Origin of the sequence: Neobacillus sp. NPDC097160 (assembly GCF_044762155.1) — a bacterium.
GTDB lineage: Bacteria > Bacillota > Bacilli > Bacillales > Cytobacillaceae > Neobacillus.
Map to the genome: position 1 here is coordinate 115,344 of NZ_JBIWDU010000010.1, position 57,671 is coordinate 173,014.

General features: G+C 38.5%; 48 protein-coding genes (2 of these 48 cut by a window edge). 33 read left to right on the top strand and 15 right to left on the bottom strand.

Annotation, left to right across the window (positions count from 1 at the left end; genetic code table 11):
• On the bottom strand, positions 1-1,644 hold the 5' portion of the coding sequence (locus ACIQXV_RS15650) for a PucR family transcriptional regulator (protein ID WP_402960140.1). It extends 57 nt beyond the left edge of the window; the window shows 1,644 of its 1,701 coding nt (coding positions 1-1,644); the start codon lies at positions 1,642-1,644; its stop codon lies beyond the left edge, outside the window.
• Positions 1,645-1,856: 212 nt separating this feature from the next.
• Between ACIQXV_RS15650 and ACIQXV_RS15655 the strand changes: the two genes are divergently transcribed.
• From ACIQXV_RS15655 to ACIQXV_RS15685, 7 genes are all read left to right on the top strand, one after another.
• Positions 1,857-2,741, top strand: a complete 885-nt coding sequence (locus ACIQXV_RS15655; protein WP_402960141.1) for an oxamate carbamoyltransferase subunit AllH family protein — start codon at positions 1,857-1,859, stop codon at positions 2,739-2,741.
• Positions 2,738-4,282, top strand: coding sequence for an acyl-CoA synthetase FdrA (gene fdrA / locus ACIQXV_RS15660; protein WP_402960142.1), 1,545 nt, complete (start codon positions 2,738-2,740; stop codon positions 4,280-4,282). Before ACIQXV_RS15655 ends, fdrA begins: the two co-directional genes overlap by 4 nt.
• A 2-nt stretch (positions 4,283-4,284) precedes the next feature.
• Positions 4,285-5,712, top strand: coding sequence for a YlbE family protein (locus ACIQXV_RS15665; protein ID WP_402960143.1), 1,428 nt, complete (start codon positions 4,285-4,287; stop codon positions 5,710-5,712).
• 114 nt (positions 5,713-5,826) lie between these two features.
• Positions 5,827-6,990 (top strand): ankyrin repeat domain-containing protein, encoded by a 1,164-nt coding sequence (locus ACIQXV_RS15670; RefSeq protein ID WP_402960144.1) that lies wholly within the window; start codon positions 5,827-5,829, stop codon positions 6,988-6,990.
• Between the two features lie 35 nt (positions 6,991-7,025).
• Complete coding sequence (arcC, locus tag ACIQXV_RS15675; RefSeq protein WP_402960145.1) at positions 7,026-7,982, top strand: carbamate kinase; 957 nt, start codon at positions 7,026-7,028, stop codon at positions 7,980-7,982.
• 125 nt (positions 7,983-8,107) lie between these two features.
• Positions 8,108-9,649 carry a SulP family inorganic anion transporter gene (locus ACIQXV_RS15680; protein ID WP_402960146.1) on the top strand — a complete coding sequence of 514 codons (1,542 nt, stop codon included), beginning with the start codon at positions 8,108-8,110 and terminating at the stop codon, positions 9,647-9,649.
• Between the two features lie 263 nt (positions 9,650-9,912).
• On the top strand, positions 9,913-10,362 hold the full coding sequence (locus tag ACIQXV_RS15685) for a nucleoside deaminase (RefSeq protein ID WP_402960147.1): 450 nt from the start codon (positions 9,913-9,915) through the stop codon (positions 10,360-10,362).
• A 52-nt stretch (positions 10,363-10,414) separates the two neighbouring features.
• Here ACIQXV_RS15685 and ACIQXV_RS15690 read toward each other — a convergent pair whose 3' ends face one another.
• Complete coding sequence (locus tag ACIQXV_RS15690; protein ID WP_402960148.1) at positions 10,415-11,287, bottom strand: alpha/beta hydrolase; 873 nt, start codon at positions 11,285-11,287, stop codon at positions 10,415-10,417.
• Between the two features lie 271 nt (positions 11,288-11,558).
• Positions 11,559-11,897: a hypothetical protein gene (locus ACIQXV_RS15695; protein WP_402960149.1), complete on the bottom strand. Its 339-nt coding sequence runs from the start codon at positions 11,895-11,897 to the stop codon at positions 11,559-11,561.
• A gap of 289 nt (positions 11,898-12,186) precedes the next feature.
• Here ACIQXV_RS15695 and ACIQXV_RS15700 point away from each other — a divergent pair, with 289 nt between their 5' ends.
• A complete protein-coding gene (locus ACIQXV_RS15700; protein ID WP_402960150.1) occupies positions 12,187-13,206 on the top strand; it encodes a VanW family protein in 1,020 nt (339 codons plus the stop codon).
• Positions 13,207-13,400: 194 nt separating this feature from the next.
• Here the strand turns inward: ACIQXV_RS15700 and ACIQXV_RS15705 are convergent, their stop codons facing one another.
• On the bottom strand, positions 13,401-13,607 hold the full coding sequence (locus tag ACIQXV_RS15705) for a DnaJ-like cysteine-rich domain-containing protein (protein ID WP_402960151.1): 207 nt from the start codon (positions 13,605-13,607) through the stop codon (positions 13,401-13,403).
• 400 nt (positions 13,608-14,007) lie between these two features.
• Between ACIQXV_RS15705 and ACIQXV_RS15710 the strand changes: the two genes are divergently transcribed.
• Positions 14,008-14,181, top strand: a complete 174-nt coding sequence (locus ACIQXV_RS15710) for a hypothetical protein (protein WP_402960152.1) — start codon at positions 14,008-14,010, stop codon at positions 14,179-14,181.
• A 73-nt stretch (positions 14,182-14,254) separates the two neighbouring features.
• Here ACIQXV_RS15710 and ACIQXV_RS15715 read toward each other — a convergent pair whose 3' ends face one another.
• On the bottom strand, positions 14,255-15,184 hold the full coding sequence (locus tag ACIQXV_RS15715; RefSeq protein ID WP_402960153.1) for a C40 family peptidase: 930 nt from the start codon (positions 15,182-15,184) through the stop codon (positions 14,255-14,257).
• 274 nt (positions 15,185-15,458) lie between these two features.
• Between ACIQXV_RS15715 and ACIQXV_RS15720 the strand changes: the two genes are divergently transcribed.
• The gene (locus tag ACIQXV_RS15720; RefSeq protein ID WP_402960154.1) at positions 15,459-17,624 is read left to right on the top strand and encodes a YheC/YheD family protein; all 2,166 of its coding nucleotides are present in this window, start codon (positions 15,459-15,461) and stop codon (positions 17,622-17,624) included.
• Between the two features lie 145 nt (positions 17,625-17,769).
• Here the strand turns inward: ACIQXV_RS15720 and ACIQXV_RS15725 are convergent, their stop codons facing one another.
• Together ACIQXV_RS15725 and ACIQXV_RS15730 are read right to left on the bottom strand one after the other, a co-directional pair.
• Positions 17,770-18,204 (bottom strand): BclA C-terminal domain-containing protein, encoded by a 435-nt coding sequence (locus tag ACIQXV_RS15725; RefSeq protein ID WP_007083954.1) that lies wholly within the window; start codon positions 18,202-18,204, stop codon positions 17,770-17,772.
• Positions 18,205-18,547: 343 nt separating this feature from the next.
• On the bottom strand, positions 18,548-19,768 hold the full coding sequence (locus ACIQXV_RS15730; RefSeq protein ID WP_402960155.1) for an ATP-grasp domain-containing protein: 1,221 nt from the start codon (positions 19,766-19,768) through the stop codon (positions 18,548-18,550).
• A 201-nt stretch (positions 19,769-19,969) separates the two neighbouring features.
• On the opposite strand from ACIQXV_RS15730, the gene ACIQXV_RS15735 reads away from it, so the two are divergent.
• From ACIQXV_RS15735 to ACIQXV_RS15750, 4 genes are all read left to right on the top strand, one after another.
• A complete protein-coding gene (locus ACIQXV_RS15735) occupies positions 19,970-21,349 on the top strand; it encodes a Mur ligase family protein (RefSeq protein ID WP_402960156.1) in 1,380 nt (459 codons plus the stop codon).
• Between the two features lie 251 nt (positions 21,350-21,600).
• Positions 21,601-21,939, top strand: coding sequence for a hypothetical protein (locus tag ACIQXV_RS15740; RefSeq protein ID WP_402960157.1), 339 nt, complete (start codon positions 21,601-21,603; stop codon positions 21,937-21,939).
• A 128-nt stretch (positions 21,940-22,067) separates the two neighbouring features.
• Positions 22,068-23,348 carry a YheC/YheD family protein gene (locus ACIQXV_RS15745; RefSeq protein WP_402960158.1) on the top strand — a complete coding sequence of 427 codons (1,281 nt, stop codon included), beginning with the start codon at positions 22,068-22,070 and terminating at the stop codon, positions 23,346-23,348.
• Between the two features lie 118 nt (positions 23,349-23,466).
• Entirely contained in the window at positions 23,467-24,855 is a 1,389-nt protein-coding gene (locus ACIQXV_RS15750) for a Mur ligase family protein (protein WP_402960159.1), read from the top strand.
• A gap of 77 nt (positions 24,856-24,932) precedes the next feature.
• Here ACIQXV_RS15750 and ACIQXV_RS15755 read toward each other — a convergent pair whose 3' ends face one another.
• Complete coding sequence (locus tag ACIQXV_RS15755; protein WP_402960160.1) at positions 24,933-26,288, bottom strand: NlpC/P60 family protein; 1,356 nt, start codon at positions 26,286-26,288, stop codon at positions 24,933-24,935.
• A 291-nt stretch (positions 26,289-26,579) separates the two neighbouring features.
• Between ACIQXV_RS15755 and ACIQXV_RS15760 the strand changes: the two genes are divergently transcribed.
• The 3 genes from ACIQXV_RS15760 to ACIQXV_RS15770 all read left to right on the top strand — a co-directional run bounded on the left by ACIQXV_RS15760 (position 26,580) and on the right by ACIQXV_RS15770 (position 29,080).
• Positions 26,580-26,927 (top strand): PadR family transcriptional regulator, encoded by a 348-nt coding sequence (locus ACIQXV_RS15760; protein WP_402960161.1) that lies wholly within the window; start codon positions 26,580-26,582, stop codon positions 26,925-26,927.
• Positions 26,908-27,546, top strand: a complete 639-nt coding sequence (locus ACIQXV_RS15765; protein ID WP_402960162.1) for an HAAS signaling domain-containing protein — start codon at positions 26,908-26,910, stop codon at positions 27,544-27,546. Before ACIQXV_RS15760 ends, ACIQXV_RS15765 begins: the two co-directional genes overlap by 20 nt.
• Positions 27,547-27,616: 70 nt before the next feature.
• A complete protein-coding gene (locus tag ACIQXV_RS15770) occupies positions 27,617-29,080 on the top strand; it encodes a DUF4153 domain-containing protein (RefSeq protein WP_402960163.1) in 1,464 nt (487 codons plus the stop codon).
• A 105-nt stretch (positions 29,081-29,185) separates the two neighbouring features.
• Here the strand turns inward: ACIQXV_RS15770 and ACIQXV_RS15775 are convergent, their stop codons facing one another.
• Both ACIQXV_RS15775 and ACIQXV_RS15780 read right to left on the bottom strand, forming a co-directional pair.
• Entirely contained in the window at positions 29,186-29,695 is a 510-nt protein-coding gene (locus ACIQXV_RS15775) for a YheC/YheD family protein (protein ID WP_402960164.1), read from the bottom strand.
• A 142-nt stretch (positions 29,696-29,837) separates the two neighbouring features.
• Positions 29,838-30,626: a TIGR00266 family protein gene (locus ACIQXV_RS15780; RefSeq protein ID WP_402960165.1), complete on the bottom strand. Its 789-nt coding sequence runs from the start codon at positions 30,624-30,626 to the stop codon at positions 29,838-29,840.
• 334 nt (positions 30,627-30,960) lie between these two features.
• On the opposite strand from ACIQXV_RS15780, the gene ACIQXV_RS15785 reads away from it, so the two are divergent.
• The 6 genes from ACIQXV_RS15785 (at position 30,961) to ACIQXV_RS15810 (ending at position 40,050) form a co-directional block, all read left to right on the top strand.
• Complete coding sequence (locus ACIQXV_RS15785) at positions 30,961-32,709, top strand: SulP family inorganic anion transporter (RefSeq protein WP_402960166.1); 1,749 nt, start codon at positions 30,961-30,963, stop codon at positions 32,707-32,709.
• A gap of 20 nt (positions 32,710-32,729) precedes the next feature.
• Entirely contained in the window at positions 32,730-33,083 is a 354-nt protein-coding gene (locus tag ACIQXV_RS15790) for an ArsR/SmtB family transcription factor (RefSeq protein ID WP_402960167.1), read from the top strand.
• A 161-nt stretch (positions 33,084-33,244) separates the two neighbouring features.
• Positions 33,245-35,056, top strand: a complete 1,812-nt coding sequence (locus ACIQXV_RS15795) for a TIGR04190 family B12-binding domain/radical SAM domain protein (protein ID WP_402960168.1) — start codon at positions 33,245-33,247, stop codon at positions 35,054-35,056.
• 342 nt (positions 35,057-35,398) lie between these two features.
• Complete coding sequence (locus ACIQXV_RS15800; protein WP_007083969.1) at positions 35,399-35,599, top strand: cold-shock protein; 201 nt, start codon at positions 35,399-35,401, stop codon at positions 35,597-35,599.
• 171 nt (positions 35,600-35,770) lie between these two features.
• Entirely contained in the window at positions 35,771-36,916 is a 1,146-nt protein-coding gene (locus tag ACIQXV_RS15805; protein WP_402960169.1) for an exonuclease SbcCD subunit D, read from the top strand.
• Entirely contained in the window at positions 36,913-40,050 is a 3,138-nt protein-coding gene (locus ACIQXV_RS15810) for an AAA family ATPase (protein WP_402960170.1), read from the top strand. Before ACIQXV_RS15805 ends, ACIQXV_RS15810 begins: the two co-directional genes overlap by 4 nt.
• Positions 40,051-40,366: 316 nt before the next feature.
• Here the strand turns inward: ACIQXV_RS15810 and ACIQXV_RS15815 are convergent, their stop codons facing one another.
• Positions 40,367-42,022, bottom strand: coding sequence for an FAD-binding dehydrogenase (locus tag ACIQXV_RS15815; RefSeq protein ID WP_402960171.1), 1,656 nt, complete (start codon positions 42,020-42,022; stop codon positions 40,367-40,369).
• A 262-nt stretch (positions 42,023-42,284) separates the two neighbouring features.
• Here ACIQXV_RS15815 and ACIQXV_RS15820 point away from each other — a divergent pair, with 262 nt between their 5' ends.
• The 5 genes from ACIQXV_RS15820 to ACIQXV_RS15840 all read left to right on the top strand — a co-directional run bounded on the left by ACIQXV_RS15820 (position 42,285) and on the right by ACIQXV_RS15840 (position 45,904).
• Positions 42,285-42,578 carry a PadR family transcriptional regulator gene (locus ACIQXV_RS15820; RefSeq protein WP_402960259.1) on the top strand — a complete coding sequence of 98 codons (294 nt, stop codon included), beginning with the start codon at positions 42,285-42,287 and terminating at the stop codon, positions 42,576-42,578.
• Positions 42,575-43,777, top strand: coding sequence for a DUF2812 domain-containing protein (locus tag ACIQXV_RS15825; RefSeq protein ID WP_402960172.1), 1,203 nt, complete (start codon positions 42,575-42,577; stop codon positions 43,775-43,777). The genes ACIQXV_RS15820 and ACIQXV_RS15825 overlap by 4 nt, the downstream gene beginning before the upstream one ends.
• A gap of 55 nt (positions 43,778-43,832) precedes the next feature.
• Positions 43,833-44,393, top strand: a complete 561-nt coding sequence (locus tag ACIQXV_RS15830) for a maltose acetyltransferase domain-containing protein (RefSeq protein WP_402960173.1) — start codon at positions 43,833-43,835, stop codon at positions 44,391-44,393.
• A 76-nt stretch (positions 44,394-44,469) separates the two neighbouring features.
• Complete coding sequence (locus ACIQXV_RS15835) at positions 44,470-44,988, top strand: hypothetical protein (protein ID WP_402960174.1); 519 nt, start codon at positions 44,470-44,472, stop codon at positions 44,986-44,988.
• 253 nt (positions 44,989-45,241) lie between these two features.
• On the top strand, positions 45,242-45,904 hold the full coding sequence (locus ACIQXV_RS15840; protein WP_402960175.1) for an HAD family hydrolase: 663 nt from the start codon (positions 45,242-45,244) through the stop codon (positions 45,902-45,904).
• A 243-nt stretch (positions 45,905-46,147) separates the two neighbouring features.
• On the opposite strand, the gene ACIQXV_RS15845 is transcribed toward ACIQXV_RS15840, so the two are convergent.
• Positions 46,148-46,630: a GNAT family N-acetyltransferase gene (locus tag ACIQXV_RS15845; RefSeq protein WP_402960176.1), complete on the bottom strand. Its 483-nt coding sequence runs from the start codon at positions 46,628-46,630 to the stop codon at positions 46,148-46,150.
• 140 nt (positions 46,631-46,770) lie between these two features.
• Here ACIQXV_RS15845 and ACIQXV_RS15850 point away from each other — a divergent pair, with 140 nt between their 5' ends.
• From ACIQXV_RS15850 to ACIQXV_RS15865, 4 genes are all read left to right on the top strand, one after another.
• Positions 46,771-47,754, top strand: a complete 984-nt coding sequence (locus ACIQXV_RS15850; protein ID WP_402960177.1) for a hypothetical protein — start codon at positions 46,771-46,773, stop codon at positions 47,752-47,754.
• A gap of 151 nt (positions 47,755-47,905) precedes the next feature.
• On the top strand, positions 47,906-48,316 hold the full coding sequence (locus ACIQXV_RS15855) for a VWA-like domain-containing protein (protein WP_402960178.1): 411 nt from the start codon (positions 47,906-47,908) through the stop codon (positions 48,314-48,316).
• Between the two features lie 128 nt (positions 48,317-48,444).
• Positions 48,445-48,900: a GNAT family N-acetyltransferase gene (locus tag ACIQXV_RS15860; protein ID WP_402960179.1), complete on the top strand. Its 456-nt coding sequence runs from the start codon at positions 48,445-48,447 to the stop codon at positions 48,898-48,900.
• Between the two features lie 5 nt (positions 48,901-48,905).
• Positions 48,906-49,373, top strand: a complete 468-nt coding sequence (locus tag ACIQXV_RS15865) for a hypothetical protein (protein WP_402960180.1) — start codon at positions 48,906-48,908, stop codon at positions 49,371-49,373.
• A gap of 73 nt (positions 49,374-49,446) precedes the next feature.
• Here ACIQXV_RS15865 and ACIQXV_RS15870 read toward each other — a convergent pair whose 3' ends face one another.
• Positions 49,447-50,751 (bottom strand): Nramp family divalent metal transporter, encoded by a 1,305-nt coding sequence (locus ACIQXV_RS15870; protein ID WP_402960181.1) that lies wholly within the window; start codon positions 50,749-50,751, stop codon positions 49,447-49,449.
• A 237-nt stretch (positions 50,752-50,988) separates the two neighbouring features.
• Here ACIQXV_RS15870 and selB point away from each other — a divergent pair, with 237 nt between their 5' ends.
• A complete protein-coding gene (gene selB, locus ACIQXV_RS15875; RefSeq protein WP_402960182.1) occupies positions 50,989-52,869 on the top strand; it encodes a selenocysteine-specific translation elongation factor in 1,881 nt (626 codons plus the stop codon).
• 42 nt (positions 52,870-52,911) lie between these two features.
• Here selB and ACIQXV_RS15880 read toward each other — a convergent pair whose 3' ends face one another.
• Both ACIQXV_RS15880 and ACIQXV_RS15885 read right to left on the bottom strand, forming a co-directional pair.
• Positions 52,912-54,411 carry a TerD family protein gene (locus tag ACIQXV_RS15880; RefSeq protein WP_402960183.1) on the bottom strand — a complete coding sequence of 500 codons (1,500 nt, stop codon included), beginning with the start codon at positions 54,409-54,411 and terminating at the stop codon, positions 52,912-52,914.
• Positions 54,412-54,623: 212 nt separating this feature from the next.
• A protein-coding gene (locus tag ACIQXV_RS15885) for an MMPL family transporter (protein WP_402960184.1) crosses the window boundary here: on the bottom strand, positions 54,624-57,671 show its 3' portion. It continues 90 nt past the right edge of the window; the window shows 3,048 of its 3,138 coding nt (coding positions 91-3,138); the start codon falls outside the window, past its right edge; its stop codon occupies positions 54,624-54,626.

A 57,671-nucleotide genomic window follows, 5' to 3' on the forward strand; every position in this document is an offset into this window, starting at 1 on the left:
CAATTCCTCAGAATTTTTAAGATCAGTATTTAAAATTTCTTTGATTTTCTCAATTCTGTAGATTAGTGTATTCCTGTGTAAGAACATCGCTTTCGCTGTTTCACTTATATTAAGATTATTTTGAAAGTAGTTCTCCAACGTGGTGATATAACTTGTCCCGTGAAGTTGATCATGCTCATAGATCTTTCCGAGACGTTTCATGAAGAAGTCCTCTAATTCCATGTCTTTAATATTACTGTCCAAAAAGTGATAGATGGAATGATCCTCAAAATGAGAGACTCCACCTCGGGTATCAAACTTTTGCATCAGTCTAATCGACTCATTTGCTTCAGCAAAACTTTTGTGAAGTGAATGAATAGTTTCGTACTGTCTGCCAATTCCAATTAAAAAGGTTGTATTATTTATTTGTTTCGTTAGTACACGATAAAGATCATTACCGTACTGTTTTGCTTCATTTATGGGAATGGCTGGTCTATTATCATTTTGTCCTACCAAAATGATAATGTGATTGTTTCGATAAAAGGATGTAACCTCTCCATTTGCTAATTTTGCATGTTCATAAACTAAATCCACACATTTTCTTGCTATATTCTCCAATTGAACCTTTCTCGCCACCAAATCCTCATAGTGTTCAAGCTGTTTCGATTCAAAATTGAGCACCATACAATAATACTTATATTGTGTATTTAAGCCATGTAACTCGCTTAAGGTTTGTATGGATTCACTTGAAGTTATCTTTCCTGTTAGCAAATCATCAAAGAAATCCTGCCTGATTTTTAACTTTACTTCCTCAATTTCCTTCGCTTTGATCATTTCGAGAGCCATAATCGTGGATGCTTGCTCAAGAATGATATAGTCAAACTCCGTAAGTTCCTTTACAGTTTGCCAAACAACAATATACCCATAAAGATAATTAGCAACAGCGACAGGCAAAATGCGGCATTTGATTTCCATGGCTTCCAAATAATAAATCCGTTTTATGGACTTCTTCATTTCACTAAGATGATCGGGGATGGAATCTATGAAATCCTGATTGAATACAGGCCTATTTTTTATTAAATCAAAGCAGTATGAAAGTGGTACCTTGTTATCTATATGCTCAGTGAAATGCAGCAATTTCCACTCTTTATCAACAAAAATGATTGGATTATTGATGGTTTCGGATAACAAAGAAGAAATTCTTTCGATGCCGCCGCCTTCAAGTGTAATCCTAAAAAATAAATTATGCATGTCTAACGTTTTTCGGTTCAATAAATCATATCTTCCTGATGCTTTTTCATTAATAATCGAGATAACTCGGGACAGGGTATATTCAAAAGGCAGCTCTATTAACGGCAATCCATACTTATTTGCTTGGTCAATCATATTTTGCGGGAGTTTATCAAAGTAGCGCTTCATTTTCACAACAAGTCCGGCGCAATTAATTTCGGAAAGCTCCTTAATAATCCTATTTTGAAGTTCTTCGTTTTCTATAAAAATAAATCCAGTTGATAATAGCAATTCATTAGGAGAAAGCCAATCAAATGCACCTGGGTTTTCAATAATATTTACTATTGAAATTTCATTATCGATTCCTTTTTCTCCAGCAATAATTTTTATTCCGTCAATCGCTTTAATATTAAATAGGTCTTTAACGGTAAGCAAAGTTTCTCACTCCTTTGTCAAAATTTTATCACAATCCTTTGTATATGTTGCACAAATGAACCCTTATCTTTTTGGATTCATTAAACGATGACCGTATTATGCATTATATCTAAAATAATCGTGTAAGGTATTAAGTTTGTCAACTAAAGGAGGTTCAATCTTATTAAATTAGATTAGACGATAAAACAGTCTAGGTCTAAGAGGTGTCTTACGTGAAAAAAACAGTATCTGGTGATGTTGATTTTATTAAACGAATGAATCATTCAAAGTTTAGTGGTATCGTGCATAGCACATTTAATCGGACATTTAATATTTATTGTTTTGAAAATGGCGAGCTATACACCATAGCCTGCAGAGAAATAGATAATGGTCCGAATACATTAATAATTGATGTAGGTAATGTAAGTTTCATGGGGATAGAAGTGAATGACCGGGTATTCGTTGAAAATGATACCTTTAACATTGGTAATAAACTTTCCGTATCTCTTGATCATGCAGCTAGGTGGGAAAGCGTGATTCCTACTTTTCCATCCAATGTAGAAAACTTGAAGCAAAATGTTGCAAGAATGAAGGATTGTATCGACATGTATGGTAAAGGCGGCGGTATGAAAAAACACGTTTTAAAACAGACCCCATTTGAAGCTGAAATGTCAACTATGCTTGAAAAACGAAAGAATTTACTTTTGGACGAATTAGTAAGCAATCGAATGACGAATGCTTTGCAGCATGCTGTTTCGCTTATAGGTCTTGGACCTGGATTAACTCCTTCAGGGGATGACTTTTTATCAGGGTTATTCACCATTTTTAATATGAAAAACAGCCCTTTCTATGCAAAACGCTCATTTTGTGAAGATGTACTAATGAATGCAAAAGCACTAACGAATGATATTAGCTACATGGCTATGAAAAAAGCATCAAATGGTAAAGTGAGAGAGTCTATCATCTGTTTACTCGACTCCTTAATAGCCGGGAATGAGGAAGACTTAATTCTCTCTTTAAATAAAGTATTAAACATAGGTTCTTCATCCGGAACAGATATTGCAGTAGGACTTGTATGCGGGCTGGAGGCCAATATTAGAGCAGGAGGTAAACTATGACTGTACAAGCGTTGATTAAACCAAATACGTATTTTGATTCAGTGTCTTTAATGTCACTTTCAACGAAAGCGAATCAAATTGATGGTGTTGAGCAGGCCATTATTGCAATGGGTACTGAAATGAATAAAGAGGTAATGAAGAATGTCGGATTAATGACTCCGGAAGTGGAGGAAGCCAAAACAAGCGATCTTATTATTGTCGTAAAAGCGGCAACAGATGAGCTTTGCGAAAGCGCTTTCGAAGGCATTAATGAATTATTTACGAAAAAGAATACTTCTAAAGGTAAAAGTGAAGTGAAATACTCAACAATCTCATCAGCAGCTCAAAGTAATCCTGATGCAAATTTAGCTATTATCGCTGTGAATGGGGCTTATGCAACATGGGAAGCAAGAAAGGCTCTTGAAAATGACTTAAATGTCATGATGTTCAGTGACAATGTCAGAATTGAAGATGAAATTGAATTAAAACAAATAGCACATGAAAAAGGCTTATTGATGATGGGGCCAGACTGTGGAACAGCGATTATTGGCAATGTGGCCCTCTGTTTTGCAAATGCCGTAAGAAAAGGAAACATCGGGATTGTAGCTGCATCTGGAACGGGAAGCCAAGAGGTAAGTGTCCGCATTCACGAATTTGGCGGCGGGATTACACAGCTAATTGGAACCGGCGGCAGAGATCTTAAAGAAGAAGTGGGCGGAATCATGATGCTTGACGGCATCCAGGCACTTGAAGACGATGAAGCGACAAAAGTCATTGTTCTTGTCTCCAAGCCGCCTGCACCAAGTGTGGAAGAGAAAGTATTAGCGAAAATTAAAACATGTAAAAAACCTGTAGTTGTCTGGTTTGTTGGCGGCGATGAAGGAAAGATCACCGAGGCCGGAGGCCATTTTGCGAAAATGTCAAAAGAAGCAGCGCTAAAAGCAGTCTTGCTCGCTGGCGCTGACGAGAGCAAGCTTAACAAACGTGCGTTAAACATTCCTCTTATCGAAGAAGTTCGTACAAAACTAACGGCGGAACAGAAATATATTCGCGGGCTATTCAGCGGTGGAACTCTTTGTGATGAAGCTATGCATGCAGCTATGGAGAAATTCGACAATGTCTACAGCAACATTCAAAGAAATCCAGAGTATCGTTTGAAAGACAGATATACAAGCCAAGAGCACACATTTATCGACTTCGGTGATGATGAATATACACAAGGCAAGCCGCATCCAATGATTGATCCTTCTACTCGTCTTGAAAGATTTATGCAAGAAGCAAAGGATCCATCGGTTGGCGTCATTGTGATGGACTTTGTATTGGGTTATGGCGCACACGAAGACCCGGTTGGGGCATTTCTTCCAGCAATGATTGAAGCAAAACAGCTGGCTGAAGAAGAAGGAAGACATTTGGAAATTATCGGATATGTTCTTGGAACAGAATTAGATCCTCAAGATCTTGATGAACAAATTAATAAGTTATTAGCTGCAGGCGTCACACATGCAAGCAGCAGTCAAAACGCCGGCCTATTAGCTAGAGAATTTGTTGTGAAGGGAGAATAGCTATGAGTAGAATTAACGATCTTTTTAAAAGTAAACCACATGTAATTAACGTAGGAATAGAGTCTTTTAAAGAAGATTTATCACAACAAGGTGCTGAAGTTATTCATTTAGAATGGACACCGCCAGGAAGAGGAAACCCTGCATTAATTGATGCCCTTGATAAGCTTGAAAATCCTGCAATAATGGAAAAAATTGAAGAAGCGAATAAGTTAGCGGTTGAAAGAATCATTAATTCGCAACCAGTGTTAATTGGATACGATCAAGCGATTAATTGTGTACCTGGAATGACGAAAACAACGATTCTTCATGCGGGGCCTCCTATTACTTGGGATAAAATGAATGGGCCGATGAGGGGCGCAGTTACCGGTGCAATCGTATTTGAAGGATTAGCAAAGGATATTGAAGAAGCGGCTGAGCTTGCAGCATCTGGCGAAATTACGTTTTCACCATGTCATGAACACAATTGTGTAGGTTCCATGGCTGGCGTTACATCTGCTTCGATGTTTATGCACATTGTTGAAAACAAAACATATGGAAATATTGCTTATACCAACTTAAGTGAACAATTATCTAAAATCCTTCGTATGGGTGCGAATGATCAAAGCGTTATTGATCGATTAGTGTGGATGCGCGATGTATTTGGTCCAATCCTAAGGGATGCTATGAAACTAAATCCGAACGGTATCGATTTACGTTTGATGCTAGCACAAGCACTTCACATGGGCGATGAGTGCCACAACCGAAATGTTGCGGGAACAACTCTTTTAATTCAGGCATTGACTTCGTACATTTTACAAACGGATTATACAATCGAGCAGAAGAAAGAAGTATTTGAGTTTGTTGCCAGCAGTGATTATTTCTCTGGCCCAACTTGGATGGCGATGGCTAAATGTGCGCTTGATGCTGCTCACGGCATTGAAAACAGTACAATCGTTACGACAATGGCCCGTAATGGTGTGGAATTTGGAATCCGCGTGAGTGGAATGGCAGGTAACACATGGTTTACTGGTCCAGCTCAAAAAGTTGTCGGCCCAATGTTTGCAGGTTACAAGCCGGAGGATTCCGGTCTTGATATCGGTGACAGTGCGATTACTGAAACCTATGGCATCGGCGGCTTTGCGATGGCAACGGCTCCTGCGATTGTAGCGTTAGTTGGCGGAACAGTAGAGGATGCTATTGGTTATTCAACGCAAATGAAGGAAATCACGACCACTGAAAATCCTAATGTAACCATTCCATTGCTTGATTTCATGGGTATTCCAACTGGGATTGATGTTCGAAAGGTTGTGCAAACGGGAATTATGCCAATCATTAATACTGCTATTGCCCATAAAGAGGCTGGTATTGGAATGATTGGTGCGGGTATTACCCATCCTCCAGTTGAAGCATTTGAAAAAGCATTGTTAACTTTAACAGAAAATATTCATTAAAAAAACTCGTTTAGGGAAGAATAGAAAGCCCAGTGTATTAATGGTCTGCAGTTCTTCCCTAAATACTTTTTTTCTAAATGCTAAAGTGGCAAATGAGAATAGGAGAGAATTTAAATGGAGAATAAATCCATAAACATGGATCTTATCTATGCAAGTGAACTGGGTGAAGTTGAAGGTTTACAAAGACTTTTGCATGAAGGTGCAAGCATTGATTTTAAAGATGAGAATGGCCGGACAGCCCTAATGGCTGCGACACAAAAAAACAATAAAGCAGCGGTGAAATTGTTACTAGAAGCCGGCAGTGACGTAAACACAAGAGATATTACCCAACTGACGCCGTTTATTTGTTCAGGAGCAAATGGATTCCATGAAATCCTAAGTTTGATGCTGAATTTTGGTGCGGATCTAAAAAGTGTGAACCGATTTGGCGGCACCGCATTATTACCTTCAAGTGAGAAGGGTTATCTAAAAACTGTTCAAGTATGTTTAGATGCGGGAGTTCCAGTAAATCATGTAAACAATTTAGGGTGGTCCGCGCTGTTAGAATCCGTCATTTTGGGTAATGGAGGCCGTTTATACTCGAATATTATCGAAGTGCTTGTCGAAGCTGGTGCAGACGTAAATCTACCGGATCGAGACGGAAAAACTTCTTTGCAGCACGCTATAGAACTAAAACATGACAGGGTTGTGAAAATTCTCAACAGGGATATCACAGAAGAAAACGAAGTCATTCAGTCAATTAAAAAACTTTATCAGGAAAATAAGTATGAGGATGCAATTACGGTAATCAATCAAGCTTTTGAAAATGATCCAAGTAATCTTGATCTCTACTTTTATAAGGGATATTGCTTACAAGAATTAAAGAAATATGTAGAGGCACTTAATGAGTACAACAAGGCATTAGCATTAAATTTACATGATTTGGATTTCTATTTCTATACAGCTAATTGTTTGAGATTAATGAACAAGCCTGAAGAAGCACTGGCTGAATATGATAAGGCTAGTGAACTTAATCCTAATGAGACATTTTACCGTTATCACAAATCCAATTATTTAAGAGAATTGGGAAAACATGAAGAAGCAGTGAATGAAATGAATAAGCTTCTTTCAATGCAGCCGCATCGTTATGATTTTTCCTTTCATAAGGCAAATAGTCTCAGATCATTAGGCAAACATCAGGAAGCAATAGAAGCTATAGAGAATGCGATTGAACATGACCCATCCAATCCTTTATATCATCTGCATAAAGAACAGTCGATTGAATTATTAAAGAAATAGGAAGAAAAGAGAGAAAAGAGATAGGAGAAATCATAGTGGAAAAATTAGTTATCGTCGCTATCGGGGGAAATTCGTTAGTTAGAGAAGATGGAAGCGGCTCTGTTCAAGAACAATATGAAGCTGTAACTGAAACAGCAGTAAATATTGCTGATATGGTTGCGGAAGGCTTCCAAGTTGTTGTCACACATGGAAATGGGCCTCAAGTAGGTTTTGGTCTTAGAAGATCTGAAATTGCAAATAAAGTAGCGGGTATGCCAGTGGTACCTCTAGTAAATTGTGGTGCGGATACTCAAGGCGGGATTGGCTACCAAATTCAACAAGCGTTAATTAATGAGTTTGCTAGAAGAGAGATTAACAAAAAAGTAGCAACCGTTATTACTCAGGTTGAAGTTAGCAGTGATGATCCTAACTTTAAAAATCCAACTAAGCCAGTAGGTTCATTTTTTACTCTCGAGCAAGCGGAAGAAATGAAGAATGAACATCCAGATTGGATTTTTATCGAAGATTCTGGCCGTGGTTATCGAAGAGTGGTGCCTTCTCCAAAACCAATTAATATTGTGGAAAAGGATTCTATTAAAACATTGATTGAAGCAGGTTTTGTTGTTATTGCTGTAGGGGGCGGCGGAATTCCTGTCGTTAAGAATGCCGATCATACGTATGAAGGCATTGATGCTGTTATTGATAAAGATTTTGCAACTAGCCTATTGGCAGAACAAGTTCAAGCGGAAACGTTAATTATTACAACGGGTGTTTCAAGAGTGTGTATCAATTTTGGAAAACCTAATCAACAAGCTCTTGAAAAAATTACTGTTAAGGAATTGAAACAGTATGCCGCTGAAGGACACTTCCCTCCAGGCAGTATGCTTCCTAAAGTTGAAGCAAGTTTGAGTTTCTTGGAGAACGATGGCTTAAGGGTAATTATTACCGATCCTGAAAGTCTAAAAGATGCCATCGTTGAAAAGGCAGGTACGCATATTATCAATTTGAAATAATTGATTACGACTACGGCAGTAGGAGGAGAAAGAATAGTAAGAGTACTTGATAGATTTGGGCAGAAATTCTCATCTATTGGCTGAGTTGTATTGGAAAATAATACATTTTTTAAGGAGAAATTTACATGGGGAATATATCTTTATGGAAAAAAGGGGACTTTGCGGCTTCCTTCGGTTTGTTCGTTAATGTTTTGACAGACTTTTTGGTTATGATCGCATTATTAATTGGTGTAGTTGGTATGCCAAAAGAGTTTATTTTTAAACAAATTGTTCCTGGCTTTGGATTTGCTGTCCTTCTATCTGGCCTAGTTTTTGCTTATTTTGCATATAAATTAGCTAAGAAAACAGGTAGAAAAGATGTTACCGCACTACCGTCAGGCTCTAGTTCACCTGGTATTTTTCTTATCGTATTTGTGATTATGCTTCCACTATATCATCAAACAAAGGATGCTGCTTTCACAACAACAGTCGGTGTGCTTTGGTGCTTCTTTGAGGCTACCATGCTAGTAATAGGTGCATTCCTGGGTGATATTCTTAGAAAGTTCGTCCCAAGAACTGTATTGCTTTCAGCCTTGGCAGGTTTGGCATTTGTATTCTTGGGTATGAACCCAATGCTGCAATCTTTTGAAATGCCTGTAGTGGCATTTGTTGCTATTATCATTATTTTCATGAATTGGTTAAGTAAACATCCAATATTGAAGAAAATACCTACGGGTTTATTATTGATCGTAATTGGAACTGCAATTGCTTGGATATTTGGATATCAAAGTCCTGCTGCGGTTACTGAAGCTCTAAAATCATTTGGCTTCAATCCTCCTATGTTGCATTTAAATGGGCTTTTCGACCATTTTGACGCTGCTCTGCCATATTTATTAACTGCTGTACCTCTAGGGTTGGCAAACTACATTTTTAATCTGGAAAACGTTGAAGCTGCTGCTGTTGTTGGTGATGAATACAAAACTAGAGACGTTATGCTTACAAACGGTATTGTTTCTGCAATAGGTGGCCTTTGTGGGAACCCATTCCCAGTAACAGTATATGTAGGTCATGCTGGTTGGAAAGAAGTTGGTGCAGGTATAGGCTATTCTATTGCTAGCTCTGCTGCAATATTCATATTATCGATTTTAAGTCTTATGGGTCTGTTGCTAGCTGTTATCCCAATTGCGGCTATTGTTCCGATGCTCGTGTTTATTGCGATTGTAACAGGGCATCAAGCTGTCAAAAACAGTCCGCAATTTGAAGTCCCAGTAATATTTGTATGTTTCTTCCCGTGGGTTGCTACTTGGGCACTTACTGCTGTTAATAATGCAATTTCAGCTACAGGTATGTCGGTGGGGACTGCTGCCGATCAAGTTTCTCCACTTGCCCTGCACAATGCTGGACTTTTCTACGATGGCTTGGTTGCTCTAGGTAATGGTGCTCCTATTACTAGTGTTCTTTGGGGTTGTATAGCGATATTTACTATCCGTAACACGCCTATTGGAGGCATAGTAGCTGCTGTGCTAGGGGCCGTTTTAACTTTTGTTGGTGCAATTCATACAAGCACTATCGGAATTGCACAACCAACTGCTATGCCTTTCGTTTGGGGATATCTACTAATTGCAGGATTTTTAGCATATAAACACTATGTAAATAAGAAAGAAAACATTGGTCCTGTAACAGAGTAAAAATGAAAATTCAATAAAATAAGAAGGCTGTTTTCGTAAAGAATGTTTTTATTAACCACGGTTACCCCAAAAAAGTCACTAATTTGGTGTGAAATTACACATATTAGCAAGTTAATATGATATATCGGCGATTTTTTTAAGTTTATCGGCGAATTTTCGATTTTATCGGGAATCTAAAATAGCAACAAACTTTTAGAAAAGAGCAAATAAGAAACACCAAATTTAGCTAATTTGTATAAGCAAAACTAAGGAGGATCTTTACTATGGATTTTATGAAATTAGCTGCAGATGCAACAATAGTTGGTATGGCCAACAAAGTAGGTGGACCATTTGGTGCAACGATTGTCCGATGTGATGAAGTGATTGCGGCAGTAAGCAACACTATGATGAGAGATACTGATCCTTCTGCACATGCTGAGATGGTTGCTGTAAGAGAAGCCTGTAAAAAACTAGGAACAATGGATTTATCAGATTGCGTTGTATATGCTACCTGTGAGCCATGTCCAATGTGTGTATCTGTCATGATTTGGGCAGGTATCAAGGATGTATACTACTGCAGCACAAGAGATGACGCTGCTGAGCATGGTTTTTCTGACATCCACCTGCGCAAATATTTAGCTGGTGAAGACGATGGTGTCATTAACATGGTAAAAGTAGAAGATAGAGAAGACTGTGATCATCTCTGGAAGCACTTCCACGAATTAAACAAGTAAATCAATTAATCAATAAAGTCCAGACTGTCATTGACAGTGCTGGACTTTTTCGTTATTTCGCAAGATGAGTGTGGAGGAAGTCAATGACCTGTTTAAGGGCATTTTGGACAACCGGATTATGGAAATCTTTATCAAATACATGCTCGCCATTATGAATGGTAATTAACTTTGCTTCGACCGCTTCTTTTTTAATGGCCGCCCTCATAAAAACAGCCTGTTCATATGGAACATCAGTATCCTTGGTCCCGTGTAATAGGAGTGTTGGCGGATAGTCACTAGTTATATTGTAAATTGGACAATACTTCTTGAGTTCCTCTTTATTTCCTTCCGGATGGATGCCTGTGATTTCTTCGATCCAAGTACCATGCTGTCTTGCATGCACATAGAGGAGAAACCGCTGCTCTACAGAAGCCTCTGTAATTGTCTGATCCGACACAAGGGATGCAGCAACATCTTTAGGGACAATGTCCTTTTGACGGTAATAACTACTAGGGGCAGTTGCCCACCCTCCAAGGATGTCGCCATATCCATAGAAAGAGACGATTGCTCGCGGTTTTGAATTAAATGTACCTGTACAAAGGGCAAGGAACCCGCCTGCGGAACTGCCTACTACAGCAATTCTTCTTAGATCAATAGAGAATTGCTTTGGTCCTTCTAATTCTAACCAATGAAGAGCGTCATGAATATCCTCAAGGATGTCTGGCAGTTTTGTTCTGGGCGCCAGCCGATAGTCAATCGAAAACAAGGCAATCCCATTATCCGTGTAGAGTTTTATCATTTCTTCATTGATCTCTTCTCTTGTTCCCCAAACAAGGCCGCCCCCATGAATAAATATGGCAACCGGAGCATGGTCGTGGTTAGTCCGATAAAAATCGCCTTTAATTTCATAATGTTCATCTTTCTTATACACAACTGTTTTTTTCAAATGATATTACACGTCCTATCAAAATGGTTAATACAAGATGTTATTTATTTATATCTAGTTTAACAAATGCAGGGGTGCAATTCATTAAATATACAACAAAATAACCAACCAAATTTTCCTTGCTTATGACAAATTTTGTACAAACTCCTTTGTATAACATGCCTAAATGATTACCATTCTTTTTGGTGGTTGTAGACGATGAATAAATAGACACTTCTGCTTAGATAAACAAAGAAACCGCAATAGTTATAAGACTAGGCGGTTTCTTTGTTTATCTCTCCTTCTTTTTATCACTTTTTCCTTCCTTTAATGTGCGGTAAATTTGCGTATGCATACTTCCCTGAGCAGTGTTTTCCAAGAAAAAAGGACCGATGAGCTCTAGATATTCATCATCTTCAAACATTTTTTTATTTTGTAATTCCATTTCTGCTAAACCTTCGTATGTTGAAAGTAGTGCGTAAGTATGGTCCTCCCCGGAAATAGGTGTCAATATCTCTACCTTGTGGTCATAATTTTCATTTCTGAATTTTTTAATTTCCTTTAAATTTTCAATTCCTTCTTTGAATTTCTCCTGTTTTATAATAAACGTCTGATATACATAAACAGACATTCCTGCACCTCCAAAAAATGAACAAACTTATTCATTACTATGTACTTATTCCTATTATTTATCCGTAGTTCTAAACAACCATTTTTTTTCTTTCCATTTATTTATTAAAATAAATGTGATTTTATTACTATGACAACGTGATAAAATAAAACAATGTTTCCATTTATTATTTTTTTGCAGGAAATTAGAATTAAATATGGAATTGGGGAATGTGTGAAACAAAATGTCATTTGCAAACGTCTAATAGGGTATTATTGTTAAAATATGAGAAAAGTTGGGGAAAATGAGAATGCTTACTAGGTTACTAACAATTATTTTAGCCGGTAGTTTAATAGGGTTATCAGGGTGCTCGGAACAAACAACGAAAGAAATAGAAGTGAAAGCAAAAGCATCTGAACAACAACAAGTCATTGAAAAAGAAAAAAAAGAAATGGAAGAAAAGAAAAAGGAAGAGGAGAGGAGAAAAGCGGAAGAAGCAAAACCCGTATACGTCAATATTATTGACCCCAATACAAAAAGCATTATTAAAACCTTTAATACGAAGGATTTAGGATTTGGAAAAGATGCTGAGAGGTACAAAGCGGAAATAGCAAAGTTGACCAGGGAATTAGCGAGGGGAACAAAAGAAACACCGGGGTATGATAATAGAATGATTCTTGATCGATTAGATGCAAATGGTCAGGTAATACAAGGAACACCACAAACGATTCTGAATGAAACAGACTTATCTGAAAAAATCATGCAAGCTTCTGCCAAAGGCGGGGATGTGGAGATACCATTATATGTGACTGCCAGTGGCTACAAGCCAGAGGAGGCAGCACAACTTGGAGAAGCATTGGTCGCTTCGTATACGACCTATTTTAGCAATGGGGTAGCCGGAAGAACCAAAAATATTACCTTATCAGCAGAGGCGATAAATAATGTTATTGTCGGCGTTGGAGACTCATTTTCCTTTAATACAACTGTAGGACCAAGTGATGCTGAGCATGGCTATCAGCCAGCGCCAGAACTATTAGATGGAAAATTAGTAGATGGGATTGGCGGCGGGATCTGTCAGACATCGTCTACCCTCTATAATGCGATTGACCAAGTAGCGGTAAGTTATATTGAAAAAAATAATCACTCGGCGCATGTAGGGTATGTTCCGACCGGAAGAGATGCAACCGTTTCGTATGGCGGAAAGGATTTCAGATTCAAAAATACCACAGGAGTTCCGGTGCTGTTAAAATCAATTGTAAAAAAAGGTTCCCTAACTGTAGAGGTAAGAACAGCCAAAGCCTATCAAAGTTTAATCAAAAAGAGTAAGTAATCAAGCAATAAAAAATCCCTTTCATTGAAGGGATTTTTTTTATTGTCCAGCTCCAGCGCCCTAGCGGCTAGTGTCCTTCGCTCTCCGCTCTACGATAAGTCAAGCACGAATGCGCCTCCGGCTCTTCGTGTTTCCTTTATCTCAGTTGGAGCGCTCTAGGCCATACGCCGCTGACCAGGGCGTTTACGCTTTTCTTATTGCATTTCTTCCCAATCCGTATAATGTCCGCTGCCTTGGCATCCAGGACATTCAAACGAATTAAAGTAGGCAAATTCATTATAAGGATACACGGTATAGCCCCGACCCTGACAATCAGGGCATTTTCCTTGATCCTTCATATTGGACAGATGGTTTTGGTACCTTGTCTCTTTCCATTGATTAAATGAGTTGAGTAGTCCCATTTTCTTCACCTCATCGTTTTTTCTTATTATGGGAGAAAAATGGAATTTTTATGCTTGAATGTTTTACGGAAGTATAGGGTATAGTGAAAAAAACCTTCCATTTATTATTCCTTCCTATTATATTTTTATGAAAAATGAATCATTTTTGTGATGGGTTAACTCTATTTTTTTATTTTCTGAATTGAGTACCATGGTAGATTGTTATGAGGAACGCAAAATTAGTTTTGAAAGAAGAGTACTTTTTCTCTAAATGAACAAAATAGGAGATAAAAAAAGGGGAAATAAAATGCAGCTACCGGAAAACAACACAACAACACATGAAATAAAAAAAATGATCATTTGATTAAATACTGCTTTAAATTAAGGTGAACAATAAATACAAAAAGAAAGAGGTGATATTTTGGGAACATGGAATGAACAAGCCGCACCCAATAATAATTTACCCCCGAAGACAATCAAGTCAGGTGAATTAGTAGGGAATGAAGCTAAGCATGAATTTTCAGAGGAATTATCAGATGGCGGTGAGCGTGATCAATTCATTGAAAGACAAAAGAACAATCTGAAAATGAAATAATCTCTAATGGATAGAAAGTCAGAATAACTTCTGACCTTTCTATCCATTTTTTTCTCTTTTCATCTACGAACCATTACTTTATCACTCTTCGTCCCGTAACATAATGAGTGTCATACCATGGGACAAACAATACCCTTGAAATTATACCTTTCTTTGGGTCTGTAAGAAGGAACTTCTGGTTTCCCGCATAAATGGCAGCGATGGTTGGTGTCGTTCCACCGGCAGTAGAGGAAAAGAAAATTAAGTCGCCCTTTTTTAGATTGGCTCTCGCTACATAGGATCCTTTACTTGCAAGTTGACTGACATTATTTGTGCCAAGCGTAATTCCATTTTGCTCGTAAATGTAATTCACCAATCCGCCATTTGTAAACGTATTCGTTGAAGGATTATTAACAGAATTGCTTATCGTTACATTACCCATCATTGTATAAGCACGGTTCACAATTTTATCCGCTGTAGTCAGGGGGGTGGAAGGCATATAGCTAGGGATGACCCGTCTAGCTCCCACAAAGTTTTCTGTGTAGTAAGGTTTCGCTGTCATATCCGATATAACAATGTTTTGTTGTGAATCTGCCATATGTAGAAGCTTGTTATTTCCTAAATAAATTCCAATATGATCTGCCGGATTGTTATCCGATTTGTCCACATCAAAGAAAAACAAGTCCCCTTTTTTTATCTGGTTCATTGGGACGGCGACTCCTAGTCTTAACATATAGTCTTCATTATAGGTCGCTAAATCGGCTCCATTTTGCTTAAATATATAATCAATAAACGTAGCACATGAAAATTTGTATGGATAGGTCGATTTGTATTCGGTTCGACTGTAAGTGGCTTTCCCGATTAAACTAGTCCCTGTTTTAATAATCGCATCGGCAATCTGGTCTGCTGTTTGGTTTGGACTGATAATCGGTGCAGCAGACGCTTTATCTTTTTCAAATGGGAAGCTAAAAGCTCCGGAAATTAACAAGAATACCCCCAATAAAATAAGCATGAATTTTTTCAAAGCAACATCCTCCTATTAATTTTTGATGGACCTGTTTATTGTGCAGCAATTAGTTCCCTGCTATACAAGTCAGAAATAGGAGAATTATTACGAAGGGGGGAAGTTTTCCGGACACTGAAATGGCCGCATTTTCCTAAAATGTCAATGCATAAGTTATTTCATATGTTATTTATACATACAAATATCAATATACTAAACTTCTGTCCGTTTCAAATGGATAAGCAATTGAATGTAATGTAAAAGGTTTTAAAGATTAGATAAAGGAGATTATTCAATGACATTGATAGGAATGTTACATCATCGTAAAGACCCCAAAACTGTCATAAAGTCTTATGCCTATGCGGCGGTTGCTAAAGCAGAAGGCGCAAAGTTTTTTTACTTTTCACCTGGATCAGTGAATTTTGTTAACAGTTCCATTAGAGGTCAAGTTTATGAAAACGGTAAATGGATGGAGAGAATTATGCCTTTCCCAGATGTTATCTACAATGCAGGGAGTCCTGAAAAACTGGCCAATTCTAAGGAAATTATTCAAAGATTAAAAGAAAAGATCCCTTTTACAACACATTCAATCGGAAATAAATGGAATATTAATGAGCGGTTAAAGGAAGCAAAAGAATTTTCAAACTACCTAATACCGACAGAAATTATCATAAATACGGAGCATTTCTTCAAATTTGTCACTGCATTTGAAAAGGTTGTATTTAAACCGATTGATGGAAGAAAAGGCAAAGGAATCTTTTTCATTTCCAAAAGTGAAAATGGCTTTTTAGTTAAGCTGAACACTGATAGTATGTCTTACTCGAAGCAACAACTAAACGATCTTATAGGAGAAAAGCTTTCAACAGGAACCTTTATTATTCAACCTTATATCCAATCGACCACTAAATCCGGTCAAGTGTTTGACTTTAGACTTCATGTTCAAAAGAATGGGGAAGGAAAGTGGGTGATTACCACAATCTATCCGCGAGTTGCTCCAATGGGATCAATTGTCGCCAATATTAATAATGGCGGCTTCACCAATTATTTAGATCCCTTTTTACAACAAGAATTTAAGGAAGAAGCTTTTAATATAAAACGGACGCTAGAGCATTTTTCCTTGTCATTGGCCAAGCATTTGGATGAGCTTCAAATGTTACACTTCGGTGAAGTGATTGATGAAATTGGTGTAGATGTGGGTTTAGACGAAAACTCCAAACTATGGATTTATGAGGTGAATTGGCGGCCAGGTTGTCCACCCGCTTTTTATTTAGAGTTAGATGTCGTCATCAATACGATTAGATATGCCATGTTCCTTGCAAAGAACCAACATTCCATTAAAACTAAAATAAAAGCATTAAAGCAAAAAAAAATGGAGGAAAATAAGAAGATCCCGATTATCGCCATAACAGGAAGTGCCGGTAAAACAACGACTAAAGCCTTCCTCGCATCTATATTATCGAAGAAATGGAATGTATTTGAATCAAAGGATTATTGGAATACAACAGAGCATACGAAAAAACATGCTGCGGAAATCACTCCAGCCCATGAAGCGGTTGTATTAGAGTATGGAATGGCCTATCCTGGTGTCATTACGGAACATTGCAGCATCATCCAGCCAAATATTAGTATTGTAACAAATATCGGCCTTGCCCATGTAGGAAATTTTGGTGGTGATATTACAAAAGTTGCTCATGCTAAATCTGAATTAATTCATGGAATGGATCAAAATGGAGTTCTATTTCTAAACAAGGATGATCCTAATTCCACCTTTTTAGAAACCGAACATTTCAAAGGGAAGATTATCACCATTGGGGTAAATACAGCCTCTGACTACAGAGCCTATGATATTAAATATGAAGATACTGGAATGACTTTCAAAATGAAGCTCGGAGGGCAGGAGATCTCACTGTTCATTCCTATTTTAGGGGAGCATCATGTATATAATGCCCTAAATGCCATTGCTGTTGCAGATTACTTAGGTTTCACGCCAATGGAAATCAAATTGGGACTGCTGTTTAGAAAACCGCCAAGAAGACTAACTATATATAACTGCCGTGACAATATTACACTAATTGATGATACCGTTCACTCCCACCCCCAAGGAGTACGAGCAGCAATCGATGTTCTCTCCAATATTGGAAAACATCGAAAAATAGCGATTATTGGACAAATGAGGGAGTTGGGAGATCTAAGAGAGGAAGAATATCGTAAAGTGGGAGAATATGTGTTTGATAAAGAAATTGATCTTTTAATCACATATGGTTTTCGAACAGAAGAAATTGGAGCACAAGCAAAGGCAAAAGGTTTTCCCGCTAACAACGTGTACCACTTCACCAATCGGGACCAACTACATGAATTGTTATTGAGGACTGTAAAAAAAGATGACACTATTTTGGTCAAAGGGGCTAGTAAAACAAATATGTTTGATACCGTGAAGTTTTTAGATCAAACATTTAGTTAATTTCTCTTACAGTTAACAACAGAAGAAAGGCACTGTACAATTTCTATTGTACAGTGCCTTTCTTCTGTTATTTTTGCTGCTTACGCAGCTAAAAGCTATTTACCACTTCACTTTGATCTTGTGAGTGTTCTATATTTATATGGTACTAATCTAATTTTTTGATGACAATAGAAGCGTTTACGTTTGCTTGAGTGCCTCCTATCGGAGTAGCAAGTCCAACTGCTGCAGCAGAAGAGTGATTTCGAAGAGTAAGAACATCACCGGCTCCTATCGTGAATATAGCTTGTCCGTTGTTTTGCTGAGTTCCTGCACCTGAAGCATATATGGTTCCCGGAACCAGGTTTCCATTTAAAAATAACGCAAATTGATTCGGTTCTGTACCTGACACAGAGAAAGTAACCTCATAAATACCAGCATCAGTAATTAGAATCGAAGGGGAACCGGGAGCATGCGTAATTCCAGCTGTGAGAAAGCCATTTGTATCAAAATTAACATCCGCCTCTATCGCAACAGTTTGAGCAGCTAAGTTGTAAATATAGGCTAATTCGGATAAACAGTCACAAGGAATAATAATACCCATAATAACACCTCCTTTCAACTTTATTATTACAGTATATTAATGAGGTGTCATTTTAGCTTGTGCTATTAAATGAAATGGATGAAAAAAATTATTAAGTTAGTTGTATTAATTATTTTTGATATTGCATTCAAAATCTTTGACTTCTTCGAGGATAAAAGATAAGTGAACAAAACGTTAAATTTTAATGTTAAAAAGCCACAATTTTTATATAAAAAACGTGGCTTTTATTTGTTTATTTAATTGATGTGATTTTGATGCTATTTTTATTTTTTGTCCCTCAGAAGAGAACCCGTTACACATTACCGATGTCCTTTTTGTGATTTGGGAAAATCGTAATTCCATTTTATTCCTCTACTAAATGGAACTTAATCTCGTCTGCAGCACTTTTTGCGCGCTTTTTAGCTTCTTCCAAACTTGCCCCTGTTGCAATCACGTAGGCATATCTATGACCCATTGATAATGGCGGTGTTAACTTAGTTCCCTTTTTAGGCTTCACGTAAACTTTAACTACACCTGGGGACCTTATTGCCCTCCTTTTTCCCGTAACCTTTTCTAAAATTCCCTTTTTCGAAACAATGACGTGCTGAGTAAATACGTAGTTCCTACATCTTGGTATTACCGATGGACTTTCTCCTAAATATAACTTAAGGGTTTCTTCTACTAAATTATACCCAAATGCAGCTAAAATCATTTCATTCATTGCACCACCAGAAATTCTCGGGTTGATTTCAATGAGTTTCCAGCCACCTTTTGTCCGACGTAATTCAAGATGAAGGGCACCATTCTTAATTCCGAGCTGTGAAATGATAGATTGCAGGACCTGTTCAATTCCTGCTTTTAGATGATTGGGCACATCTGCAAGCACCCCATAACCTGTAATAATAAATCGTTTGCCCTGTGTAATTTCTTGTTCGATCATTCCAGCAATCATAATCTTGTTATTGTATATGAGCGCCTCGACCAAATATTGGTTTCCATCAATATATTCTTCAATAATAATGGTTTCATCTGGGTTCTTTTCTTGCAATCTTACAATCTGTTTCTCTAATTGCTTCCTATTTTCCACAAACAACACGTCTTTGGAACCGGTCGATTTCGGAGATTTTACGATGACTGGAAAAGTTAGCTCTGAGTTTATCGTTTCAAATGGAAGGGATTCATTTGGGTTAATATTGAAAAACTTAGGAGTATAAGGCTGTTCCTTTAGAGAAACCCTAGTTTCCTCTTTGTTCTCCATTATTTTGATGGCATTGGAAGATGTATAACTATCACAAAATTCGTCACAAAGAATGGAAGCACTATAAACATTTGAATCAATAAAACTTACAATGGTCTTTATTTCCTTACCCTTTAACCGTAACTTGTTAATTTCTTCTTTCATCATAGAAAGATTATTCGTATCAACAAAAATCATTTCATGAACATCTATATACTCTTCCCTTTGCTGCAATTGCTTTTCGTTATTTGTGAAAACAACCGTAAAGTAACACAGCTGTTCCGCTGCTTTAATCGCTTCTCTACTCGATCCAGATTTATTTGTGCCAATAAAAATAATCGTTTTCAAACGGTCCACTCCCTATATAAACTTCGATAAAACAACCTGTTATATATTTATGAACTAAACCGTTTTTTGTATGGTTATGTATCCTGTAAAATGGGTCAGCAGAAAACAATCTTTTAAAAGGACACCAATCTTAATCCATATCGTACAAGCAATTTGAAAACGAGCACATATGATGATTATGAGAAAGGAGTGTGATAGTAAATGAAGCCCTTATCGGTCGAGTGTATCAGAACTATCTTTTCCGGGGACTTGATTCAAGGGTCTGATAATGTAATTATTCATTTTGGCGCATACCGACTTAAACAAATAAAGAATCAAAATACCATTCTTTTTTTAAGGAAGAAAGTTGTCAATTTGAAAAAACTAGAGGTATATTTCCCTTTAGTGCTTGTAACAGATCAAACCATTAGCAGGAGTGAACAATTTAAGAATTTAACAATCATAATGGTCAAGGATGTGGAAGAAGCTTATTGGAAATTTGTAAAGTACTACCGAAGCCTTTTTCATATTCCTGTTGTAGCTATTACAGGGACAGCAGGAAAAACAACGACAAAAGATATGATTAGTCATATTCTTTCAGCTAAAAAAACAATTACAGCAACAAGTAGTACCAATAATTCTCGAACAGCTCACTTACATTACCTCCTTAGCATTGATGATGATACAGAAGCAGCTGTTTTTGAAACAGCTGTTGGAGCACCTGGAGACGTGCTAAAGGCAGGGGAGTATTTTAAACCGACTATTGGCATTATTACAAACATAGGTGCACACCACTTGAATTACTGTAAAACGCTAGAAGGCTATATCCAGGCAAAAGGAGAAATGGCAAAAATACTTGATCATTCAAGTGTACTTATTATAAATTCGGAAGATGATAACACGAAAAAAATAGATTTAACCAATTATCTTGGACGGATCATAAAAGTTGGCATCGATCCATCCAGCCACTTTAAAGCAGCTGGTATTAAATATTGTAAAGACGGGATGCAATTTAGTGTCCAACACGAGGAGAAAAAGTACTCTGTTTTCGTTCCAGGTTATGGCGAGCAACAAGTTTATAATGCACTTGCCGCTATTGCAGCTGTCCATGAAATAGGAATTGATCTTCCGGAAGCGGCAGATCGATTAAAAACATATAAAAATCTAAATAAGCATCTTCAAGTACACGAAGGACTTAATGGCGCTACGATCCTTGATGACACATGGAGCCTAACAACCACTTCATTAAAAGCCGCTTTAAAGGTGTTAAGTGAAGTTGGAGAAACGAAAAAGAAGGTGGCTATTTTAGGAACTATTACGGATTTAGGATCTTGGGGGTACGTCATTCATGAACAGGCAGGGGAAATAATAAGCGAGTCAGATGTTGATGTTCTCATTACGATAGGTTTCCACGCCCGTATTATGGCTGATTACTTATTAAAAATAGGAACGGCTTCAACGGTTTATTCATTTAACAATAGCACCCTTGTTTTTGACCTTTTAAAAAAAATCGTTGATGAAAATACAATTGTTCTGATTAAAGGGGATATGTATAGCAAACCAATGATTGAATTGGCATCTAAATTACGTAAGAAGATATAGCCCTCCTTTTACAATCGTTGTTTAAGGGGAGAATCTTTTTGTACTAGCTTGCATTTCCTGCCATAAATAATTTTATTAATATGGACAATCCACTGTGCCACAATATTAGTGCCATTAATATAGTAAAGTATTCTACTAGAAAGGGGGGAATATTAATGGGTGTTATTTGACCTTGTGGCGTGCTTGTAAATGCTGTCTCAGAAAATAATAATGTAAAATTCACAGGCCAGACAGGAACAGTAAAAGGTGACTTGACTTACCTGGCTAATGTTTGTGTCACCACTCTTGGTACGTCTACACTATCCTTATCATTTGTAGACACAGAAACTCCAGGTGCAAACAACTTCACTTTTACTGCAAATGCCATCACTTCTGTTACCTGTAAGCAGGAAGGGCAGAATTGTGTAGTTACTGTTGATGGTACGGGATTAGTGAACGGTGTACAATTTCCTTTTGAAGCTGTGTTTAGAGACCAGGTTGCTACAGCTGCAAATGATAACGTACAAAGTTTTGTGATCACAGGTTTCTTTGATCAAAATGGTGCAGCACCTGTTCCTCAAGGTTCTATTATTGCACTAGGCTGTCAGTAATGTAATTGTAATCGCTTCGGAACTCCCGTCTGTTAAAGCCGGGGATTTTTATTAAATACCAAACTATCCAAGAAAAATACTCTACCTGAATAGAATATCTTAAGAACACTTTTAAGGAGTAGTGAACGTTGAAGGCCAGCCGCGGCCGAATAGGCCAGTATCGTATATTAAAGTCTGTAGAAAGTTTATCTAAGCATCTGATAGAAACAGAACTATTTTCAAAGTCGACCTTGTTTAAGTTTTTAGACAAGTATACAGCAGTTGTTATTAAACCTGTATTTGGTCCTGGGGAGGTTTGTGTTGCTTTTAAAAATCGTACTTTTCAGATTACGTCAAATGATAACGTAACTACTGTAGATGAGAAAGAAGATCTTTATCATCATCTAGTCTGTCATGAGATTAATCAGAAATATCATATTATCCAACCAAGATTGCTTAGTAGTCCCTTTCAATGCTACATCACCGTTCACCGTTCAGTAGAATCAGATGAATGGTCTTTAAAATCTGTAACAGGGAAATCCCATTACAAGCTTGGGAAATTCTTTTATCTATATTTGTATAAAATGATCAAAACCGTTGTGATTCGATCTGCACAAAAGCTCGGGGAATTCTTTCTTCATTGCAATACAATTGTATTTGACATTTTACTCATAAATAGGGGAATATGGATAGCAGATTCCGTGCTCCATTTTCCTGTCAGTAAATGGAGTCAATATCATGAGCTTACTACGATAGCTTCTCTTTCTCGCTATATCCCGGTTACAGAATTATTAACGGAAGTCACTTTGAAGAATTTTCTTAACAAATATAACGAAGTGATCATGAAGCCTTGTAACGGTCAACATGGAATCGGTATTGTACAGATTATGAAAAAAGACTCCGGTACGTATGAATTGCATACAGGAAGAAAGAAGCTGACGAAATCAAGTCTTGAAGAAATATATCGTTATATGAAAGAAAACTATCTTTCTAAGAAAGATTATCTTATTCAGCAGAAATTACCATTAGCTAGTATTGACGACTGCCCATTAGACGTAAGAGTCATTACGCAAAAATGTAATTCAGAATGGATCGTAACGGGTAAGCTTGTTAAAGTAGCCGCTAAGGATTTTATCATTACAAACGCAGCACAAAAATTGCTAACATTTAAGGATGCAATCAATGACTTAAACATCTCTCATCTAAATATCAACAGGCTTGAACTGAAAATCGACAAGATCTGTATCTCCGCCTCTAGGCAGCTTGAAAATAACAATGCAGAGATTCATCTCATTGGATTTGATATTGGGTTTACCAGTCAGGGACTCATCTGGGTGATTGAAGGAAATTACAAACCCGACCTTTCTATGTTTCATAGAATGGATGATAAAACAATCTATAAGAATATATTGAAAGCCCAAAAAGATTAAATGCCCCTTCTGTCCTTAAGTGCGTTCTCTGCCTATGAAGCATTAGCATATTCCTATTCAATACCTATACATTATGAATGGGGTTTTCATATGATATTCAGAAGAAAGGAGGATTTGGATGCAACCATTACTAGTGAAAGACATTCGACAGTTACTTCAAGGTAAATTAGTTAGAGGGTCAGAAAGTTGGAAGGTAACGGAGACCATTTATTATAATCGTCATGATCATACAAAGCGATATACCCTTTTGTTTGTTAGCAGAGACGATACGATTAATTGGACTGCAATTAATAATAAGGGGCCATCTCTCGTGATTTCGGATAAGCCTACTTCGGAGCTGAATATGGCCCTCCCGAATACGACAGTTATCAAAGTTGACAGCCTTGTACAGGCATACTGGAAATTTATTGAGTATTATCGTGGTCTTTTTCAAATCCCCGTTGTAACAATAACGGGAACATGCGGAAAAACAACAACGAAAGATATGATTAAACATATATTAAGCAAGGATAAAAATGTTCAAGCTTCCGAAAGCAGTAAGAATGAACCACGAAGATCATTACCGTATCTAATGGGCATTGATGAAAAAACAGATGCAGCGGTTTTTGAACATGGGCTGGGGAATTCAGGTAACATTAAACATCAGTGTTTGATTTATCAACCTACAATTGGGATCATTACCACGATTGGTGTCCATCATTTAGATGGATGCGGAAATCTTGAAGGATATATAAAAGCTAAGGCTGAAATAGTGGATGGTGTGAAAAAAGACGGTACGTTGATTTTAAATGCTGATGATGAAAATACTAAAAAGGTGCCGCTGCATTCATTTAAAGGAAAGATTATTTATTTTGGAACCGATAAGAAGGCTGATTTCAGAGCTTCCACCATTAAGTTCGCGAATAATGGAATGGAATTTCTGCTACATGTTTCAAATCGTGCGTATGAAGGTTTCATCCCGGGCTATGGCGAGCATCAAGTATTTAACGCACTAGCTGCACTAGCGGCTGTGAACGAGATGGGAATGGACATAAAGGAAGGAATTTCTCGTCTTGCAACCTATAAAAATATGGAGAGGCATCTGGAGTTTTCAAATGGGTTCGGCGGTAGTACGATTATAGATGATACATGGACAAATAATCCCACTTCTGTGGAAGCGGCATTAAAGGTGCTTGATTCTATTGGCGAGGGCAAAAATGTCATTCTGGTGTTAGGTGATATTAATAGATTAGGAAATTTTGAAAAGAAGTATCATCGTGAAATTGGCACTTTGGTTGCAAAGAGAAACATCCACACTCTAATTACAATCGGAAATAAGGCTGAAGAAATAGCAAGACAAGCAAGTCAAGATGGAAGCAAGGCAAATATTCATATGTTTAAAGATGTCAAAGGTCTTAAAGAGGTCTTGGATCCTATACTTGATAGTAATGCCATTCTACTTATTAAGGGGCCAATGTCAAGCAGATCCATGATAGACTTTGCGAACAGTTTAAAAAAGGATAGTTAATCCAAGAATAAAGAAGCATTCGATGCACCATCGCATCGAATGCTTCATTTTATTTTTACCACAATTACATAAAATAATTAAAGAACACGTCGTGCCGCAGCATAGTTGTTCTTAGCCCAAACAGAGTCCAAGCTTTCTTTCACAACACTGCCGGAAGTAGAGAGTGAGAGAAATTGATTTCCACCCATATAAATTCCTGTTTGTGTAATTTTCGAACCACTATTATCTGTAGAGAAGAATAAAAGGTCACCCTTTTGCAAATCAGCTTTTTGGACTGTTTTTCCGATTTGCGCTTGTTGGCTTGCTAGTTTATTTTTTAAATCAATCCCTTGATTTTTATAGACATAGTAAGTAAAACCTGCACCTGTAAATGTCAAGGTACTCTCATTGTAAGAATATCCGAATTTTGCTTTCCCGATCAGACTGGAAGCAAAATCGACAATTTTATCTGCCGGTAAGGTACTTGCTGTTGGTTGTGTCACTACTGGTGCAGCACTGTCTGAAAAAACACGTTTTGCTGTAATATAATGCTTGTCATAATAATCAACAAACAGAACTCTCGTCAGGATTCCGTTTGAATTCGGAATAATAATTCTGTGATCACCCGCATAAATGGCTACTGAAGTGGGTGTGGATGAACCTATTGCACCATTAAAGAATATTAAATCACCTTTCTTTAAGTTTTCGCGTGAAACGGTTGTGCCGAGTTTCATTTGTTCTTTTATATTCGTTGTTCCTAGATTAACGCCATTTGTTTTATAAACATAGTTAACAAAGCCTGTACCTGTAAACTTCATCGCGTTTTCATCATTAACACTGCCCATAGTTACTTTATTCATTAAATTATAGGATTGCTCAACAATTTTATCCCCTTTTGTTGCTGGGTTAGAAGGGAGCAAGGTTGGTAATACTCTTCGGGCAGTTACGTAATTATCTTTATAATATGGCTTGCTGTCTAAATCTGAAATGACAATATTTTGTTGAGGGTCTGCCATATGAATCACTTTATTGTCGCCAATATACATTGCTACATGATCGGGATCCGTGCCTGTTGTTTTACTTCTAAAGAAAAGTAAATCACCCTTTTGTAATTGATCTCTTGCAACATAGGTACCTTGTTGCATCATATAATCTTCATTGTACGTAGCAAGATCCACGCCGTTTTTTTCAAAGATATACATAAGGAAAGAAGCACATGAAAATTTGTAAGGGTATGTTGGCTTGTACACGGAATTACTATAAGTAGCCTTGCCTATTAAACTCTTACCAGTTTGAATTAATTGATCTGCCTTTGCTTCAACGGCTAATTGGTTATTTTGAGGATTAACCGTTGCTGCTGAGACCTTTATTGGATTCATAGCGATAGGGCCTGCAAAAAAAGTACCTAATCCAATTGAGATTGCTAGTGTTGTTGTAACCAAACGTTTTTTCATAGGTTACCTCCTAAAGTAGTTTACTTATTCTCACAACTGAGCTTAACATATTAAAGCGATTGGTTTTTGTGGGAAAATATTCCGGGCTAATTTGTTACATGACCAAAAGCCTTGTTCCTAAAGGGTTTTACGGATAACTTTACAGTTTGGTTACAAGGGATCGAGGCGCTCCATTCCAGATACCGATAGGCGGAGGCATTAAGGTTTTAAAAAAATGCTATTTCCGCTTTACAAAGTCATAAAAGAAATGTAGAATTTCTATGTACCTAAAAATTCTAGGTAGGTGAAAAAATGTTTAATCGCGAATTGGTTAAAGGCAGCACATCGTTAATCCTACTTCAATTATTAAACGAGCGGGATATGTATGGTTATGAATTAGTAAAAGAGCTTGAACATCGCAGTGATAATGGTTTGAGCGTGAAAGAGGGAACCTTGTACCCGGCGCTTCATAAGCTTGAAAAGCAAGAGTACATCGAATGTTATTGGCAGGAGCAGGAAAAGGGCCCTGCACGCAAGTATTACCGGATTACAAATGCCGGAAATGAATTGTTAGATGAAAAAACTCGTGAATGGCAGGACTTCGTTAAGGTAATGAACAAGGTGATTGGGAGATCGAAGCATGGAACGGCAGAAGAATAGGTTTCTCGAGGAACTGGCAAAGGGACTTGGAAATCATCAGGATAAAGAGGAAATTCTCCTTGAATACGAAGCGCATATTGATGAAATTCTAAGCGAATCCTATGATTGTTTTAACGAGGATGAAGTGATGACACGGATTGTATCAAGGCTTGGCAGTCCGGAAGAGATAACGGAATTGTGGAGAGAAGAACTTTCCGTTACACCTAGTAACATGAAATGGCTGTTTATTCTCTTGAATATCCTTTTTTTTGGCGGAGGAAGTTTATTAACACTTGCACATAATCTTTTTCAATGGGAATGGATTGCCTCTATTTGGAGTTATTTAACGGCAATCCCAACCTTAATTGCCTTTTTGTATATGTTTTTTTGGGCACTACTTGGATACGAAATCGGCAGAGGGTTTGGACATGGGGGGCGAAGGCTGCTCAGAAAGACGTTCCTGCTTTCGCTCATTCCCAATTTAATCTTAATGTTTTTAACCGTTTTTCACATAATACCACATTCGTGGTTCGCTCCATTACTGACAAAAACGTTTATTATTGCTTGTATCATATTTACTATTTTCCTTTACCCAATTAGCTGGATTGGCTACCGCTGGGGGCGGAAGGCTTCGATATGAGCAGTTTTTTTTGCAAATATACCTAGTAAAACTATATATATAGAAAATCTACTTAAAAGAGGGATGAAAGATGGAAACGAAAATTGGCAAAATGGATTGGATCTTCTTATTTTTATGTCTGCTGCTCGGAATATTAGCGGAAGAATCATTTTTCCGCGGGCAAATAGGGATCTCCTATATAGTATTTATCATCGCATTTTATGCAGTATTTTATTGGCGATACCATCGCTATGCCTTTTCACATCAACGCTTTGGATACCTTGTCCTTTGTTGTATTTGGCTCCTTTCGGTAAGTTATTTTTTAAATAATAATATGCTGTTCTACGCGCTAAATATTATAGTGATCCCCGGATTGGTGATTTTTCACCTTGTATTAGTTACGAGCCCAAAAAGTTTTCAATGGAGTCAACCTGCATTTGTTTCCTACTTATTTTCAAGGCTGTTAGACGCACTGAAGTATAATGCCGTGTTTGCTGCCTATTTAGGTAAAGGTATGAAACGAGGTGTAGACGATGATAAATTACTCGTCTGGAAAAAAGTTTTAATTGGGGTAGTCATCTCCATTCCTGTATTGGCCGTTGTCTTAAGGCTTTTAATGACAGCTGATTCTCAGTTTGAACGGATGGTAGGGGGCTTTCCGAATTGGTTTCGAGTGGTTGACGCTGAAAGTTTCATACGATTCTTCATCATACTTATCTCTACAGCCGCTTTCTTTTGTCTGATGCAGGTTTTGTTTCAAAAACAAATTAAAGTTATGATGCAGGAGGCGAATTTACAACAGCTCCCAAAGCTTGACGCGATTATTTCCATTACAGTGCTGATCTTAATTAATATCGTCTATGTCTTATTTACATTGGTACAATTCAAGTATTTCTTTAGCGGAACCCTACAAGGTGATTTGACGTACGCAGATTATGCAAGGAAAGGATTTTTTGAACTCTTGTTTGTCACGATGATCAATTTGTCGATTACAATCGTTGTGGTAACTTTCGGTGACCGTGGGAAAAATGGTATCAAACGCTTGACGCAGCTTATGCTTACTATTCTCGTCCTATCAAGTGCAGTAATGCTTAGTTCTGCATTTATGCGATTAAGTCTGTATGAGGACGCATATGGATTTACCTTTACGAGGGTGCTGGTGCATTCATTTATGATTTTCCTTGTCGTCATATTTATCTATACATTGGTGAAAATTTGGGTTGAAAAACTGTCGTTATTCCATTTTTATTTTATCACATCATTAATTTACTACACCGCCATAACTGTCGTCGATTTGGATAAGATAGTCGTGAAGGAAAATATGAACCGCTTTGAGCACACTGGGAAAATTGATGTCCACTACCTAAACAGTTTGTCTCCAACCGGTGTCCTTGGATTGATAGACCTTTATGAAAAAGATAAGACTGTTCCGGACTTACAAACCATTTTACTTGAGAGGCAAAAGCAAGCAAATATTGAGAACCTTCCATGGCAGTCATATAACATAAAAAGAGAGCAGGTTGCTGATAAACTGAAAAAGTTACCATTACAGTAATGGCGGCCATCAACAAAACTCCATACAAATTGGGTATGGAGTTTTGTTCATCAACTTTTACCCACTTTCTGTTAGTCAGGATTCCTTTTCGTGATTCCTTTTCGGTTAAAACGATTTTTCTTTATTTGATTCACGATTGATTGATCCTCGATTCCGATTGACGATGCCATCATCTCGATTACCCAGCTTACCAAGCATTCCTCCTAAAACCCATTTATCCTGCACATATTGAATGTGAACTCGGACACCCAATGCTTGTCCATCTGGTGTGAAACTGGATACACCTTGTTGAATAATATAACTTTGGAGTGATTTTTGGATATAATTAGAGTGAAGAAAGGTCATAACATTTTCTAAACTGATAAAATTTTCATCTATTTCTAATCCTGTATTAGTAAACCCGTTTATGGAGTATGTTCCATCACTATTTTTACTAATCCGAATTACGCCTCTGCCTTCTTTACCTCCGATCGGTTTTACATAAACAAAGGAAGAACGTTTCAAAATTTCCTGTAATGTGTCGTCACTAAAGACTTCAGTTTCAGGAAAATTACTGGATGTGAGTGGATTTTGCTTTAATTTCACAGCCTGTTCCCACTTATTTATTTGATTCACCTTAAATTCACCTCAATTGACAAATGATTTCCAATTTACTTTATTCCAACAATAAAATAAGTGTGCTAAGGTGAAATTGTAGTGTAGGGAATAGAAAGGGGACAATAAAAAAACAGGATCAATTTGATCCTGCCCTGTAACATTAGTCTCCACTAAACATATCAAAAATTCCTTTGGCTAAACTGCCTTCATCTTTTGACCCTCCGCGGGAAGGAGCAGCAGCAAATACACGGCTCGCAAGCCTGCTGAACGGCAACGACTGGATCCAAACGGAACCTGGCCCTTTTAAAGTGGCAAAGAATAACCCTTCGCCGCCGAACATGGCGGTTTTAATCCCTTTTACGAATTCAATATTATATTGAACATTACTAGTCATTGCTACTAAACATCCGGTATCCACGCGTAAGGTCTGGCCCGGAAGAAGTTCTTTCCTGGTAATCGTTCCGCCAGCGTGAACAAAACACATTCCATCACCTTCAAGCTTTTGCATGATAAAACCTTCACCACCGAAGAAGCCAACCCCCATTTTTCGTTGGAACTCAATGCCAACCTGGACACCTTTCGCGGCAGCAAGGAAGGCATCCTTTTGACAGATAATTTTTCCGCCAAGTTCACTTAAATCCATCGGAATGATTTTCCCTGGGTATGGTGAGGCAAACGAAACGTGTTTCTTGCCCATCCCGGTATTTGTAAAGGTCGTCATAAATAAGCTTTCACCGGTAATAACCCGTTTACCGGCACTGAACAATTTGCCCATCAAATTGCCGCCATCACCAGACCCGTCACCAAAGATGGTCTCCATATGTATGTCATCTTCCATCATCATAAAGCTTCCAGCTTCGGCAACAACTGTCTCTTGTGGATCAAGCTCCACCTCAACAAACTGCATATCATCGCCATAAATCTTGAAATCGATTTCGTGGTTATTCACTGTAATCCCTCCACTTTTATAAAAATGTATCACCTACATTCATTATAAAAAACTTAGGAAAAAAGTGCTAATTGTAATTTAATAAAATAAAAGGACGTCTGAATAATCAGACGTCCTTTGCGTATTGAGGCGAAAAACCACACTCCACATAGTGCGTTCCATAAAGGAATGTTTCTCGACTTACACAACTCAGCTCATCGCTAGACTATTGTAACATGAGGATCATGCAAAATACAAGTGAATTATTTTTGAATAAAACACTTGATTAAAATCACTTATTATCATATATTCAAATAATCAGATATACAAAAATAATAAGATAAGAAGGGTGACTATGTTTACTGATAAAAGGTTCCATCATTATTCCTTAAGTAGCTTGCCAAAGGACCTCCTTTCAGGCGTGATTGTTGGGGTCATCGCGATTCCACTAGGCATGGCATTTGCCATTGCTTCAGGGGTGAAGCCAGAATATGGAATCTATACGACCATTGTTGCCGGGATTCTCATCTCCTTATTTGGCGGCTCGAAATATCAAATTGGCGGGCCGACGGGAGCATTCATCCCGATTTTGTTCGGGATTGTCATGACATACGGTTATGACAATTTACTCATTGCCGGATTTATGGCTGGGGTTATTCTCCTGTTTATGGGGATTTTTAAACTGGGATCATTAATTAAGTTTATTCCGAGACCAGTCACAATTGGATTCACAACCGGGATAGCCGTCACGATTTTTTCAGGGCAGATAGCTAGTTTCCTAGGTTTAGAGGGGATAAAAAAGCATGAGGAATTTAGTAGAAACATTCAAGAGATTGTGTTCCACCTTAATACAACCAGCATTTTTAGTGTAGTAACGGCAGCGATTTGTTTAGGAACCGTAATCCTAACACCAAAGATTGTTCCAAAGGTTCCAGGGCCGCTTATTGGCTTAATCGTATCCACCTTTGTGGCAAAATTATTTTTCCCTGGTCATGTGGCAACAATCGGAACTGCTTACGGTGAAATCCCTAGCACATTGCCGCAAATCCATATTCCGAATATGAATATGGAGATCATGATGAAACTAATAAAGCCTGCGTTCATTATCGCCATGCTAGGCGGCATAGAATCCCTGCTTTCGGCAGTCGTAGCAGATGGTATGACAAATAGTAAACATAACAGCAACAAAGAGCTGGTTGGCCAGGGAATAGCCAACATGATAACACCACTATTTGGGGGAATTCCAGCAACAGGTGCCATTGCCCGAACGGCAACCAATATTAAAAATGGAGCTGTTTCACCTTTTTCCGGAATCATCCATGGGGTAGTAGTACTACTTGTCCTGCTGTTTTTTGCGCCTTATGCTTCCTATATTCCATTAGCAAGTATGGCCCCAATCCTTATGGTTGTGGCGTGGAACATGAGTGAGAGAAAAGTATTCGCCCATATTTTAAAAACAAAATCAACGGATTCCCTTGTCCTTGTCGTAACATTTTTACTAACAGTTTTTGTCAATTTGACCATGGCGGTCGAAGTCGGTCTGATCATGTCTGCTATTCTGTTTGCTAAGCGGATGAGTGATGTGATGGTGACAGAAAAGGTATTGCCAAACCCGCTTACGAAACATGAAAAGGTTGAGACTAGAATGGTTTCAGATACACATGATTGTCCGCAAATCAGTATTTTTAATGTGGAGGGTCCACTGTTTTTTGGAGCAGCCCTTACGTTTGAAGAAACAATCATGAAGACGATTAATTATCGGCCAAAAATACTTTTACTAAGGATGGGAAGGGTCCCATTTATCGATACAACCGGTGAAGCGAATTTATCACGGATTGTTCACCATTTTTCGAAAAATGGTATAGTATTGATAGCGGGTTTAAATCCACAGCCGGAAAATGTTTTGAAAAAGACAGGCTTATATGAAATTATTGGTGAGGAAAACTTCTATGAACACACCGGTGAGGCGATTCAATATGCATTGTCTCAAATTAATAAAAATAAGTGTCTTGGCTGTAAGCATTATGCCTTTAGGGAATGCAAAAAACTCTCAGCTCAAGAAGCTGTTGAAGGCAGCCGGAAGAAGCTTACAGCTACTTTCTAGTAGTAGAAGGAGATGAAGATTTGAATTTGGAAATGCAAAGATTTAAAGCAGAATTTTTTAAGGCACTGGCACATCCTTTAAGAATACGTATTTTAGAGTTACTGGCTGAGGGAGATAAAAGTGTTAATGAAATGCAAACGCTGGTAGGCAGTGAAGGGTCGGCTGTTTCGCAGCAGCTTCAAGTGCTCCGTGCGAAAAATATTGTTTCAGGTACAAAGGAAGGTAACAAGGTTATCTACACATTGAAGGATCCGATGATTATCGAATTATTAGCCGTGGCAAAACAAATTTTTAACAATCACCTTGTTGATACGATTACGATATTGGATAAATTTAAAGAGGATGAAGAAGATACTGTGATGCCGAAGAATTAATTTCTTCGGTTTTTTTCTATATTAAAGGTGGAAAAGAGATTATTGTTATATTTTGGTAATTATCGTTTTTTTGTCATATTTAATCCGGCTTTTCACTAAAATAATAGATTACTATAAAGGTAGTAATACTAGATATAGAAAAATTAGGAAGGTGATTGAATATGTATGACTTAGTATTGCTGCATCCTCCTACGGTTTATGATTTCCGCAAAGAGATGTTATTCACTGGGCCGATTAGTGATGTGGTTCCTTCTTCACCTGTGTTTGAAATGTACCCAATTGGTTTAACAAGCATCGGTGATTATTTAGAACGGTTTGGGTTAAAAGTGAAAATCATCAATATCGCCAATCGAATGCTGCTTAATCCTAATTTTGACGTAGAAAAGAAAATCAGAAAAATTAAGACAAAGGCGTTCGGAATTGATCTTCATTGGCTGCCACATGCCCATGGCAGTGTTGAACTTGCAAAGATTATTAAGAAGTACCATCCCGATACACCTGTTATGTTTGGCGGACTATCAAGCACTTATTTTCATAAGGAATTAATTGAATACTCTTGTATTGATTTCGTAATGCGCGGGGATACAACCGAAAAGCTGATTCTTATGCTTCTGAATAAATTGGAGAAAAAGGAAACGGACAGTTTTTTCGAAATACCTAATCTTACCTGGAAAAAGGATAATTCTTATCATTTTAATGAAATGACTTATGTACCAGATAGTCTCGATGAATTTAATTTACCCGGCTACCGTTACATCATCCGATCTGTGTTTAAGTATTTTAATCTATTAGACCCATTGCCTTACAAGGGGTGGCTGCAGTATCCAAATTCCGCGATTCTGACGTCTAAAGGCTGCACATACAATTGTTTAATCTGCGGGGGTTCCAAAGATGCCTACGATCTTAATTGTAATCGGAAAAAGCTAGTGATGCGCTCGCCTAGAAAGATGCTCGAGGATATTGCGTTAATCCAACGATTTACCAGGGCGCCTATATTCCTGTTAAATGATATTAGGCAGGGTGGAAAAGAGTACGTGGATGAATTCTTAACGGGATTAGAACAAATGGACCTGAAGAATGAAATTGTCTTTGAATTATTCAATTATGCTGATGAAGAATTTTTCAAGCGGCTGAACAAGGCAATGCCAAAGTACAGTATTGAGTTAACACTTGAATCAGCCGATGAGGATATTCGTAAATATAATGGAAAGCTGCCTTGTACAAATCCTAAGGTGATCGAAATGCTGCAATATGCCTTAAAACATAACTGTGCTAAAATTGATTTATTCTTTATGACGGGAATACCTAATCAAGATTATGACAGCGCAATGCGAAATGTCGTTTTTTGTGAAAATATTCACAAGGAATGCGGCCAAGATTTGCGGATATCGTACTTTGTTGCACCGCTTTCACCATTTCTCGATCCCGGTAGTCCAGCCTTTGAAAATCCTGAGAAATATGGCTATAAAAAGTTCTGCCATAAGCTTGAAGACTTCCGTGCAGCAATGAAGCAGCCTTCCTGGAAAAATATGCTTAGCTATGAAACGAACAAAATGACGAGGGAAGACATCGTTCGAGCCACCTATGACTCAGCTTTAAAATTAAATGAATTTAAATACAAAAATAACATCGTAACAAAGGATGTTCATGATGAAGTTGCAGTTAAAATCGAAAAATCGGTCGAATTCCTAAAACGATTGGACGAATTGGCGCTTTTACCGGACAATGAAGGAAAGACTGCGATGGCGAAAATTAAGGAAGAAGTGGATCAAATTAATCGGCATAGCATTTGCGGAAAAAACGAACTAAAATGGGAGGTTAAAAAGCTGTTTGCCGACTTCCCTTCGCTAACCTATATTGGCCTTGAATTACTTGTAAAAGACATGATTAAAGGGGTAAAATGCAGGATTGGAAAAATCGACCGACATATCGCTTTTAGCCCAAATTCACAAAGTAGAAACATAGAAAAATAATGTTATAAGTCAGCCGGCTGTATTCCTCAATAATTTCCTACAAAATGTGACAAAGACATTGGAGTGGATTGTTTTAGGTGACTAAATATTCAATAATTTCACCTCGTTTATAGGGAAGAATGTAGAATTCTGTAGGTCTGTGTCGTTGTCTCCTACCTTGACTTTTTGGCTTAAAAATGTTAAATTTTATACAGCCGTTGCACGAGAATAGATTTATAGAATCAGCTTGTTCAAAGTTTTAACCAAGGTTTGGATAAGAAAATGAAGGTAAAGCTATCACGTTGTAATTTGGTGAATTTACACATGGCTTACGTGTATAAGCCAATAGGAGGATTTTTTCACATGAAAAACGGTAAAGTAAAATGGTTTAACTCAGAAAAAGGTTTCGGATTCATCGAAGCAGAAGACGGAAACGATGTATTCGTACATTATTCTGCAATCCAAACAGAAGGTTTCAAAACTTTAGAAGAAGGTCAAGAAGTTTCTTTCGAAGTAGTTGAAGGAGCTCGTGGACCACAAGCTGCTAACGTAACGAAGAAATAATTCTAAAAACACTAATTATAACAGTCCGGACAATGTGCCGGGCTGTTTTTTGTTGTAAATTTTAATTGAATAAAATACCCAATTTGTTAAGATTTCCAAAGTCATGGAAAATCATATTTTGATATAATAGTAGTATTGAAAAACGCGAGAATAATTATTGGGGTGATGCAGATGAAATTTATCCATACAGCCGACTGGCATTTAGGCAAGCTGGTTCATGGTGTCTATATGACAGAAAATCAACGGGAAGTTCTCGAGCAATTCATAGCCATTGTCGCTGAAGAGAAGCCGGATGCGGTGGTTATTGCCGGTGACTTATATGACCGTTCGGTGCCGCCGACAGATGCCGTTGAGTTACTTGATGATATCCTTTTTAAAATTAATGTCGAGTTGAAAACGCCAGTCGTTGCAATCGCCGGAAATCATGATAGTGCCGAGCGGCTCTCGTTTGGCAGCTCGTGGTACAAGCACAGCCAATTTTATCTATCAGGTAAATTATCCACCAGCTTCAAGCCTGTACAAATTGGCGGAGTAAACTTCTTTCTCGTCCCTTACGCTGAGCCGGGGGTCGTCCGCCAGCTCCTTGAAGATGACTCCATCCATTCCCATCAAGATGCAATGAAAGCCTTGATTGGAAAAATGGAAGAGACCATCAATCCAAATGAACCAAACGTTTTAGTTGGACATGCTTTTGTACTAGGCGGTCAAACATCAGATTCCGAACGGGTATTATCAGTTGGGGGGTCCGGCTGTGTCGGTGCGGAGCTTTTCGAACCTTTCTCCTATACGGCTCTTGGCCACTTGCACAGTCCTGATGCCATCAACCATTACAAAGTAAAATATTCAGGCTCTCTCTTAAAATATTCTTTTTCCGAAGCAAAACAAAGAAAGTCGATCTCGATTATTGAAATGGATGAAAAAGGGAACTTTACCCATCGATATCGCTCACTTACACCAAAACATGATATGCGCGAGCTGGAAGGACATTTGGAGGAGCTGCTAGATCCCTCTTTTTACGAAAAAGAACGGCTAAATGATTATTTGAAAATTACTTTATTGGATGAAGGGGCGTTGCTTGATCCGATTAATAAATTACGCCAGGTGTACCCGAACGTCCTCCATCTGGAGCGGAAAATTGATATAACGGATTTAAAGAAAAAACAGTCTTTTCAGGCCCTTCGAAGTGAGAAAAAGTCGGAGATCGAGTTGTTTGAACAATTTTACTCAGAAATGACCACTTCTGAATTTACGAGTGATAAAAAAGAAGTAATGGCTGATATTATTGACAAAGTGCTGAGGGAGGGGAACGCACGATGAAACCTTTAAAACTAATGATGCAGGCGTTTGGCCCTTATGCCGGCAGGGAGGAGATTGATTTTACCGAGCTTGGCAGCAGAACGATGTTTGTGATTTCCGGAAAAACAGGCGCCGGAAAGACGACCATTTTCGATGCGATCAGTTATGCGATATACGGAAAAGCAAGCGGGGAGGATCGCAATGGCCCTGAACTCCGAAGTCAATTTGCAATAGATGAGCTGTTAACAGAAGTTTCACTTGAATTTTCCTTACGAAACAAAGTTTATTCGATTACAAGATCACCGCAGCAGCTGAAAAAGAAAGATAAAGGCGATGGCTATACCCAGCTTGGGGCAAAAGCAGAGTTATATATGTGGGATGAAGCTGGCGAGAAAAAACTATTAGCTTCGAAAATTAGTGATGTTGAGGAAAAAATTAAGGAAATCATGCTGATTGATGCGAACCAGTTCCGTCAAATCTTAATGATTCCCCAGGGGGAATTCCGAAAGCTGTTAACGTCTGACAGCAAGGATAAGGAAGTGATCCTTCAGCGGCTTTTTCATACCCAGCTGTATAAAATGGTTGAAGAAAAGCTGAAGCTTGAGGCAACTGAGCTGAAAAAATCTGTAGAAGATCAGGTTCAGGCTCGTAATGAAGCGATTCGTCGTATTCAGGCGGTGACCAATGAAGACCTCCGTGAATACGTGGAAGCGGAAAGTGTCAATGAGACGATAATTATGCCGCTTTTGCAAGCAGAAATTGCTGGCATAGGTGTGCTTCTTGAACAACTAAACTGCAAATTAACTGAAAAGGTTCAAGAACAAGATAAACTTAAGGGTCAGCTTTTTGAAGCTGAAGCGATTTTAAAACAGCTACAAACTAAAGAGGAATTAATAGAGAAAAAAGCGTATCTTGTCTCTCAAGAGGAACTATTTTCTGAAAAAGAAATGCAGGTGCAACGGGCCCAAAAAGCTGCCCTGCTGGCTAAACAAGAAGAGCTTTGTCACCGTTTGAAGCTTGAAGCTGACCAGCTTCAAGCAAATGTGAATGCCATAAAAGTAGAAATGAAAAAATTAAGCGGACTTGTCAAACAGTATGAACAACAGCTGCAAAACGAGCTTGAACGTGAAGGAGAGCGGCAGGCAGGCCTTGATGAAGTGAATCGCTTAAGCAATATGAAAGAGGATGTTTATTCATTTGCCACATTGCAGAAAGAGACTGCGATTAAGGACGCTGAACTAACTTCTGTGAAAGAAAAACAGGTTCATTTTGAAAAAAATCTTAAACAATTGGATGAAAGAATCTCATTCCTTAAACTGCAAAAAGAAGAAATTGAAAAGGGAAAGTTAACCTACTTTGAAAATGAAAGTAGACTTGAAAAGTTGAAGACTGAGCTGGAGCGCTTTGAAAAATATGAAAACTTACGAATGAGGCATCAGAAGGAAGAAGAAAAATTTAAAGCAATAACTGGACGCTATGAAAATACAACTGCTAGATATAGGGATGCTAGAGTCCTTGTTGAAGATTTGGAGAAAAAATGGATGCAGGGACAGGCAGCCATATTAGCGGCAAAACTTCAATCAGGAGAAGCCTGTCCTGTCTGCGGCTCAGAGCATCATCCTTCACCAGCAATCCAACATGAAGAGCATATTCCAACTGAAGAAGATCTGAAGGCTGCTAAGGAGCAAGCTGCAAAATGGGAAAAAGAAAAGTCCAGTGATGAAGCGAAATTTTACCAATGTCAATCTGCTGAAAGAGCACAGAAAGAAGCAGTCAGTGAGATCATTCAAGAAATCAAGACATATCGAGACGATTTTATTGAAGCGGATTTACCAATGGTAAAAAATGAAACTTTGACATCCATGAGCCAACTTGTTCAACTTCAAAGAAAGCTTTCAGAACAGATTAAGAGGCTTGAGAAGGTGTTGGTTGAATTAGAAAAAAGCGAATCTGAAAAGGTAAAATTACAAAATGCTATACAGGAACTAGCGGCTAAGGTGAACGATTTAACAGTTCAATTTACCGAAAAGAAAACAACTCTTACCCGGATGATGAACATCATTCCTGAGAATCTTCGGTCAGAGGCAGAATATGAAAGAACACTTGCTGCATCAAGAAACCACCATGAAAGGCTGATGAAACAGCTAGAAGAGGCACAACAGCGCCTTCAGAACGTTAAAGAAAAGCTTTCAAATGAAACAGCTAGATTACAAGATGCGGATGTGCATCATAAAGGCAAACAACAGGAGCTCGCATTAGAACGTACCATCTTTGTAACTAAACTGTCTGAGCAGGGCTTTGAAAATTATGGGATGTATGCTGCTTCTAAACGATCTGAGGAGCAGGTTCGAATTCTTGAGGCTGATATCCGGAGCTATCGAGAAGAGCTGCGCTCTGTGTCAGACCGATTGAAAGAACTAACAGACCGATTGATAGATGTGAAAACACCCGACGTTGAAGGATTGAAGCATGAGCTTGAGAAACTTACTAGTGAAATTGAAGTACTGAACCATCAACGGACAGATCTTTTCGTTAAAAAACGGGATAATGAAGAAATATATAGCCGCGTTGAACGTTTGAATGAACAGATGAAGGTGCTCGAAGAAAGGTACAAGCTCATTGGTCATCTTTATGAAATTTCTAAGGGTCAAAACAATTTCCGAATTACCTTTGAACGGTATGTGTTAGCTGCCTTCTTAGATGATATTTTGCGAGAAGCCAACGGACGATTGCGAAAAATGACATCTGGACGTTTTGAATTGTTAAGAAAAACAGATCGTTCAAAAGGGAATGCCCAAAGTGGTTTGGAATTACTGGTGTTTGATCAATACACAGGCCAGGAACGTCATGTTAAAACGTTATCGGGTGGAGAGAGCTTTAAGGCATCCTTGTCGCTTGCATTAGGGTTGGCGGATGTGGTCCAAAATTATGCAGGCGGTGTGTCGCTGGAGACGATGTTTATCGATGAAGGGTTTGGGACACTTGACCCTGAATCATTAGACCAAGCAATTGAGGCGTTAATGGATATCCAGAGCAGCGGTCGTTTGGTCGGGATTATTTCACACGTACCGGAACTAAAAGAGCGGATCGATGTCCGCCTCGAGGTTATTGCTGGCCAGACCGGAAGCAGGACGGAATTTATGTTTACGAATTAAATTCTATAGTGAGTAGTGGATTTCATTGAGAGGATGAAATCCACTGCTTTTTTTTATAGTATTTTGCGACCGAAAACCACCGAGGCTATTGGGACCCGCTCTGCGGGGGAAACAGGAGAAAGTGTTCCAATCGAAATGAATCCAATACCCCTTATTGGATGCAATACGCTCGAGGTTTTTACCGAAAATGAATCCAATACCTCTTATTGGATGCATTACGCTCAAGTTTTTTACCAATAAAGGCTAATGGAACCCGTTCCGGCGAAAAAACCAAGAGAAAAAAATTTAATTTTCATCCACAGAGTATAAATGAGAATTACCCTAATTCCTTCGCAAGTGCACGCCCGGCCTGCCTTCCTGTAAACAGGCAGCCGCCGACGAATGTTCCTTCTAGTGAGCGGTAACCGTGAATCCCACCTCCGCCAAACCCGGAAACCTCACCAGCGGCGTATAAACCGGGAACAGGGTTTCCGGATGAATCAAGGACTCTGCCGGACAAGTCAGTTTGCAGCCCGCCAAGTGTTTTTCGGCTGACAATGTTTAAGCGGACAGCGATTAATGGCCCCATTTTCGGATCAAGAATCTTGTGCGGCGGGGCTACTCTTATCAGTTTGTCGCCTAAATAATTCCGTGCACCGCGCATTGCAGTAATTTGCAGATCTTTCGTAAATTTATTATCAATCTCTCTATCTCTAGCAAGAATCTGTCTTTCAATTTCCTCAAAACTAAGCAGGTTTTCCCCAGTGAGCTTATTCATTCCGTCAACGAGTTCCGGCAAAGTATTGGCGATGACAAAATCCTCACCTTTATCCATAAATGCTTTTACCGGTGCTGTCGGGCCTGGAAGGACACGGGCTAATACCTTCTTAATACTCTTTCCAGTCAAATCCGGATTTTGTTCCGATCCTGATAAGGCAAATTCTTTTTCAATAATTTTCTGCGTTAAAATGAACCATGAATAATCATAACCAGTCTTCATAATCGCATCAAGGGTTCCTAAGGTGTCGAAGCCTGGAAAGTTTGGTGCCGAAAAACGCTTCCCCGTTGCATCCAGCCATAAGGAGGATGGTCCGGGAAGAATCCGGATTCCATGCATGGGCCAAACCGGGTCCCAGTTTTTAATGCCTTCTGTATAATGCCACATCCGGTCTCGATTGACGATGCGGCCGCCAGCCTTCTCTGTAATTCCCAGCATTCGTCCGTCAACATGTTCCGGAACACCCGAAATCATATTTTTGGGCGCCTCACCAAGTCGTGCCGGCCAATTTTTCCTAATCAGTTCGTGGTTGCCGCCGATCCCGCCACTCGTCACCATCACAGCTTGTGCATGAAATTCAAAATCTCCAACTACTTCCCGGGAACTCGCTTCTCCGCGAACAGCTGTGCTTGGAATAAGGATATCGCCAAGGGCTCCAATGATTGCACCTTTTTCCGTTAATAACTCATTCACTTGGTGCCGCGGTCGATAGTCAACAAGACCATTTGCTATCGCTTTTCGGACTCTATCCTCGAAGGGTTTAACAAGTCCGGGGCCAGTTCCCCAAACGATATGAAAGCGTGGAACCGAATTCCCATGCCCTTCGGCAAGATAGCCACCACGTTCAGCCCAGCCTACCACTGGAAAAAAACGAACCCCCATATCATATAGCCATTTACGCTTTTCACCAGATGCGAATTCAACATAGGCCTCTGCCCATTTTTTCCCCCAGTAATCCTCGTCCTCTTCACGGTCAAAACCAGCTGCTCCTAACCAGTCCTGCCAGGCAAGTTCGTGGGAATCTTTGATGCCCATCCTTCGCTGTTCGGGTGAATCGACCAGAAATAATCCGCCAAATGACCACCATGCCTGTCCGCCAAGAGACGCTTCCGGTTCCTGATCTAATAGGAGCACTTTCTTACCTGCATCTGCAAGTTCAGCCGTTGCCACTAAACCGGCTAGTCCAGCACCAACCACAATCACATCATAGTTCAAACTTCTTCCTCCATTTCAAAAAAAATATTTTCAGAAAAATGAATATTTTCAATTATACCATGACTTATTAACAATAATCGATTGTCTTATTGTTAAGTATTAGTTGGCAAGAATATTTTGGAAGTAATTATTGAATTATATGTCACGTCGTGATATAGTCATAGTAAGACATATTTACTTGCGACATATTTTCTAACATAGAACTAAGACTAGTGAGGCGAGGATATTGGAGATAGAAAAAGTTTTGAAAAAATATGTACCAATGACAGAAACGGCGTTCTATATTCTTTTATCGCTGACAGAACCGCGCCACGGATACGGAATTGTTAAACATGTGGACGACATTACAAACTCACGGATCGTATTAGGATCGGGAACCGTTTACGGAACGCTAACAAAAATGCAAAAAGATGGAATCATTACGGTATTTGCCGACGAGGAAAGAAAAACAGTTTATGAAATAACGGAAACAGGGAAAAAATTAATCACTGCCGAGATAAAGAGACTCAAGGAGCTACACCAGAATGCATTGAAAAATGAGGAGGCGTTTTTATGATTAAAAAAGTAATTAGGCCATTCTGGAGCTATGATGTTCAAAAAACAGAAAAATGGCTCTCCTATATGGCGGAAAATGGATACTTTTTAGTGAAAATCAATCGAGTTACTCGTTGTTTTTTCTTTCAAAAAGATGAGCCCAGGAAGTTAACGTACCGAATTGGATTCGATAAAATGCAAGGGGAGTCACTATCGGGAGGGCTCATAGCAGAGGGATGGACAAAGGTATTACGGACGGGCAACTGGTTTGTCACGTCTAACGAAAAGCCTCCGGAGCAAATTAAAACCTCGTCTGTCCGCGAAGGAATTATCAAACATAATCGCATCATTATGTATATTTTCGGAAGTATAGTATTCTATTTTTCAATTATAGCTGTATTTTTTCTAAGTATGTCTGGTCTACTTCTGTTTTCCTCGGACCAGGTTGTAGTCGAAAAAAGTCCATATTGGATTTTGACCTATTTATATTTCAGTGCCGTAATAGCTACATACCTACTTGCACTATATTCTATGGTGACAATTCATCGGACAAATAAAAAATTAATAAATGAAAAGGGTATTAGTGATGCACTATACAGTAAGACTCAGGATGCAGTGAACTTGAGCAAAGCGGAAGAAAGGCAGTTAAAACGTTCGGGACAACTGATTGTTAAAAGAAAACTTGGCTGGATGTATGCTCCGGATATGCTAGAGCTGTGGCTTGAGAAAATGGAAGCACAAGGCTATAATCTCTACCGTATTAGTAAGACCGGAACGACTTTTCATTTTCTAATTGGCTCCCACCGAAGGGTAAGTTATTGCGCAGATTATCAAAACATCGCCGATGAGAGTTACTTTGATATCCATAGGGATGCAGGCTGGAAAAGTGTTTTTAATTCTTTTGGATCAATACAAAAATGGTCGATTTGGAGTCGTGAATATTCGGAGGAAGAAGAAAGGCCGCAAATTTACAGTGATAAAACCAATCAATTAAAACATGCAAGAAAGATTGCTATTTCCTATTCATGTTTGTTTCTTCCTTTAATAATTGTCTATATGTTTAACTTAGGTTTGGGATTTGAATTGATGAAAAATAACCATCCAGATCCACAAAGGATTTTCACCATCATTGTTATGCTTTTGGCGATTTTGTCTTTTGGCAGCTATTCAATCAGGACTTGGATGTATTACAGGCGATTAAAAAAGCAGGTTGGATGCTAGAAACGATATTTACGGCACGTACAATGGTACAATTTTTCTATTAGGAGATGATAGGATGAAATCAGAAAAAGAAAAGATGATCAATGGTGAGCTGTATATCGCAGCCGATGCAGAACTTGTTAAAGAGCGTGAAAACGCGCGGAGACTTACAAGATTATATAATCTTACATTAGAAACAGAGGGGGACAAACGCTCAGCGCTTTTAAAAGAACTGTTTGGTTCTACTGGAGATAATATATACATAGAGCCGACTTTTCGTTGTGATTACGGCTATAACATTCATGTCGGTGAGAACTTTTATGCGAACTTCAATTGTGTTTTTTTAGATGTTTGTGAAATTCAGATAGGGAAGAATTGTATGGTAGCTCCAGGGGTTCACATTTATACAGCAGCGCATCCGTTGAACCCATTTGAGAGAAATTCCGGCGTTGAGTTTGGGTCTCCCGTAAAAATTGGTGATAATGTGTGGATTGGCGGGGGAGCAATTATTAACCCTGGGGTTACAATCGGAAATAATGTCGTCGTTGCCTCAGGTGCGGTTGTTACAAAGGATGTACCTGATAATACAGTTGTTGGCGGAAATCCGGCAAAAATTATTAAAAATATTGAAGTTTGATTAAAGATAGTATCGTATAGTTCATCCCTAAATGCAGAATAATATGTTCATACATTATTTAGGGGTGCTTTTTAAAATGAAAAAAACAACCATCATTATTGCGGGACTAATTGCTGCCCTTTGCTTTCATTCTTGGAAAGTCCAGGCGGATGACCTGCCAAGGTTATCACCTGATTGCCTTGAAAATAGGAAAAATCGAGATTTAGAATATAATAAAGCACTAATGAAAGATATTATTGCCGGGCTAAAATTGGACATTGATGATCAAAGTTATACGGAGGTAACGGACAGGGGATTAGACGCTACTCATATGATCTATGGTGGAAAAGAAATAGATGAGGTTTATCAGTCACTACAACAACAATTTATTGTTGCATCCCGTGGTAAACCTGCCTTGTTTGTCAGACCCGCTGAAGCCTATTTGCTTTATAAGCAGCCGGATAACACGAATGTTGCGGTGCATCTAAAGCTTAACAATTTTAAATGGGAAGTCGTTGAAAAGAAAAAGGAAAAGGGTAATGCCATAAATTATAAGTTGTTAAAATGTGAAAAGGAATACCTGAAAGAAAAGAAAGAATATTACAACAAGGACTAATAAACATAGTTTTCTCCATCTAAGGAGAAGGCTTTTTTTTCGTTGGTGGAAAAGGATTTAGGTATTAGAAAAGAGAATTTTTAAATAAAGTAGTACCTAGAGAGGGGAACTGATTGATTAGTTGCTAAACATTACCAGAATAAATTATCATAGAATACACAGATTAATGCGATACTTGGATATTTAGAGTGTCGCTTTTTAGTTTCGCAAATTGTTTATTGGATTCAGAATATGGATTAGGGGGCAGTGGAAAATGATAAAGGCAGTAATATTTGATCTTGATGGAACATTATTAAATCGAGATGCCTCCGTACAAAAATTTATCGAATTTCAATATGAGCGCTTGAAGAATTGCCTTGGTCACATCTCAAAAGAATTATATATATCTAGATTCATAGAATTAGATTGTCGAGGGTACGTCTGGAAGGATAAAGTATATCAACAACTGATCACAGAGTTTAACATTAAGGGGATTACATGGGAACAGTTACTTCAAGATTATTTAGCAGAGTTTAAGAATCATTGTATTCCATTTCCAAATTTAATTCGTATGTTAGAAGCTTTAAGGCAGAAATCCATCCTGATGGGAATCATAACGAATGGGAAGGGACAGTTCCAGACTGATAATATAAAGGCATTAGGATTAGAAAAATATTTTAATACAATCCTAATTTCTGAATGGGAAGGTGTCAAAAAACCTAACCCTGAAATTTTTGAAAAAGCTTTAAAACAGCTCAATGTTTTAGCTAATGAAAGTGTTTATGTTGGCGACCATCCAGAAAACGATGTAATCGCAGCCGGGAAAGTTGGAACGAAAACGATCTGGAAAAGAGAATTTCAATGGGATGAATGTAAAGCTGATTTTATTATTGAGGATTTAGGGGAAATTCCATCCATTATTGAAAAATTGACATAAAAACAGTTGGAAAATCAGAACATTTAATCAGGTTTCACACCTTTCGCAATACAGCGGAAAAGAGTAGAGGTGGTGGTTACCCTTGAAGGAATTAGCGCATTTCCGTAATAAAAGAAACTCTTTTCTTTTATTGTTAGGGGTGGGACTTTTCAACATTAGGTGATTTCGTTTATTTAGTACGAACGAGCAATAAGATAGGAGAAGGAGGATTGTGAAAAACTATTCCCTACTTCTCCTTACAATTTACCCAAGTAAATTTGTATCAAACTCTTGAATCGACCTTCTTTTTTCATCATATCTTTCATTGTAGTTTCCGCCTGTAAATTTAGAAATCGTACTTCTCCAAAAAGCCTGAGCAGGATAGTTCTTTTCTACTTGTGTGATAAACCATTTACCAGGAAATAAGCTGAAGATTTGGTTAGCTGCTATTTTTCCATAGCCTTTTCCAGAATACTTTCGAATGATAAAGAATTCTTGAATTGCGTTCGGTTCGGTTTCTGATGCACTTTCAACAAGGGCAAAACCTATCAGTTCGTCTTCCTTTTTAATAAAATAGGGGTGCAGATTTGAGCACTCCCAATACGGCATTAAATCAAAGGGCTTATAAGTACCGTTCCTTTCTAAAGTAATGGCTGGTATGAACTGGCTAAATTCATAAATATAAAATTGAATTAGATTGTGTAAGATATACTCTTCTTCTTTTAACACTTTCACAAGATTTATCATAGGTAACCTCCAATCTCCTGAAGAATAAATTTGACATGCTTCATCAAGATTCCTGTATTTTTGTGATAAAAAAAGGATTTTGGTATAAAGAATCTAATATAACAATATAGAAAAATTTAGAATTTAAGAGAGGGGACAGGATGGACGAGTCCAAATTTTATGCCCATTGCCTGCAGGGTGATGTAACGGCTGCCTATGAGTATCTTCGCTCGATACAAGATAAGAATAAAAAATATCAGGATTTAGTATCCAAATATTATCATCGCTTTTTTGGAGGAAAGCCAATTTATCGGTATAAGTCAGACGATCCCTGGATTCGAAAAGTATTATTGGCTTATTATCAATATTTCACCTCTGTATTAACCGGAAAGAACGTCAAAGATGCAGAAACACAGCTGGTTCAGTTGTTAGGTGGGTTAATTTCGGATCAAGTAATATTCGATAACCTTGATATAATCGAGGAGAAATTAGAAATCCTTTTTGCGGAAAAGGGCTATCAATTCTTAGGTGGTGTGACATCTCCATTCAGAGGACCTTATATTTGGAAAACCACGAAAAAAATGGACTTTATAGTTGAGTTGCCACACGAAATTCAAGAGGTTACAGTGAATTTCTTAAGCGATTTCATTATGCAAAGCTGGCTCCATTTTGCAACGTTCGGTGAAAAATTTGCCGGGGGCTGGGCTAAAGCTGATGGCCTGTATTATGTTGATGAAGGACCAAAGAGAAAGAGAGCAAGACTAGATAGCAGCGAATTTCAAGTGAGTTATTTAAAGCACGAAGCCCAGCATCTTAGCGATTACTCACGGTTTCCTCATTTGCAGCCTAAAGATTTGGAATACAGGGCCAAACTAGTTGAACTGATTTATGAACCGAAACCGATCATATTACTTAAGAAATTTTATTATGAAGCTAAAAATGATCCGAATTTTCCACATCCTTATTCATCGTTTGTGCTAATGACAAGATTGTCAATATTGGCTTTTGGAAAAGAAGAAATACAAAGTCTTGAAAAATGGAAGCTCGTCGAACATGCACAGATTCGAGATTGGGCTTGGCATTTATATGATGATCATACAGATCAGCTTGAACTAAGTGGAAAAGGAACAAAGGGAGTTATATAGCTCTGTTTTGTATGTAACCGACTCACTTAACATGATATAGTCTTTCCACAAAGATTACATTTATATTTTCCCGCAATTATCCAATCATAATCGCTTGCGTATTAACCCAAAATAAGATGGTTCACTCATTCAAACAAAGGGGTTGATGGGATTGAGATGGCACAAAACAATACTTTCCATGATCCAACAGCGGCAAGATAAAAAGATTGCCCTGGCTGTAGATACATCCACGAATGAAGCACCGAGTCTTTTGATTAATAACATAGTGAAATTGTTTGAGCAACTTAAGCCTGATACCATTTTAGTTCAAGCAGATTTTAAAATTAGAGATATTTCCTCTATAAAAAGTGATACGATTAAATACTATACGCATGGGAAATCATCTTATACATTAGTGCTAGAGTGGGCAAAAGAGGAAAAGATCGACTCGCTGTTTTACATTACAGATGTAACCGGCTTTTTTTCTGAAGAAATGGATAAAGTGGATTTTGAACTTTTTTGGCTTGTTCCGGGTGCGATCTTACCGAGAGTGCCATTTGGGAAAGCAATAAAAGTTGCATGAAACGAAGCAATTCCCTCACTTTTTTTTTTTGTGGGGGATATTTTATTTTTGATATTGAAAAAAGGTAATTTCATTATTAATGCTGAAATGTAATATAGGATGTTAAACAATCTTAAGGAGTTTAATACATGATTAAAAAGCTCGATTTACATAATTTAAGTCTTGTTAAGGAATTGTTTGAACTGCAAACTGCCTCCTATTTAGTTGAGGCAAAGTTAATCGATTTTTTCGAAATCCCTCCACTTAAAGAGACGATGGACGAATTAAAAGAATGTGGAGAATCGTTCTTTGGATTTTTTGAAGGGGAAAAACTTGCTGCTGCACTTTCCTATACAATTGATGGGGAGGAACTGACGATTTGCAGAATGGTCGTACATCCTAAACATTTTCGTAAAGGAATTGCACAAAGGTTGTTGGAGGAAGTAGAGAATAATAAAAAGGCTTTAAGAGTTTTTAAAGTATCAACAGGCAAAGACAATACCCCTGCCAAAAGTTTATATCTGAAAAATGGCTATAAATTGGTTGGTGATTTGGAGGTAGTACCGGGGCTATTTATAAGTAAATTTGAAAAAAGAAGGAGTTAGGAACAATGACAGCAACATTTTCGCATAAGCAGATGGCGGTAAATTGTTTTAATGCAGTTTGGGATTTCCTAGATTTGCCTGAAAGAACGAAAGAGGAAGAAGAAAAAATGCTTCATCTCGCACATGTTTCTTTTTGGCATTGGACACAGGTGGAGGAGCATACTACTAAAAATCTTTCCATCGGGTACTGGCAATTATCCAGGGTATATGCCATTACTGAGTTGGGTGAAAGATCACATTATTATGCCAACCGGTGTTTGGAAGTAAGCAAGGACAATAACATTGAGCCGTTTTATATTGGCTATGCTTATGAGGCATTAAGCCGGGCAAATACCTTATTAGGTCGTTATGATTTGTCGAAAATTCATTCCGAACATGCAATTGAATATGCACAAAAAGTTAAAGATGAAAGTTCAAAAAATATGCTTTTGAATGATATACAGATAATTAAAAGTTATTGGGAAAAAAATTAGATTAACAGAATAGAAGTTTAAAATATAAAGGAAAAACACACCCAAAAATGATAGTGTTTTTCCTTTTGTAATATTATCCAAAAATCATTTGAACAACCATCCATGCATTTAAACCAAGGATGATAACGGCAAACATCGAAGAAAGTACGGTTGTGATTCGTTTATTGGTCAATACGCCCATCAATTCTCTTTTTTGCGTGTAATAGATTAACGCAATAATTGGAAATGGTAATACGATGCTAAGCACAACCTGGCTTATAATCAGTGTTTGGGTTGGATCCACACCGATGGCAACAATGATAACGGTTGGAAGCATTGTGACTAAACGGCGAATCCATAATGGAATGGTAAATCCTACAAATCCCTGCATAATGACTTGACCGGCCATCGTACCAACGACAGAACTTGAAATACCTGAAGCGAGCAACGATATCAAGAACACACTGGCTGCAGCAGAGCCAAGCAGCGGTGTAAGGGTGTGGTAGGCCGTGGTTAAGTCGGCAATATGACTTTGACCAGATGTATTAAAAACGGATGCAGCCATATACATCATCGCCAGATTAACAAATCCTGCAAGCGTCATGGCAATCAAAATTTCTTTTGTACTAAATTTTTGAATCTTAATTTTTTCCATATCATTTCTTGGCACAATGCGATTCTGCGTTAAGCTTGAGTGCAAATAAATCGCATGTGGCATGACTGTGGCACCAATTACCCCGACAGCTAACATAATGCTTTCACTGTTACCAAGCCATGGAACGACACTATGATAAGCAATTTGCGAAAAATCGGGCTTTGAAAGGATTGTTTCCACTAGGTAACATAACCCGATTAGCATGGCAAAGGCAGCGATGAATTTTTCCAACGGCCGGAAGCCGAATTTTTCAAGCATCAATATCAAATAGGTGACCACACCAGTAATAAGAGTAGCAAACAGCATGGGAATGCCGGCTAATAAGTTTAATGCTAATGTCGCCCCTAAAAATTCAGCGAGATCGGTCGCCATGGCAGCAAGTTCTGAAACGACCCACATAATAATTGTAAGCCATTTTGGCATATGATCACGGCAAATTTCGGGCAGGCTTTTTCCTGTTGCAATTCCAAGTTTACCGGACATGTTTTGTAAGAGCATCGCCATTAAATTGGCTAGAACGATTACCCAAAGCATTTTATAACCAAAGCGGGCACCACTTTGAATGTTAGTCGCAAAATTTCCGGGATCTACATAAGCAATGGAAGCAATGAAAGCAGGGCCAAGAAACGGCAGTAATGCCCGTATCCCTTTAACTTTTCCATTTATGGCATCTCTTGCGGCAGAGACAGTTCGTTGTTCCGCTGCACGAGCCTTGTCAACTGCAAGTGAATTTGTGTGGCTCATCCGATACCATCCTTTCTATTGTGTCTTTCGTTGATGCAAGGTTTGTTCGTTGATGAACAAAAGTTGCATCGATGCAAATTTATAAATCTATTATATAAAATTTTGAAAAATTTGTGAATGTTTTTGCCTAAAAAATAAATTTTTTTTGATGGAAAAATGGAAAAGAAAAAGTTCGCTTGAACAAAAGATCTTTAAAGGCTACAGTAGAATGGTAGAACGATTAAGAAGGTGGCAATCTTGGAAAAACGATATTTTACGATTGGGATGGCGGGGCATATTGATCATGGGAAGACATCCTTAACAAAAGCGCTTACGAATGTTGATACTGACCGTCTTAAAGAGGAGAAAGAACGACAAATCTCGATTGAACTCGGATTTGCTCCACTATATGAAGACAATGAAATTCAAATTTCCGTTATTGATGTACCAGGACATGAACGGTTTATCCGGCAAATGATTGCCGGGGTAGCTGGAATTGATTTGGTTGTACTTGTCGTTGCAGCAGATGAAGGTGTGATGCCGCAGACAAGGGAACATCTTGATATCTTAAAATTCTTAGGTGTAAAAAATGGTGTTGTCGCGATTACAAAAATTGACAGGGTTGAGGAAGAATTTATTGATCTTGTCAAGGATGATATTTTAGAAGAACTTACAGGGACGGTATTTGAGGATTCTCCATTTGTTCTTGTTGACAGCTTATCAAAAAAGGGCATTGAACAAATTAAGGAATTAATTATCAAAATATTAATGGAACTGGAAATGCGTGATGCAAAAGGGGCTTTCCGTCTTCCTATCGATCAGGTGTTTACGGTAAAGGGTCAAGGGACGGTTGTTCGTGGTACAGTATATGAAGGTACTGTTGAGGAAGGACAAGTACTAAAAATAATGCCTAAGGGAATTGAGGTTAGGGCAAGGCAGATTCAGGTGCACCATAAACAGGCCTTGATGGCGTACGCAGGACAGCGGACTGCCATCAATCTTTCAAATGTATCAAAGGAAGATTTAGAACGTGGTGATGTCCTCGTTTCATCAGAACATTTTATTGTGACGAAAACAGTAGATGTTGCAGTTCGGATGGTTGAAGATCTAGAACATATGGTCAAGCAGCGGATGCCGATCAAGCTTCATATTGGAACTGCAGAGGTAATGGGGCGGATTGTTTTCTTTGACCGTAACGAGATTAAGGAAGAAAATGGGGAAATCCTTTGTCAGCTACGCCTTGAGGAGGAAATTTTAACGAAACGCGGAGACAGATTTATTTTACGCAGACCGAGCCCGCAAGAAACGATTGGCGGCGGCTGGGTAATTGACCCACGTGGAAATAAATATCGCTTCGGAAATCAAACAATTGAAGAGCTTGAAAAGAAAAAGGTTGGCACACCAAAGGAGCGAATCACCACGACATTAATCGAAGCGAAAAGTCTTCCATTAAATGAACTGATTAAGCGGACAGCACTTGATGAACAAACATTAACCGAGCATTTAACCGATGATGAATTCGTTTTATATAATGGTAAAGAGTATACATTGCAGCTATTAATCCATTCAATTGAGGAGGACATTTTTGATAGATTGCAGGAATTCCACCAGAGCCATTCGATGAAGATAGGGGTTAATAAAGCCGAGCTTTTGCAAACACTGCAAAAAAGGTTTCCCAAATCCTTGCTGGATTTTGTGGTGGAAAACGGAATCGCGAACGGAATCTTTAAGCGAAAAGAGCAATTTGTGTCACTTGCATTGTTTATTCCCCATGTCCCGAAAAATTGGGAGAAACGAACAGAAAATCTGCTTGTAGAATTAAAAAAGGACGGATTAAAGGTTCGATACGTAAAGGATTATTTTTCAACCGCCGGGATTCCTGAAGCGCTGGAGTTTGATTTAAAGAGATTTCTGGAGGATCAGGAGTTACTCGTACTGTTAGATGAGCAGTTCGCCTATCACGGGGAAGTGTTTAGGGAAGCAGTTGGAAAACTTCGCAGCCATACAGGTCCTGAATTTGAAGTCGGCGATGCGAAGGAGGTTCTTGATTTATCAAGAAAATACATGATTCCATTTTTAGAAAGATTAGATGCAAAGGGTCTTACAAAAAGGATAGAGAACAAACGAGTTTGGATATAAGGATGGCCCCACTTTCCAAATTGGAAATGGGGCTTTTTATATTTACGATAGAAATTCAGCAGGGTTTAAGTCAAGCTCGTGGCAGATGTCAGCAACCATTTGTTGTTCATTGTGATCGAAGTTACCATCAGCATAGCCGATAGCGATACAATAGCGGGCAACTAATCGAGCAATTTCTGGCTTACTTCTTATTTTTCCAAGGGCACGAAATGCTTCAGCACGACCCATCATCCGATCATTTTCCATTCTAGAAATAAACAAGTTGAATCTTTGAATCACTTTATTCGTATCAAAGACTCGAAGCTCCTCACTTTGATGGACAAATTCGAGCATCTTTTGACGTTCAGCTGCATCTAAGTAGCCATCAGCCATTGCTACCAAGGCGCAGGCTGCAACAACTGCATCAAGGACATCCTGGCTTTTATAGCGATTGAATAAATCCTGTGCTTTTCGTTTTTGATTGTTTGCCCATTCAGCATAATCCGTTTGCGAAGGGGACCAGTTGCTGCCACAGTTATTGCACGAGAACTTTAGCTGATTTTTCCCAATAAAACCACCAAGTAAGCCGACAGGGCCAAGGATTAACCCACCGATGGCTGCTTTTCCAAGACCAAATCCTTTTTTCCCCGTTCGGACATTGGTAGAATGGCAGCGCGGACACATAATATCGTCTCCACCATACGCTTGGCGTGAGCCCGATGTCGATGGGAATGTCGACTGCGACGGATACCCGTAGGACGGCTGCTGGTAGGACGATTCCGGTTGTAGATGTACAGGCTGTTGATATGAACTTTGGCCCTGCTGACTTTGTTGATATGGATTATTGCTGGTTTGATTTTGCTGATATGGATCATATTGATTCGTATTATTTGTTTGGTACTGATTAATTTGGTGTCCAAAGTTAACACCACTTTGTCTCTGTTGAGTATTTGTCTGTGGTACAGGTGTTTGCGTACTTGCAGGAGGATCATCAACGGTAATCCCAAAATTACGGCATAATGCAGCTAATCCGCCCTGAAAACCGCTTGCAATCGCATTGAATTTCCATTCTCCGTTATGACGGTAAACTTCAGCGGCAACAATCGCAGTCTCAACCGTAAAGTCCCTTCCTAAGTTAAATCTTATTAATTCCTCATTCGTGATTTCATTAAATATTCGGACATAGGAATCTGATACCTGTCCGAAATTTTGCCGTTTTACCTGCGCATCATGAATAGTAATGGTAAAGGCAATTCGGTGAATATGGGCAGGAACACTTTTTAAATCGATCCTAATTTGTTCATCGTCACGAACCCCAGAACCGATGCGATTGTCTCCGCTATAAAGGATTGATCCATTTCCACCTGAAGGGTTATTATAAAAAACAAAGTCCTGATCACTGTTCACTTTTCCGGATTCACCTAATAAGAATGCCGAGGCATCCAAATCAAAGTTGGAACCAAGATTGGTGACATTCCAGCCTAATCCGACAACGACATTTTGCAGACCGGGGTGTGATTTCGTTAAATCAACCTTTTGCCCCTTACTAAGAGTAACACCCACACTTTTCACTCCTCATCCATTTTGTGTATATGTACAGTATAAATCTATTTTTGAAAAAGGGAAAAACTTCTAGCTAAAAAATAACCTTGGGCATTTTGTTCACACTTAAAATGTACGAGTTAAAGGGACGAAAAGTTTCATATTATTTAAAGTAAAAAGGAAAAGGGACTAACTTATAAAAGTTACCCCCCTTAAGCCTTATTTGGCAAGTATCAGCCTGTATGATGGATATCATTATTTTTTCTAAATGGCCACCAGTTGGCTTCGCCAAATGTTTTTACCATGACTGGTACAAACAATGGAAGGACGAAAAGTGCGTACAAGGCTAACCCAATTAGGAGAATCGTAGCAATTTGCAGCAAGGATAAAACGCCGGAAGGCATCATCGCAGCAAATGTGCCACCTAAGATAACGGCAGCCGAAATAATTACTGTACCCATCTTTTTCATAGATAATAAGATTGCTTGTTGTACCGGCATATTCCGGTATTCGTTAAAACGATCCATTAAGAAAATGCTATAGTCGATACCAAGTGCTACCAAGATCACAAACGCAAAGAATGGAACGGCCCAGCTGATCCCTGTGTATCCTAACAAATGAACAAAAATGGCCTCAGAAATGGACATTGCAGTATAGTAGGTTAGGATTAAGGAACCAATTAGATAGAGCGGCATAATTAGCGAGCGAAGTAAAATGATGAGAATAATCGTAATACCTGCCAGCATTAAGACAACTGTTCGTGAATAATCAGCTTTAGAAATGGTGTCAAGGTCATTATGCATACTTGATACACCGCCAACAGCCACTGTTGCATTTTCAAGCTTAGTATCCTTAACTGCTCGTTTTACCGCCTGTTTAATTTCTGGAATCCGGTTAATGGCTTCATTGGAATATGGATTTTTAGTAAAGACCACATCAATCGTCATGACTTTACGATCCTTCGACATATAGGCATTGAGAGCCTGCTCGAAATCCTTACTGTCTAGCACGTCCTGTGGAATATAAAAACCGTTCTGTTTCTGCTTTGATACATCTTTAAGATAATTTTGTGCCGAGTTGAGACCATCGGATACTTGATTTAAGCCATCAGCACTTTGAGCTAAGCCGTCTGAAAGCTGCGTGATTTGACCGCTTATATCCTGAAATCCGGTTAAGAATTGCTGCTGTCCGTTCTTCACATCATTTAATCCGCCTGAAAGTTGAGGCATGCCATTTACTGCAGCGTGTTGGCCAGCCTGCATTTGATAAAGCCCGTCTTCCATTTCTTTGAATTTCGGCAAAAGCTTTTCAAGTCCGGAAACAAGTTCCTGCTGGCCCGGTACTAATAAAGCAAAGTGACTATTTGCCTGATTTATTCCATTCTGGGCACCTTTTAATTTACTATTTAAGATCTCCAGTCCGGAAGACATTTGTTCTAGCTTTTCCTGGGAGACCTGAACGGTTCCTTTAATAGCCTGGTAGTTTTGATTTCCTTGTATGTCACTGTAATCTTGTTCAAGATTCGTAAAATAATGATAGGTTGATTGTAGGGCTTGGTTTAAAGAAACTAAACCAGCCGCAGTTACATCGTAATTTTTACTGAGCTCAGTTAAACCAGTATCGATTCCACTATAGACGGGAAGCAACTTTTTGCTTCCAGCTAAAAGTTCTTCAATCCCAGATTTCATCTCTTCTAAATGTTTTCGAATCTCAGTTGAACCCATAGAGCTGCCTTTCAGTCCTTTATCAATATCCGATAGTCCACTTTGAAGTTTTCCCATGTTGCTTTGGATGGCGGCCGTACCGGTTATTAAAGTATTGAGTCCGTCCGTTGCTTCTTTCATCTTCGGCTGATTCGCCGCCATTTGGGTGCCGGCTTCAGAAAGACCGTCGCTGATTTTCTTAATCCCGTCATTCCCTTGACCAAGACCGTCACCAAGGCTTGCTACTTGTTTCGACAGATAAAAATCATCAATGGTTGTGCCGGTTGGACGTGTCACCGAACGAACTGTGTCAACATTATTTACCTTTTGAAGCTCCTGGCTAATTTTTTCCGTCAAGGTAATATAATCAGATGTGTTCATTTTATCGTCGTTTTTAATTACAATTTGTGTTGGCATCGATTCACCGGGACCAAATGAATCAGAAATGATATTGAACCCTTTTATCGACGGATATTCATCGCTGATTTCTTCGAGCGAGTTAAACGACAGTTGATCCTTATATGTAAATAAGAATGGAACAGAAACGATGGCAACAAGGATAAAGGCAATTAACGGGCGCTTTAAGGCGAATTTACCCATTATGCCCCATATTTTACTGTCACCATGTTCAAGTTTGCCTTTGGATGGCCAAAATAGTTTTCTTCCAAGGACTGCCATAAAAAAAGGAACCACGGTGAAGAGTGCAAGTAACAAAATCGCAACACCAACTGCAACGGCTGAAGCAGATTTGTAAAGCTGAAAGGTGGAAAAACCGATCGACGCAAATCCAATTAAAACCGCTATACCGCTAAAAATAACTGTTTTTCCGGCAGTACGGTAGGTGGCAATAATCGCTTCTGTTACATCTTCACCACTTGACAGTTCCTCTTTAAAACGGCTAAGAAGTAAAATACAATAGTCCGTTCCAATCCCGAAAAGAACCGCGACTAGGAAGATCTGGGTAAAGGTTGATAAGGGGAAGTTAACGTTATCAACTAATAACCCGACAATCGATTGTGCTGTCAGATAACTGAAGCCCACTGTTACAAGTGGAATAATTGGTGCCACAGCGGATCTGAACACAAGAAGGAGTACAATTAAAATAAATCCGACGGTAATCCCTTCAGTTTTTTTCAAGCCTTCCTGGGAATTGGTAACAAGATCATCACCAATGACCCAGCTCCCAGTATAATAATGATCGAGCTTCACATTATCTATCGCATGATACAACTCTTCGGCAATTTCTTTTGCTTCCCGACCATTTGCTGTTACTTTAAGAGAGACAAGAATGGTTTTTCCATCTTTTGAAACTAGCTGATCCTTTAATTCATCCTTATTAAAATGAGTAAGGATTTCAGGGATACCAAGTTTCTTTTTACTCTTATCAAGCTGGTTAACAGCTTTTTCCGCATTCGAAAAATCATCCTTTGTTAACTTTTTATCACTATGGAAGACTAGGGCTGTTTGTAATTGACTGCCTTTATTTTCACTTGATTGAACATCTTTGAGAATTTTTTCGGCAATGGTGGATGAATAGCCTTCCGGAACGGCAATTTGCCCTTTTTCCCGAACAAGTCC

Coding starts and splice junctions, on each gene's coding strand:
- fdrA (WP_402960142.1), top strand. CDS start 2,738: ATGACTGTACAAGCGTTGATTAAACCAAATACGTATTTTGATTCAGTG.
- ACIQXV_RS15665 (WP_402960143.1), top strand. CDS start 4,285: ATGAGTAGAATTAACGATCTTTTTAAAAGTAAACCACATGTAATTAAC.
- ACIQXV_RS15670 (WP_402960144.1), top strand. CDS start 5,827: ATGGAGAATAAATCCATAAACATGGATCTTATCTATGCAAGTGAACTG.
- ACIQXV_RS15680 (WP_402960146.1), top strand. CDS start 8,108: ATGGGGAATATATCTTTATGGAAAAAAGGGGACTTTGCGGCTTCCTTC.
- ACIQXV_RS15685 (WP_402960147.1), top strand. CDS start 9,913: ATGGATTTTATGAAATTAGCTGCAGATGCAACAATAGTTGGTATGGCC.
- ACIQXV_RS15695 (WP_402960149.1), bottom strand. CDS start 11,897: ATGTCTGTTTATGTATATCAGACGTTTATTATAAAACAGGAGAAATTC.
- ACIQXV_RS15700 (WP_402960150.1), top strand. CDS start 12,187: ATGCTTACTAGGTTACTAACAATTATTTTAGCCGGTAGTTTAATAGGG.
- ACIQXV_RS15705 (WP_402960151.1), bottom strand. CDS start 13,607: ATGGGACTACTCAACTCATTTAATCAATGGAAAGAGACAAGGTACCAA.
- ACIQXV_RS15720 (WP_402960154.1), top strand. CDS start 15,459: ATGACATTGATAGGAATGTTACATCATCGTAAAGACCCCAAAACTGTC.
- ACIQXV_RS15725 (WP_007083954.1), bottom strand. CDS start 18,204: ATGGGTATTATTATTCCTTGTGACTGTTTATCCGAATTAGCCTATATT.
- ACIQXV_RS15735 (WP_402960156.1), top strand. CDS start 19,970: ATGAAGCCCTTATCGGTCGAGTGTATCAGAACTATCTTTTCCGGGGAC.
- ACIQXV_RS15750 (WP_402960159.1), top strand. CDS start 23,467: ATGCAACCATTACTAGTGAAAGACATTCGACAGTTACTTCAAGGTAAA.
- ACIQXV_RS15755 (WP_402960160.1), bottom strand. CDS start 26,288: ATGAAAAAACGTTTGGTTACAACAACACTAGCAATCTCAATTGGATTA.
- ACIQXV_RS15760 (WP_402960161.1), top strand. CDS start 26,580: ATGTTTAATCGCGAATTGGTTAAAGGCAGCACATCGTTAATCCTACTT.
- ACIQXV_RS15765 (WP_402960162.1), top strand. CDS start 26,908: ATGGAACGGCAGAAGAATAGGTTTCTCGAGGAACTGGCAAAGGGACTT.
- ACIQXV_RS15770 (WP_402960163.1), top strand. CDS start 27,617: ATGGAAACGAAAATTGGCAAAATGGATTGGATCTTCTTATTTTTATGT.
- ACIQXV_RS15785 (WP_402960166.1), top strand. CDS start 30,961: ATGTTTACTGATAAAAGGTTCCATCATTATTCCTTAAGTAGCTTGCCA.
- ACIQXV_RS15795 (WP_402960168.1), top strand. CDS start 33,245: ATGTATGACTTAGTATTGCTGCATCCTCCTACGGTTTATGATTTCCGC.
- ACIQXV_RS15800 (WP_007083969.1), top strand. CDS start 35,399: ATGAAAAACGGTAAAGTAAAATGGTTTAACTCAGAAAAAGGTTTCGGA.
- ACIQXV_RS15805 (WP_402960169.1), top strand. CDS start 35,771: ATGAAATTTATCCATACAGCCGACTGGCATTTAGGCAAGCTGGTTCAT.
- ACIQXV_RS15810 (WP_402960170.1), top strand. CDS start 36,913: ATGAAACCTTTAAAACTAATGATGCAGGCGTTTGGCCCTTATGCCGGC.
- ACIQXV_RS15820 (WP_402960259.1), top strand. CDS start 42,285: ATGACAGAAACGGCGTTCTATATTCTTTTATCGCTGACAGAACCGCGC.
- ACIQXV_RS15825 (WP_402960172.1), top strand. CDS start 42,575: ATGATTAAAAAAGTAATTAGGCCATTCTGGAGCTATGATGTTCAAAAA.
- ACIQXV_RS15830 (WP_402960173.1), top strand. CDS start 43,833: ATGAAATCAGAAAAAGAAAAGATGATCAATGGTGAGCTGTATATCGCA.
- ACIQXV_RS15835 (WP_402960174.1), top strand. CDS start 44,470: ATGAAAAAAACAACCATCATTATTGCGGGACTAATTGCTGCCCTTTGC.
- ACIQXV_RS15840 (WP_402960175.1), top strand. CDS start 45,242: ATGATAAAGGCAGTAATATTTGATCTTGATGGAACATTATTAAATCGA.
- ACIQXV_RS15845 (WP_402960176.1), bottom strand. CDS start 46,630: ATGATAAATCTTGTGAAAGTGTTAAAAGAAGAAGAGTATATCTTACAC.
- ACIQXV_RS15850 (WP_402960177.1), top strand. CDS start 46,771: ATGGACGAGTCCAAATTTTATGCCCATTGCCTGCAGGGTGATGTAACG.
- ACIQXV_RS15860 (WP_402960179.1), top strand. CDS start 48,445: ATGATTAAAAAGCTCGATTTACATAATTTAAGTCTTGTTAAGGAATTG.
- ACIQXV_RS15865 (WP_402960180.1), top strand. CDS start 48,906: ATGACAGCAACATTTTCGCATAAGCAGATGGCGGTAAATTGTTTTAAT.
- ACIQXV_RS15870 (WP_402960181.1), bottom strand. CDS start 50,751: ATGAGCCACACAAATTCACTTGCAGTTGACAAGGCTCGTGCAGCGGAA.